General features: G+C 71.6%; 43 protein-coding genes (2 of these 43 cut by a window edge). 6 read left to right on the top strand and 37 right to left on the bottom strand.

Annotated elements, in window-relative coordinates; translation table 11 throughout:
- The 9 genes from SACTE_RS23540 to SACTE_RS23500 form a co-directional block, all read right to left on the bottom strand.
- On the bottom strand, positions 1 to 435 hold the start of the coding sequence (locus tag SACTE_RS23540) for a glycoside hydrolase family 3 N-terminal domain-containing protein (RefSeq protein WP_014048522.1). It extends 2,652 nt beyond the left edge of the window; the window shows 435 of its 3,087 coding nt (coding positions 1-435); its start codon is at positions 433 to 435; its stop codon lies off the left edge, out of view.
- Positions 436 to 532: 97 nt separating this feature from the next.
- Complete coding sequence (locus SACTE_RS23535) at positions 533 to 2,413, bottom strand: discoidin domain-containing protein (protein WP_014048521.1); 1,881 nt, start codon at positions 2,411 to 2,413, stop codon at positions 533 to 535.
- Positions 2,414 to 2,435: 22 nt separating this feature from the next.
- The gene (locus SACTE_RS23530; RefSeq protein ID WP_014048520.1) at positions 2,436 to 3,848 is read right to left on the bottom strand and encodes a GH1 family beta-glucosidase; all 1,413 of its coding nucleotides are present in this window, start codon (positions 3,846 to 3,848) and stop codon (positions 2,436 to 2,438) included.
- Between the two features lie 50 nt (positions 3,849 to 3,898).
- The gene (locus tag SACTE_RS23525; protein WP_014048519.1) at positions 3,899 to 4,894 is read right to left on the bottom strand and encodes an ABC transporter ATP-binding protein; all 996 of its coding nucleotides are present in this window, start codon (positions 4,892 to 4,894) and stop codon (positions 3,899 to 3,901) included.
- Positions 4,891 to 5,934, bottom strand: a complete 1,044-nt coding sequence (locus SACTE_RS23520) for an ABC transporter permease (protein ID WP_014048518.1) — start codon at positions 5,932 to 5,934, stop codon at positions 4,891 to 4,893. Before SACTE_RS23520 ends, SACTE_RS23525 begins: the two co-directional genes overlap by 4 nt.
- Positions 5,935 to 5,939: 5 nt before the next feature.
- On the bottom strand, positions 5,940 to 6,920 hold the full coding sequence (locus SACTE_RS23515; RefSeq protein ID WP_014048517.1) for an ABC transporter permease: 981 nt from the start codon (positions 6,918 to 6,920) through the stop codon (positions 5,940 to 5,942).
- Positions 6,917 to 8,005 carry an ABC transporter ATP-binding protein gene (locus tag SACTE_RS23510; RefSeq protein WP_014048516.1) on the bottom strand — a complete coding sequence of 363 codons (1,089 nt, stop codon included), beginning with the start codon at positions 8,003 to 8,005 and terminating at the stop codon, positions 6,917 to 6,919. The genes SACTE_RS23515 and SACTE_RS23510 overlap by 4 nt, the downstream gene beginning before the upstream one ends.
- Positions 8,006 to 8,024: 19 nt before the next feature.
- Entirely contained in the window at positions 8,025 to 9,704 is a 1,680-nt protein-coding gene (locus SACTE_RS23505) for an ABC transporter substrate-binding protein (RefSeq protein WP_014048515.1), read from the bottom strand.
- Between the two features lie 184 nt (positions 9,705 to 9,888).
- On the bottom strand, positions 9,889 to 10,863 hold the full coding sequence (locus tag SACTE_RS23500; protein ID WP_014048514.1) for a LacI family DNA-binding transcriptional regulator: 975 nt from the start codon (positions 10,861 to 10,863) through the stop codon (positions 9,889 to 9,891).
- A gap of 305 nt (positions 10,864 to 11,168) precedes the next feature.
- Between SACTE_RS23500 and SACTE_RS23495 the strand changes: the two genes are divergently transcribed.
- The gene (locus SACTE_RS23495; RefSeq protein WP_014048513.1) at positions 11,169 to 13,037 is read left to right on the top strand and encodes a ricin-type beta-trefoil lectin domain protein; all 1,869 of its coding nucleotides are present in this window, start codon (positions 11,169 to 11,171) and stop codon (positions 13,035 to 13,037) included.
- Positions 13,038 to 13,050: 13 nt separating this feature from the next.
- Here SACTE_RS23495 and cimA read toward each other — a convergent pair whose 3' ends face one another.
- The 10 genes from cimA to SACTE_RS23450 all read right to left on the bottom strand — a co-directional run bounded on the left by cimA (position 13,051) and on the right by SACTE_RS23450 (position 26,055).
- Complete coding sequence (gene cimA / locus SACTE_RS23490) at positions 13,051 to 14,658, bottom strand: citramalate synthase (protein WP_014048512.1); 1,608 nt, start codon at positions 14,656 to 14,658, stop codon at positions 13,051 to 13,053.
- Positions 14,659 to 15,024: 366 nt separating this feature from the next.
- Entirely contained in the window at positions 15,025 to 16,128 is a 1,104-nt protein-coding gene (locus tag SACTE_RS23485) for a branched-chain amino acid aminotransferase (RefSeq protein WP_014048511.1), read from the bottom strand.
- Positions 16,129 to 16,397: 269 nt separating this feature from the next.
- Positions 16,398 to 17,441 (bottom strand): 3-isopropylmalate dehydrogenase, encoded by a 1,044-nt coding sequence (locus SACTE_RS23480; protein ID WP_014048510.1) that lies wholly within the window; start codon positions 17,439 to 17,441, stop codon positions 16,398 to 16,400.
- Positions 17,442 to 17,530: 89 nt separating this feature from the next.
- Positions 17,531 to 17,659: a hypothetical protein gene (locus tag SACTE_RS35435; protein WP_014048509.1), complete on the bottom strand. Its 129-nt coding sequence runs from the start codon at positions 17,657 to 17,659 to the stop codon at positions 17,531 to 17,533.
- Between the two features lie 410 nt (positions 17,660 to 18,069).
- A complete protein-coding gene (locus SACTE_RS23475) occupies positions 18,070 to 20,811 on the bottom strand; it encodes a DUF5682 family protein (RefSeq protein ID WP_176724332.1) in 2,742 nt (913 codons plus the stop codon).
- 56 nt (positions 20,812 to 20,867) lie between these two features.
- Positions 20,868 to 21,980, bottom strand: a complete 1,113-nt coding sequence (locus tag SACTE_RS23470; RefSeq protein WP_014048507.1) for an AAA family ATPase — start codon at positions 21,978 to 21,980, stop codon at positions 20,868 to 20,870.
- A gap of 18 nt (positions 21,981 to 21,998) precedes the next feature.
- The gene (locus tag SACTE_RS23465) at positions 21,999 to 23,447 is read right to left on the bottom strand and encodes a VWA domain-containing protein (RefSeq protein WP_014048506.1); all 1,449 of its coding nucleotides are present in this window, start codon (positions 23,445 to 23,447) and stop codon (positions 21,999 to 22,001) included.
- Positions 23,444 to 24,838 carry a hypothetical protein gene (locus tag SACTE_RS23460; protein WP_014048505.1) on the bottom strand — a complete coding sequence of 465 codons (1,395 nt, stop codon included), beginning with the start codon at positions 24,836 to 24,838 and terminating at the stop codon, positions 23,444 to 23,446. The genes SACTE_RS23465 and SACTE_RS23460 overlap by 4 nt, the downstream gene beginning before the upstream one ends.
- A complete protein-coding gene (locus SACTE_RS23455) occupies positions 24,838 to 25,341 on the bottom strand; it encodes a hypothetical protein (RefSeq protein ID WP_176724314.1) in 504 nt (167 codons plus the stop codon). The genes SACTE_RS23460 and SACTE_RS23455 overlap by 1 nt, the downstream gene beginning before the upstream one ends.
- A gap of 114 nt (positions 25,342 to 25,455) precedes the next feature.
- Positions 25,456 to 26,055, bottom strand: coding sequence for a TetR/AcrR family transcriptional regulator (locus tag SACTE_RS23450; protein ID WP_014048503.1), 600 nt, complete (start codon positions 26,053 to 26,055; stop codon positions 25,456 to 25,458).
- A gap of 125 nt (positions 26,056 to 26,180) precedes the next feature.
- Here SACTE_RS23450 and SACTE_RS23445 point away from each other — a divergent pair, with 125 nt between their 5' ends.
- On the top strand, positions 26,181 to 28,478 hold the full coding sequence (locus SACTE_RS23445) for a glycoside hydrolase family 3 N-terminal domain-containing protein (protein WP_014048502.1): 2,298 nt from the start codon (positions 26,181 to 26,183) through the stop codon (positions 28,476 to 28,478).
- A 108-nt stretch (positions 28,479 to 28,586) separates the two neighbouring features.
- Here SACTE_RS23445 and pruA read toward each other — a convergent pair whose 3' ends face one another.
- Both pruA and SACTE_RS23435 read right to left on the bottom strand, forming a co-directional pair.
- Complete coding sequence (gene pruA / locus SACTE_RS23440; protein WP_014048501.1) at positions 28,587 to 30,218, bottom strand: L-glutamate gamma-semialdehyde dehydrogenase; 1,632 nt, start codon at positions 30,216 to 30,218, stop codon at positions 28,587 to 28,589.
- A gap of 58 nt (positions 30,219 to 30,276) precedes the next feature.
- The gene (locus SACTE_RS23435) at positions 30,277 to 31,203 is read right to left on the bottom strand and encodes a proline dehydrogenase family protein (RefSeq protein ID WP_014048500.1); all 927 of its coding nucleotides are present in this window, start codon (positions 31,201 to 31,203) and stop codon (positions 30,277 to 30,279) included.
- A gap of 179 nt (positions 31,204 to 31,382) precedes the next feature.
- On the opposite strand from SACTE_RS23435, the gene SACTE_RS23430 reads away from it, so the two are divergent.
- Positions 31,383 to 32,510 carry a helix-turn-helix domain-containing protein gene (locus SACTE_RS23430; protein WP_014048499.1) on the top strand — a complete coding sequence of 376 codons (1,128 nt, stop codon included), beginning with the start codon at positions 31,383 to 31,385 and terminating at the stop codon, positions 32,508 to 32,510.
- Positions 32,511 to 32,544: 34 nt separating this feature from the next.
- Here the strand turns inward: SACTE_RS23430 and serA are convergent, their stop codons facing one another.
- The 6 genes from serA to SACTE_RS23400 all read right to left on the bottom strand — a co-directional run bounded on the left by serA (position 32,545) and on the right by SACTE_RS23400 (position 42,245).
- Positions 32,545 to 34,137, bottom strand: coding sequence for a phosphoglycerate dehydrogenase (gene serA / locus SACTE_RS23425; protein WP_014048498.1), 1,593 nt, complete (start codon positions 34,135 to 34,137; stop codon positions 32,545 to 32,547).
- Positions 34,138 to 34,425: 288 nt separating this feature from the next.
- The gene (gene ilvC / locus SACTE_RS23420; RefSeq protein WP_014048497.1) at positions 34,426 to 35,427 is read right to left on the bottom strand and encodes a ketol-acid reductoisomerase; all 1,002 of its coding nucleotides are present in this window, start codon (positions 35,425 to 35,427) and stop codon (positions 34,426 to 34,428) included.
- A gap of 104 nt (positions 35,428 to 35,531) precedes the next feature.
- Positions 35,532 to 36,059 (bottom strand): acetolactate synthase small subunit, encoded by a 528-nt coding sequence (ilvN, locus tag SACTE_RS23415; protein WP_014048496.1) that lies wholly within the window; start codon positions 36,057 to 36,059, stop codon positions 35,532 to 35,534.
- A gap of 22 nt (positions 36,060 to 36,081) precedes the next feature.
- On the bottom strand, positions 36,082 to 37,932 hold the full coding sequence (locus SACTE_RS23410) for an acetolactate synthase large subunit (RefSeq protein ID WP_019992304.1): 1,851 nt from the start codon (positions 37,930 to 37,932) through the stop codon (positions 36,082 to 36,084).
- A gap of 222 nt (positions 37,933 to 38,154) precedes the next feature.
- Positions 38,155 to 40,980, bottom strand: coding sequence for an EAL domain-containing protein (locus SACTE_RS23405; protein ID WP_014048494.1), 2,826 nt, complete (start codon positions 40,978 to 40,980; stop codon positions 38,155 to 38,157).
- A 284-nt stretch (positions 40,981 to 41,264) separates the two neighbouring features.
- Positions 41,265 to 42,245, bottom strand: a complete 981-nt coding sequence (locus SACTE_RS23400; protein ID WP_014048493.1) for a 2-hydroxyacid dehydrogenase — start codon at positions 42,243 to 42,245, stop codon at positions 41,265 to 41,267.
- Positions 42,246 to 42,372: 127 nt separating this feature from the next.
- Here SACTE_RS23400 and SACTE_RS23395 point away from each other — a divergent pair, with 127 nt between their 5' ends.
- From SACTE_RS23395 to SACTE_RS23385, 3 genes are all read left to right on the top strand, one after another.
- Positions 42,373 to 43,329 (top strand): aldo/keto reductase, encoded by a 957-nt coding sequence (locus SACTE_RS23395; protein WP_026358926.1) that lies wholly within the window; start codon positions 42,373 to 42,375, stop codon positions 43,327 to 43,329.
- Positions 43,330 to 43,455: 126 nt separating this feature from the next.
- Positions 43,456 to 44,646, top strand: coding sequence for a PQQ-dependent sugar dehydrogenase (locus SACTE_RS23390; RefSeq protein WP_026358927.1), 1,191 nt, complete (start codon positions 43,456 to 43,458; stop codon positions 44,644 to 44,646).
- Positions 44,647 to 44,924: 278 nt separating this feature from the next.
- The gene (locus SACTE_RS23385; RefSeq protein ID WP_014048490.1) at positions 44,925 to 45,134 is read left to right on the top strand and encodes a hypothetical protein; all 210 of its coding nucleotides are present in this window, start codon (positions 44,925 to 44,927) and stop codon (positions 45,132 to 45,134) included.
- Between the two features lie 37 nt (positions 45,135 to 45,171).
- Here SACTE_RS23385 and SACTE_RS23380 read toward each other — a convergent pair whose 3' ends face one another.
- From SACTE_RS23380 to SACTE_RS23335, 10 genes are all read right to left on the bottom strand, one after another.
- Positions 45,172 to 48,306 (bottom strand): helix-turn-helix transcriptional regulator, encoded by a 3,135-nt coding sequence (locus SACTE_RS23380; protein ID WP_014048489.1) that lies wholly within the window; start codon positions 48,304 to 48,306, stop codon positions 45,172 to 45,174.
- A gap of 62 nt (positions 48,307 to 48,368) precedes the next feature.
- Positions 48,369 to 48,566, bottom strand: coding sequence for a hypothetical protein (locus tag SACTE_RS23375; protein WP_014048488.1), 198 nt, complete (start codon positions 48,564 to 48,566; stop codon positions 48,369 to 48,371).
- 160 nt (positions 48,567 to 48,726) lie between these two features.
- Entirely contained in the window at positions 48,727 to 49,320 is a 594-nt protein-coding gene (locus SACTE_RS23370; protein WP_014048487.1) for a membrane protein, read from the bottom strand.
- A 35-nt stretch (positions 49,321 to 49,355) separates the two neighbouring features.
- The gene (locus SACTE_RS23365; protein WP_014048486.1) at positions 49,356 to 49,907 is read right to left on the bottom strand and encodes a GNAT family protein; all 552 of its coding nucleotides are present in this window, start codon (positions 49,905 to 49,907) and stop codon (positions 49,356 to 49,358) included.
- Between the two features lie 152 nt (positions 49,908 to 50,059).
- Positions 50,060 to 52,168, bottom strand: a complete 2,109-nt coding sequence (locus tag SACTE_RS23360) for a phospholipase C, phosphocholine-specific (protein WP_014048485.1) — start codon at positions 52,166 to 52,168, stop codon at positions 50,060 to 50,062.
- A 176-nt stretch (positions 52,169 to 52,344) separates the two neighbouring features.
- A complete protein-coding gene (gene gatB / locus SACTE_RS23355; RefSeq protein ID WP_014048484.1) occupies positions 52,345 to 53,853 on the bottom strand; it encodes an Asp-tRNA(Asn)/Glu-tRNA(Gln) amidotransferase subunit GatB in 1,509 nt (502 codons plus the stop codon).
- Positions 53,854 to 53,869: 16 nt separating this feature from the next.
- Positions 53,870 to 54,112 (bottom strand): hypothetical protein, encoded by a 243-nt coding sequence (locus SACTE_RS23350; protein ID WP_014048483.1) that lies wholly within the window; start codon positions 54,110 to 54,112, stop codon positions 53,870 to 53,872.
- On the bottom strand, positions 54,109 to 55,611 hold the full coding sequence (gene gatA / locus SACTE_RS23345; protein WP_014048482.1) for an Asp-tRNA(Asn)/Glu-tRNA(Gln) amidotransferase subunit GatA: 1,503 nt from the start codon (positions 55,609 to 55,611) through the stop codon (positions 54,109 to 54,111). The genes SACTE_RS23350 and gatA overlap by 4 nt, the downstream gene beginning before the upstream one ends.
- A gap of 6 nt (positions 55,612 to 55,617) precedes the next feature.
- Entirely contained in the window at positions 55,618 to 55,914 is a 297-nt protein-coding gene (gene gatC / locus SACTE_RS23340) for an Asp-tRNA(Asn)/Glu-tRNA(Gln) amidotransferase subunit GatC (protein WP_014048481.1), read from the bottom strand.
- A 101-nt stretch (positions 55,915 to 56,015) separates the two neighbouring features.
- Positions 56,016 to 57,671, bottom strand: the 3' portion of a protein-coding gene (locus tag SACTE_RS23335; RefSeq protein WP_014048480.1) for a bifunctional diguanylate cyclase/phosphodiesterase. It continues 519 nt past the right edge of the window; the window shows 1,656 of its 2,175 coding nt (coding positions 520-2,175); its start codon lies off the right edge, out of view; the stop codon is at positions 56,016 to 56,018.

The raw sequence follows: 57,671 nt of genomic DNA, 5'->3' as shown, positions 1-57,671 counted from the left end.
GACGCGCTTGCCGGAACCCGGGGGCAGCGGCGCGGTGTTCTGTCCGTACCACCAGAAGCGGATGCCCTGGTGGGCGGTCCAGTCGGCGGGCGGCTCGCCGACGGCGAACTCGTGGCTGTATCCGCCGTATCCGCTGATGTCGTAGGTGCCCGCGAGGACCTTGTCGCCCTCGGGGGCGTCGGCGCGTTCCTCGAAGGCCAGGGTCGGGTGGTCGTCGGCGTCGCCGCCCCAGGTGAACAGGGAGTCGGCGGGCGGGCCGCCGAACGGGACCTCGCCCTCGAAGCGGTCGACGAGGACGGGGGCGGGGTCGTCGCCGTCGGCCGCCGCGCTGGGGACGGCGCCGGCGAGCAGGGAACCGAGGACCGCCGCGGCGGCGAGCGCGGCGGTGACCGGTCTCGCCCGGTGGCGGGCGCGGGTGTACGGGATACGGGGCATGGCGGCTCTCCTGAGTGGTGCACGGGTCCGTGAGGACGGTGGACGGACCGCCCGGCCCCGTCCGTGTGGAGCGGGGCCGGGCGGAAGGACGCGCGCGTTACTTCTGCTCGACCCGTACCCAGTCGATCTCCGCCTTGATGCCGCCCTGTGCGATGCGGTCGACGCTGGACTGCGGAAGGCCCCAGTAGGGCTGGGTGACCTGGTTGTATCCGCCCGGGTAGGCGCCGCCGAGGGCCAGGTTGAGGATCACGTACTGGTTGTGGTCGAAGACCCACTTGCCGCGGGTGGACTCCAGCTTCTGGCGGGAGGTCTGCTGCACGACGCGGTCGTCGACGGTGAAGGTCATGCCTTCGGGGGTCCATTCGACGCCGTAGGTGTGCCACTCGTCGGCCCGGCCGCCGTTCGGGTAGGTCTGGGAGGCGCCGATGTTGCCGTCTGCGGAGTAGCCGGGTCCGTGCAGGCCGGAGCTGGTCCAGTCGCCGTAGCCGATGTTCTCCATGATGTCCGTCTCGCCGGAGCCGGGCCAGGAGACCGCCGGGTCGTCGACGTCGCTGCCCAGCAGCCAGAACGCCGGCCAGAAACCGTCGCCGACCGGGAGCTTCATACGGGCGCTCACCTTGCCGTAGGTGAAGTCGAACTTGGTGTTGGTGTCGACGCGGCCCGAGGTGAAGTCGAAGGTGCCGTTGGGCGTGGGGGTGCAGCCCTTGCAGTACTTGGACTCCAGGACCAGGGCGCCGTTCTCGGTACGGATGTTGTCCGGCGAGTCGACGTAGGCCTGGGACTCCCCGTTGACCGGGCCCATCTCCGTACCGGTGCGCACCACGCGCCACTTGGAGCGGTCCAGGCCGGAGCCGGTGAAGTCGTCGAAGAAGGTGGTGCGGTAGGCGCCGCCGGGGTTCTTGGGCAGGGCGGGGTAGGCGGCGTCCGCGCTGCCGCCGGTGCCCCACACCTGGAACTCGTAGAGCGAGTAGCCGAACTGGGCGGTGGAGGGTGCCGGGTTGTAGAAGGAACGGCGCTCCTTGCCCAGCATCCGGACGTAGCGGCCGGTGGCCGGGGTGGGCAGGTTGATGGTGTCGTGGCGTCCGACGGCCTCGGCCGGGGCCTTGACGTCGGCGCGTCTGGCGGCGACCTCGGCGGCGGAGGGGCGGTGGACGGTCCGCCAGGTCCGGTTGTCGTCGGACACCTGGATCTCGTAGTCGACGGCGTAGGCCGCCTCCCAGTAGAGGTCGACGCTGTTGATGGTGGAGGTCGCGCCGAGGTCGACGCCGACCCAGCGGTCCGCGTTCCAGTCGGAGGACCAGCGGGAGCGGTCCGCCTTCAGGTCGGCGGGCCAGCCGCCGTCGGTGACGAATGCGGGCGAGTTGCCGGCGTGCTGGTAGAGGTCGCCGTAGGCGGGGTGGTTGAGGGCGAGGTTGCTGCGGGTGGTCGAGGCGGGGGCCGGCTCGCCCCCGTAGACCTGGAAGGAGAAGAGGGAGTAGCCCCAGGCCGTGGCGCGTTCGACGCCGCGCATCCGCACGTAGCGGCCGGTGACCTCCTGCGGGTAGGTGTGGGCGGTGACGGTGCCGCCGGTGCCCGCGTCCTCCGTGTAGAAGGGGGTCCAGTTGGTGCCGTCCTTGGAGACTTCCAGGACGTACTTCTTGCCGTAGGCGGCCTCCCACTCCAGCTTCACCTGGTTGATCCGGATGGTGGAGCCGAGGTCGACGCGTATCCAGGCGTTGTCGGCGAAGTCGCTGGACCAGCGGGTGGTGGCGTCGCCGTCGGTGGCGGCGCCCGGTCCGGAGGCGGGGTTCTCGCTGCCGGACGCGGTGACGGCGGCGGGGTTCGCCGCGTAGGCGGACGCCGCGCGGTCGGTGTCCCAGGCCGCGGCGGCGGCCTCGACGGCGGGGTCGGGGGCGGGGGCGGGAGCCGCGAAGGCCATGGGGGCGGCGAGGGCGACCAGGGCCGCGGTGGTGGCGATCAACGTCGTACGGGAGGGCATGTGGGGGTGCTCCTGACGTGTCTCAGTCCTGGTGGACGTTCCGGGTGAGGTGGATCGTGTCGCGGTACCACTTGGCGCTGTCCTTGAGCGTCCGCTCCTGCGTGTCGTAGTCGACGCGGACGATGCCGAACCGCTTGTCGTAGCCGTAGGCCCACTCGAAGTTGTCCATCAGCGACCAGGCGAAGTAGCCCCGGACGTCGGCGCCCTGCGCGCGGGCCTCGGACACGGCTGCGATGTGGTCGGCGAGATAGGCGGTGCGGTCGCTGTCGGGGACGGATCCGTCGGCGGCGACGGTGTCGTCGAAGGCCGCCCCGTTCTCGGTGATGACGGTCGGCAGCGCGTAGTCGCGCTGGAGCCGTACGAGCAGGTCGGTGAGTTCGCCGGGAGTGATCTCCCAGTCCATGGCGGTGCGGGGCAGGTCGCGCTCCACCCCGCGGACGACGGGCAGGCCGTCGGTGTCGGTCGGCGAGCCGTCCTCGGTGACGCCGGAGAACAGGGCGCCGCGGTAGAAGTTGACGCCGAGGACGTCGAGGGGGGTGGCTACGGTCTCCAGGTCGCCGTCCTGGACCGGCAGTTCGATGCCCTGGTCCGCGAGGTCGCGGACGATGTCCTCGGGGTAGCGGCCGTGGACGATCGGGTCGAGGTAGAGGCGGGTGCCCATGCCGTCGGCCCGGCGGCACGCCTCGCGGTCGGCCTCGCTGTCGGTCTCGGGGGTGGCGGTGCCGAGATTGAGGGTGATCCCGAGCTCCAGCGGGTTGTCGCCCGCGGCCTCGCGCATCCGTCGGGCGGCGAGGCCGTGCCCCAGGAGCAGGTGGTGGACGGCGCCCATCGCGTCGCGCATGTCGGTGCGGCCCGGGGCGTGCGCCCCGTAGGCGTAACCGAGCATCGCCGAGCACCACGGTTCGTTCAGCGTCGTCCAGTGCTCGACCCGGTCGCCCAACGCCTCGTAGGCGAGCATGGCGTAGTCGGCGAAGCGGTACGCGGTGTCCCGGGCCGGCCAGCCGCCGGCGTCCTCCAGCTCCTGGGGCAGGTCCCAGTGGTACAGGGTGATCCAGGGCGTGACGCCCTTGTCCTGGAGCTCGTCGACCAGCCGCTTGTAGAAGTCCAGGCCCTTGGCGTTGGCGGGGCCGCGGCCGCCCGGCTGGATGCGCGGCCAGGCCAGCGAGAAGCGGTAGGTGTCGACGCCGAGGCCCGCGATCAGCTCCACGTCCTGGGGCATCCGGTGGTAGTGGTCGCAGGCCACGTCGCCGTGCTCCCCGTTGTGCACGGCGCCCGGGACCCGGCAGAAGGTGTCCCAGATGGACGGGGTCCGGCCGTCCTCCCCGGCCGCGCCCTCGATCTGGTACGAGGAGGTGGCGACGCCCCAGCGGAAACCGGCGGGAAGTCCCTGGACGGCGACGGGCTGCAGGCTGCTGCGGGGCGTGACGAGGTTCATGGTTCTCCGTAACTCCGGGTGTGGTGGGGAAGTGCGCGCGGGGGGCCGGCTCAGGCGGGCGGGGTGTGCAGCCAGCAGGCGACCTCGCGCTCCTGGCCGTCCTCGGGCCGGGTGAGCACGGGGACCTGGCCTGCGCACGGCTCGAAGGCCTTGCCGCAGCGTGGGTGGAAGGCGCAGCCGGTGGGCATCGCCGACAGGTGCGGGGGCGAGCCGGGGATACCGGTGAGCTCGCGGCGCGGGCCGTGCAGTGCGGGGAAGGAGTGCAGCAGGCCGTCGCTGTAGGGGTGCCGGGGGTCGCGGTAGATGTCCGCGGCGCCCGCCTGCTCGACGATCCGGCCGCCGTACATGATCGCGATGCGGTCGGAGAACTCGATCAGCAGCGAGATGTCGTGGGTGATGAACACGACGGAGAAGGAGAGCTGTTCCCGCAGCTCGACCAGCTTGCGCAGGATCTGTCGCTGCATCACCACGTCGAGCGCGGTGGTGGGCTCGTCCATGATGACGATCTCGGGTTCCAGCGCGAGCGCCATCGCGATCATCACGCGCTGGCGCATACCGCCGGAGAGCTGGTGCGGGTAGGCGGCCAGCCGGTCGGCGGATATGCCGACCAGCGCGAGCAGTTCCTCGGCCCGTGCCGTCCGCTCGGCCGCCCGCATCTGCGGGCGGTGGGCCACGAGGACGTCGGTGAGCTGGCTGTGGACGGTGTGCACCGGGTTGAGTGAGTTCATCGCCCCCTGGAACACGATCGACAGCTCCTGCCAGCGGAAGGCGCGCAGCTCGTCCGGGGCCAGGGCCAGGATGTCGACGGTGTCCCCGCCCGGCCGGTGGTAGTGGACGTCACCGCCGGTGATCACGCCGGGCGGGGAGAGCAGCCGGGTGACGGCGTAGGCCAGCGTGGACTTGCCGGAGCCCGACTCGCCCGCGAGGCCGAGGACCTCCCCGCGGTGGAGGGTGAGGTCGATGTCCCGGAGCGCGCGGACGCCCCTCTCGCCGGTGCCGTAGTCGACGTTCAGGCCGCTGATGGTGAGGATCGGCTCGGCGGTCATGCGCTGTGCTCCTTGCTGGTCTCACGGGCGTCACCGGACTGCCCGGGGGCCGCCTGCGGCGCGGGGGCCGGTGGTACGACGGGGGCGGTGGTGCGCGCCACCGGGGTGAAGCCGACCCGCATCGTGACGTTCTTGGAGGACCCGGCCGCGGTGCGCAGTCGCGGGTTCACGAACTCGTCGATGCCGAAGTTGATCAGTGAGAGGGCGGTGCCCAGCAGGGCGATGCACAGGCCGGCGGGGACGAACCACCACCAGGCGCCCTGGGCCAGGGCCTGGTTGGACTGGGCCCAGAAGAGCACGGTGCCCCAGTTCCAGTGGGAGATGTCGGCGACGCCGATGAAGGCGAGGGTGATCTCCGAGAGGATCGCGAAGATGACGGTGCCCACGAAGCCGGACGCGATGACGGCGGTGAGGTTGGGCATCACCTCGAAGATGATGATCCGCCAGGTGGACTCGCCGGTGGCCCGGGCCGCCTCTACGTAGTCGCGGCGCCGCAGCGAGAGGGTCTGGGCACGCAGCACACGCGATCCCCAGGCCCAGGAGGTGAGCGCGATGACGGACGCGATCAGCAGGTCCGTGGTGTCCTCGACGAAGCTCGCGATGATGATGATCAGCGGCAGTCCGGGGATGACCAGGAAGACGTTGGAGAACATCGAGAGGATCTCGTCGGCTGCCCCGCCGAGGAATCCGGCGGTGACCCCGATGAGTACGGACAGCACGGTGGCCAGGAACCCGGCGATGAAGCCGACCAGGAGCACGCCCCGGGTGCCGACCAGGATCTGGGAGAGCACGTCCTGACCGGTGTGGGTGGTGCCGAACCAGTGGTCGGCGGAGGGCGGCTGGAGCAGCTGGTCGCTCATCGCGTCCGGGTCGTACGGGGCGATCCAGGGCCCGATGACGGCGATGAGGGCGAAGAACGCGAGGATCAGCAGCCCGGTACGGGTCTTCCCGCCCCGCAGGAAGCGGAACCTGGCCCGGCCGGCCGTGGCGGGCGCGGGGACGTCGTCGAGGACGGTGGTGTCGGTGGCGGCGACGGACATACCTGTCATGCCTCCTTGCGGGTGCGGGGGTCGAGGAGGGCATAGGCCATGTCCGCGAGCAGGTTCGCGGCGAGCACCGAGAGCGTGATGATCAGGAAGACGCCCTGCATCAGGGGGTAGTCCTTCGCCCCGACGGCCTGGAGGAGCTGGAAGCCGATGCCGGGATAGTTGAAGACCATCTCGACCAGCAGGGTGCCGCTGACGATGAAGCCGAGGGAGAGGGCGAAGGCGGAGATGTTGGGCAGGATCGCGTTGCGCGCGGCGTAGGCGAACATCACCCGCCGCTCGGAGAGCCCCTTGGCCTGCGCCACCATGACGTAGTCCTCGGAGGAGACGGTCACCATCATGTTGCGCATGCCGAGGATCCAGCCGGCGACGGCGCTCAGCACGATCGTCACCCCGGGCAGCACCCCGTGGTAGAGGGCGCTGGAGATGAACGGCCAGTCGAAGGCGGGGACCAGGGAGCTGTCGTATCCGCCCTCGAAGGGGAAGAGCGGCCACTTCACCGCGAACACCGCGATGGCGATGAGGCCCAGCCAGAAGTAGGGCACCGAGGAGATGAAGGTGGTGACGGGCAGCAGTCCGTCCAGCCAGGAGCCGCGCCGCCAGCCGCTGTAGACGCCGATACCGGTGCCGAGCAGGAAGCTGATGAGCGTGGTGATGCCGACGAGGGCCAGCGTCCAGGGGAGCGCCTGGGAGATCACCTCGCCGACCGGGGTCGGGAAGAAGGTGAAGGACAGCCCGAGGTCGCCGTCGAGCAGGTGCGACCAGTAGTCGGTGTACTGCGACCAGAGCGACTGCTTCTCGTCCAGCCCGAACAGCGCCTTCAGGGAGGCGATCGCGGTGGTGTCGAGCTGCCCCTGGTAGCGGCTCATCAGGGCCTCGACGGGGTCGCCCGGCATCAGGCGGGGGATCAGGAAGTTGATGGTGATCGCGGCCCACGCGGTGACGGCGTAGAAGGCGATGCGCTGGAGGATGTACTTCACTTCGCCGCCTCCTTCGCGGTCGCGTCCTCGGTCCCGGCCTCGGCCTCGGCCTCGGACGTGTCGTAGAGCCAGCAGGCCGCCCACTGGCCGCCGGACAGCTCGAAGCGCGGCGGCAGTTCGGTGCGGCAGCGCTCCATGGCCTTCGGGCAGCGGGGGTGGAAGCGGCACCCGGCCGGCGGGGCGATCAGGGAGGGCGGCTCGCCGCTCCCGCTCTCCTCCTGGGCCGCCTCGTCGGCCACCCGGTCCGGGTCCGGCGCGGAGGCGATCAGGAGCTGGGTGTAGGGGTGCGCGGGGTGCTGGGTGACGCTCTCGCTGTCACCGCCCTCGACGATCCGGCCGGCGTACATCACCAGGGTGGTGTCGGCGAAGTAGCGGGCGGAGGCGATGTCGTGGGTGATGTAGAGGATCGCGAGCCGCAGGCGTTCCTTGAGGTCGCGCAGCAGGTTCAGGACGCCGAGGCGGATCGACACGTCGAGCATCGAGACCGGTTCGTCGGCGAGCAGGACCTGCGGGTCGGCGCCGAGCGCGCGCGCGATCGCGACGCGCTGGCGCTGCCCTCCGGACAGCTCGTGCGGGAACTTGTCCAGGTACTGATGAGGAGGGGTCAGCTGGACGCGTTCCAGCAGGGCCGCCAGGTTCTTCTCCAGGTCCGCCTCCCCGCTGCCCGCCCGGCCGTGGATCTTCAGGGCACGGGTCAGGTGGTAGCGCACGGTGTGCACGGGGTTGAGCGAGGCGAAGGGGTCCTGGAAGATCAGCTGGACCTGCTTGACGTACGTACGGAAGGACCGGCCACGCCCGGCCTTCACCGCCGTGCCGCCCAGCCGGATCTCGCCCGCGGTGAGCGGGTAGAGCTGGGCCAGCAGCCGTGCGACGGTGGATTTGCCCGAGCCGGACTCCCCCACCAGGGCCGTGACGGTGCCGCGCCGCAACTCCAGCGAGACGTCGTCCACGGCGTGGACGGTACGGCGGCGCCGGGCGAGCAGGTCCTGCCCGGTGCGCCGTACGGGGAAGTGCTTGGTGACGGCGCGCGCTTCGAGCACCACGTCGGTCTCGGTGCGCGCGTCCGGCTTCTGTTCGGTGGTCATGGCCGGTTCTTCCCCGTACTTACTTGGCGGGCTTCAGGTTCAGCACGATCTCCAGCGCGTCGGGCTGGGTGTGCTGCGGGGCTGCGTAGGGGTCTTCCTCGGTCGGCCAGCCCACCCAGTTCTTGGTGGAGTACTCGGCGCCGATGGGGGCGGCGGCCGTCGGGATGAGCGGCGCCTGCTCGACCATGATCTTCTGGAGGACGTTCATGGCCTTGGTGCGGGTGGCGTCGTCCGAGGCGTTGGCGTACTCCTTGAGCGCGGCGGTGGCCTCGGGGTTCTTGAAGCGGCCGAAGTTGCCGAGCTGGGAGCTCTTGCCGATGGGCTGGAGGATCGCCCCGTCCATGATGTTCTGGTACATGTCGTAGGGCGTGGCGCCGCTGTTGGTCCAGTGCAGGGTGGCGTCGAAGTTGCCGGTGGCGACGTCGTTGCCCCAGGCCTCCGCGGTCTGCGTCTTGACCTTGGCCTCGATGCCCAACTGCTTGATGTTGTCCTTGATGATGGACAGCCCGGTGATGTAGTCGTTCCAGCCGGCCGGGTCGGTGAAGGTCAGCGTCACGGGCTTGCCGCCCGGGTCCTTCAGCACGCCGCCGCTGAGCGTGAACCCGGCGTCCGCGAGGATCTTCTTGGCACCGGCCACGTCGGGCTTGGTGCTCGCGCTCTTGTACTCGGGGGCGAGGAAGGGCTCACCGGCGGGCAGCGGGATCCCGGTCGGGTTGGTGATCTCCGGGTAGAGGGTCGCCTCCGCCTGGACGTGGATGGCGTTGCGGTCGACGACCATGGCCATCGCCTTGCGCAGGGCCGGGTTGTCGAACGGCTTGCGGGCGGTGTTGAACCACAGGCCGTGGATGCCGAGGCCGGAGGGGAACCAGAGCTTGTGGTTCTCGGGGTCCTTGGCGACGTACAGCTGCTTGTAGTCCGGCATGAAGACGAAGGACCACTCGACCTTGCCGTTGGCCAGGGCCGTGGTCGCCGCGCTGTTGTCGTTGTAGGCGGTGTAGCGCAGCTCCTTGACCTTGGTCTCGCCCTTCCAGTAGGAGGGCGTGGCGGTCAGGGTGGTGGTCTGCGGGGTGAAGGTCTTCAGCTTGTACGGGCCGGAGCCGACCGGGTTCCGGTTGGGCCAGGTCTCCGGGTTCTCCACCTTCTCCCAGATGTGCTTGGGCACGACGTAGGTCGTGATGATCTTGTTCTGGTTGACGAACTGCGATTCCTTGAAGGTCAGGACGACCTTCTTGCCGTCGACGGCGATCCCGTCGTAGGGGATGCCGTTGCCGTTGAGCGCCGGGTGCTTCTTGAGCAGTTCGAAGGTGTACGCGACGTCGGCGGCGGTCAGCGGCTTGCCGTCGGCCCACTTGGCCCGCTCGTCGAGCGTGAAGGTGACCTTGCGGAAGTTGTCCTCCCACGCCCAGTCGGTGGCCAGCCACGGGTCGCCCTTGTCGGTGGGGCGGATCTGGTTGGTCATCACCAGCGGCTCGTAGATCATGACGCGGTAGCCGAGGGTGGCGCTCGCCGAGGTCGCCAGGAACGGGTTGCTGTTGTTCGTCTGCGGTCCGTCCGGCTTGCCGAGGGTCAGTACGCCGGAGGCACCGGCGCCGCCCGACTTGTTGGCGCCGGAGTTGGCGGACGAGCAACCGGCGGCGAGGGCGACCACCGCGGTGGCGACTGAGAGCGCTCTCAGGGTGTGGCGACGGCGTACGGACATGGCGACTCCAGAAGGACTGCGGGCTGGAAAGGGCTGCGGAGCGTGGAATCCGCGGGGCCGGGAAGGGCGCGGAGCTGTGGGTTTCGCGGATCTGCGCGCCGCGGGGCCGGCTGGCCGGCGCTCGGGGTGCGTGCGGGTCGGGGGCGGGGGGCGGGCGCGGACCGTCCGGGGACGGCCGCGCCCTCTACGGCGCCGAGCGGCGCACGACCAGTTCGGTGGGCAGCACGAGCGGCTGCTGGGGTGGGGCGCTGCCGCCGAGGCGGGCGAGCAGCAGACGGGCCGCCGCCTCACCCATCTCACGCGCGGGCTGGTGCACGGTGGTCAGCGGCGGTTCGGTGTGTTCGGCCATCGGGATGTCGTCGAAGCCGACCACCGCGATGTCGTCGGGTACACGGCGGCCGGCGGCGCGCAGTGCCCGCAGGACACCCGCCGCGGTGATGTCGTTGTGGGCGAAGACCGAGTCGAACTCCGCCCCCTGGGACATCAGTTGTTCTACTGCGAGTCGGCCCGCGACCTCGGTGAAGTCCCCGGGGACGACCAGGTCGGTCGGCAGGACGGAACGGAACCCTTCGAGCCGGTCCCGTACGCAGCCGAAGTGCCGGGGTCCGGTGACGACCGCGGGTCTGGTGCGTCCGCCGGCCCGCAGGTGGCGGGCGGCCGACGCGCCCCCTTCGTGATTGGTGGTCACGACGGAGGTGAATTCGGGGTGGTGGCCGCGGTCGTCGATGAGCACGATGGGCAGGCCGGAGCGGTGCAGTGCGGTGAGACGGTCGAGGGTGTTCTCCGGTTCGACGACGACGAGTCCGTCGAAGGCGCGTGCCGTGACCTGACTGGTGAAGCGTTCCACCGACTCGGCGCCCCGGTTGCAGGTGAACAGCAGCAGCCCGTAGTCGGCGGCCTCGACGGTGTCGACGACGCCCTGGAGCACTTCGCCCATCCACGGCCAGGTGAGCGAGGGCACCAGCATCCCGACGGTGCGGCTGCTGCCGCGGGCGAGGCCGACGGCGCCCGAGCTGGGTACGTAACCGAGCTGTGCGATCACTTCACGAACACGGGCGGCCGTGGAACCGTCCACCTCGCCCTTGAGGTTGATGACGCGCGACACGGTCGTCTTGCTGACGCCGGCCTCACGGGCGACATCGGCGATGGTGACACGCATCGGGCCTCCGGGGGCAAGGCTGGGGCAGGGCAGAGCGGACGGACGGCCGGGACACTCCGGCACCGGTTCCGCAACCGGTACCGGAACCGGTACCGGCGTTGCCGCTGGAGTTAACCGCCCTGGAACAGAGCCGTCAATACTTCACGCCGAGATTGGTCCGGACCGATCCGGGAGGCAGCTCCGCAGAGACCCGCGTTCATTTCCTGAACGGACGAACCCCTTGACGTGAACACGCAATGGCAGTTCACTCACGGCTCGTTCGACGGCACTTCCCCCACGCCCCTGCCAGGAAAGGCAGCAGCCACATGATGCGGACAAGCAGAGCGGCGAGAGTCCTCGTCGCGACGGCACTCGCGACCGCGGGACTGGCCGGGCTCTCCTCCGGCACCGCCCAGGCCGCAGGCGAGACCGTGAACATCGTGCTGACCACCACGGACGACTCCGGCGGCCGGCACGTCACCCGGGGCCTCCAGGCGCAGACGCCGACCTCCTTCGGTGCCGGCAACGGCGGCTCCGGCACGAACATCACCGTCGACGAGAACACCCGCTACCAGACGTTCACCGGCGGCGGTGCCTCGTTCACGGACACCGCCGCGTGGCTGATGAAGGGCAGCGGCGCGCTCAGCCAGGCCACCCGCGACGAGACGATGAGGAAGCTGTTCTCCCCCACGGAGGGCATCGGACTCTCCTTCGTACGCAATCCGATGGGCGGTTCGGACCTGGCGCGCTTCGGCTACACCTACGACGACCTGCCGGCCGGTCAGACCGACCCGGGCCTCACGAAGTTCTCGATCGCACACGACCTCCAGGACGTCCTGCCGCTCACCAAGCAGGCCAAGCAGCTCAACCCGGCCCTCACCACCGTCGCCTCCCCGTGGACGGCTCCGGCCTGGATGAAGGACAGCGGCCGACTCGACGGCGGCTGGCTGAAGGCCGAGAACTACGGCACCTACGCGGACTACTTCGTGAAGTACCTCCAGGCGTGGCGCGACCAGGGCGTCCCGGTCGACTACGTCACCGCGCAGAACGAGCCCACCTGCTGCTCCGGCTACCCCTCGATGAGCTGGAACGGCTCGGGACTGGCCTACTTCACCAAGAGCGAGCTGCTGCCGGGGCTCCGGTCGGCGGGCCTGCCCACCAAGGTCCTGGCGCACGACTGGAACTGGGACAGCTACGACGCGTACGCCGCTCCCACGGTGGACGACGCGGCGGTGCGCGACCACCCGAACTTCGGCGGGATCGCCTGGCACGGCTACGGCGGGGACATCGCCAAGCAGACGTCCGTGCACAACCAGTACCCGCAGCTGGACGCCTTCCAGACGGAGCACTCGGGCGGCACCTGGATCGCCGACCAGCAGCGCGAGGACATGCTCAACATCATCGACTACACCCGCAACTGGGCGAAGTCGGTGACCAAGTGGTCCCTGGCCGTGGACCAGAACCGCGGTCCGCACAACGGGGGTTGCGGCACCTGCGACGGGCTGGTCACCGTGCACAACGGGGACGGCCGGCACGGTCAGGTCGACTACACGATCGAGTACTACACGATGGGCCACCTGACGAAGTACGTCCGGCCGGGCGCCTCCCGTATCGCCTCCACCGCCAGCTCCACGGTGCCCAACGTCGCCTGGCGGAACCCGGACGGCTCCAAGGCCCTGATCGCGTACAACGGTTCGGGCTCCACCCAGCAGGTGACGGTGAACTGGGGCGGCCAGAGGTTCACCTACTCGCTGCCCGGCCGGACCTCGGCGACCTTCACGTGGTCGGGCACCCAGTCCGGCTCGCCGGCCACCGGCGGCGCCCTCACCGGCATCGGCGACAAGTGCCTGGACGCCACGGACAACAGCTCGGCCGACGGCACCCCGGTCCAGATCTGGGACTGCACCGGAGCGGCCAACCAGCGCTGGACGGTCGGCGGCGACGGATCGGTCACCGTGCTGGGCGCCTGCCTGGACGTGACCTCGGGCTCGACGGCCGACGGTGCAAAGGTCCAGCTGTACACCTGCAACGGTTCCGGGGCGCAGCGCTGGACGTACAACGCCTCCACCGGGGACGTGGTGAACACGGCCGCGAACAAGTGCCTGGACGTCGTGGACCGCTCCTCGGCGAACGGCGCCCGGCTCCAGATCTGGACGTGCACCGGAGCCGCCAACCAGAAGTGGCGGCTCCGGTAGCGGTCCCGGCCCGTCAGTCGGTGGGCTCGACGCCGGCCCGGAGCAGGCCGTAGGTGTAGGCGTCCTCCAGCGCCTGCCAGGACGCGGCGATGACGTTCTCGGCCACGCCGACCGTCGCCCAGTCACCGGATCCGTCACCCGTGGTGACCAGCACCCGGGTGGTGGATTCGGTGCCGGTGCGGCCTTCCAGGATGCGGACCTTGTAGTCGATCAGCTCCAGCTTGGCCAGCTGCGGGTAGATCCGTTCCAGGCCGACGCGGAGCGCCCGGTCCAGGGCGTTGACCGGACCGTTGCCCTCGGCGGTGGCGACGATCCGCTCCCCCTTGGCCCAGAGCTTCACGGTGGCCTCGTTGGCGTGGGTGCCGTCGGGGCGGTCCTCGACGATGGCCCGCCAGGACTCGACGCGGAAGTAGCGGCGGGGACGGCCGTCCACCTCGGCGCGCAGCAGCAGTTCGAAGGATGCGTCGGCCGCCTCGTAGGTGTAGCCCTTGAGCTCGCGCTCCTTGACCCGCTCGACGACGCGTCCGACGAGCGCCCGGTCGTCGCCCAGGTCGATCCCGAGTTCCTTGCCCTTGAGCTCGATGGAGGCGCGGCCCGCCATGTCGGAGACCAGCATCCGCATGGTGTTGCCGACGAGTTCGGGGTCGATGTGCTGGTACAGGTCCGGGTCGACCTTGATCGCGGAGGCGTGCAGCCCCGCCTTGTGGGCGAAGGCGGAGACCCCGACGTAGGGCTGGTGGGTGGAGGGGGTGAGGTTCACGACCTCGGCGATGGCGTGGGAGATCCGCGTCATCTCGGCGAGCGCGCCTCCGGGCAGGACGGTCTTGCCGTACTTGAGTTCCAGCGCGGCGACGACGGGGAAGAGGTTGGCGTTGCCGACGCGTTCGCCGTAGCCGTTGGCCGTGCACTGGACATGGGTGGCGCCCGCGTCCACCGCGGCCAGGGTGTTGGCGACGGCGCAGCCGGTGTCGTCCTGGGCGTGGATACCGAGCCGGGCCCCGGTGTCGGCGAGGACGGTGGAGACGACGGCCTGGACCTGGGCGGGCAGCATCCCGCCGTTGGTGTCGCAGAGGATGACGACCTCGGCGCCGGCCTCGGACGCGGTGCGGACGACGGACTTGGCGTACTCGGGGTTCGCGCGGTAGCCGTCGAAGAAGTGCTCGCAGTCGACGAAGACGCGGCGGCCCTGGTCACGGAGGTGGGAGACGGTGTCGCGGACCATGTCGAGGTTCTCCTCGAGGGTGGTGCGCAGGGCCAGCTCGACGTGGCGGTCGTGGGACTTGGCGACCAGGGTGATCACCGGGGCGCCCGATTCCAGCAGGGCCTGCACCTGCGGGTCCTCGGCGGCCTTGCCGCCCGCGCGGCGGGTGGCGCCGAACGCGACGAGCTGGGCGTGCTCGAACTCGATCTCCTGCCGGGCACGGGCGAAGAACTCGGTGTCGCGGGGGTTGGCGCCGGGCCAGCCGCCCTCGATGAAACCGACCCCGAAGGCATCCAGATGCCGGGCGATGGTCAGCTTGTCCGCGACCGTCAGGTTGATGCCTTCACGCTGCGCACCGTCGCGCAGAGTGGTGTCGAAGACATGGAAGCTGTCGTCGGGGGCCGTGGCCTTGGTGGTCATGCTGTCTGACTCCTGTCGGTGAGCGGATCCGGACGAATCGGCTCCACTTGCCCCCATCATCCCGTGTGCCTCGTCCCGGCCGAGGTGAGGGCCGGAAAACGAAAAAACCCCTCGCGGGTGCGAGAGGTCTGCGCGCGGGTCTGGGGCACGATGGCCGTTCCGTACGTGGTCGTACGGACGGTCACTGCGGACCGGCGCGCCTGCTGCCGATAATCATGGCGGACGAGGACACGCCCGCAGTCTTGCACAGGCGCACGCCCGTTCTCCGCCCTGTCTCAGGATGCGGGCGTCAGGTCCGCTCCTGGACGGACGGTCCCCGCGGCGAGGCCGCGCCCGGGTACGGGGCGCGGCCTCGGGGGTTGCCGCTCAGCCCAGCGGGTGCATCCAGCCGTGGGTGTCCTCGGCGGTGCCCCGCTGGATGTCCAGCAGGCGGTCGCGCAGCCTGAGGGTGACCTCCCCGGGGGTTCCGTCGCCCTGGATCCACTCGCCGTCCGCGGACTTCACGGTGCCGACGGGGGTGATGACGGCGGCGGTGCCGCAGGCGAAGACCTCGGTGAGGGTGCCGTTCGCGGTGTCGTCACGCCACTGTTCGATGGAGACGCGGGCCTCCTCGGAGGCGTAGCCGAGGTCCCGGGCGACGGTGAGCAGGGAGTCTCGGGTGACGCCGGCGAGCAGCGAGCCGGTGAGGGAGGGGGTGACGATCCGCTTGCCGCCGTCCTCCTGCTCGTAGACGAAGTAGAGGTTCATCCCGCCCAGTTCCTCGACCCACTTGTGCTCGACGGCGTCGAGGTAGGCGACCTGGTCGCAGCCCTTGGCGGCGGCCTCGGCCTGGGCGAGGAGGGACGCCGCGTAGTTGCCGCCGGTCTTGGCGTCGCCCATGCCGCCGGGGACGGCCCGGACCCGGTCCTGGGAGAGCCAGATCGAGACGGGCTTCACACCGCCGGGGAAGTAGGCGCCGGCCGGCGAGGCGATGACGAGGAAGAGGTACTCGTTGGCGGGCCTCACGCCCAGCCCGACCTCGGAGGCGATCATGAACGGGCGCAGGTAGAGGGATTCCTCACCGCCGTGCGCCGGGACCCACGCCTCGTCCTGCTGGACGAGCGCGTCGCACGCCGCGATGAACGTCTCGACGGGCAGCTCGGGCATGGCGAGACGTGCGGCGGACCGCTGGAAGCGGGCGGCGTTGGCCTCGGGACGGAAGGTGGCGACGGTGCCGTCGGGCTGCCGGTAGGCCTTGAGGCCCTCGAAGATCTCCTGCCCGTAGTGCAGGGTCATGTTGGCCGGGTCGATCGACAGCGGCCCGTACGGGACGAGCTGGGCGTCGTGCCAGCCGCGGCCCTCGGTCCAGCTGATGGTCACCATGTGGTCGGTGAAGTGGCGGCCGAATCCGGGGCTGACCAGGATCGCTTCGCGCTCCGCGTCGGACAGCGGGCTGGAGGAGGGCTTGAGCTCGATCGTGGGCGTCGTCATGAGTGCGTGTCCTTCACCGGTCTTGTGTGTGATGGACCGCGCTCGCGTCTGCTCCCGTCCGCACAGTGCGGCACAGGTGGTAGGACGTCCGAGCTATCCCGCAAGCCACGGCCACGCGTTCGATTATCTCTCGCGAGCGGCCGTGCACGAAATGAGGTGTTTGCGGAGACGTGAAACGCGGTCCTGGGGTCGATGGTGGCACCCGGAGACCGCAAGGTGAAGCCGCCGGGTGCGTTGCGACCCGGCGGCTTCGAAGTGGAGGCGTCGGGTCAGCTCGCTACGCGTACCGCGAGCGCGTCGCCGATCTCGTCGGTGCTGCGCGCGGCCTTGCCCTCGCGCTCCGCGAGGTCGGCGGAGACGGCCTCCTCGATGCGCGCGGCCTCGGACTCGTAACCGAGGTGGCGCAGCAGGAGGGCGACGGAGAGGATCGTGGCGGTCGGGTCGGCCTTGCCCTGGCCCGCGATGTCGGGGGCGGTGCCGTGGACGGGCTCGAACATCGACGGGAACGCGCCCGTCGGGTTGATGTTGCCGGAGGCGGCCAGGCCGATGCCGCCGGTCACGGCGGCGGCGAGGTCGGTGAGGATGTCACCGAAGAGGTTGTCGGTGACGATGACGTCGAAGCGCTCCGGCTGGGTGACGAAGAAGATCGTCGCGGCGTCGACGTGCAGGTAGTCGGTGGTGACCTCGGGGTACTCGGCCGCGACCGCGTCGAAGATGTTCTTCCACAGGTGGCCCGCGTACACGAGGACGTTGTTCTTGTGGACCAGCGTCAGCTTCTTGCGGGGGCGGGCCGCGGCACGCGCGAAGGCGTCCCGGACGACGCGCTCGACACCGTAGGCGGTGTTGACGCTCACCTCGGTGGCGACCTCGTGCTCGGTGCCCGTACGCAGGGAGCCGCCGTTGCCCGTGTAGGGGCCCTCGGTGCCCTCGCGGACGACGACGAAGTCGATCTCGGGACGGCCGGCCAGCGGCGTCGCCGTGTTCGGGAAGAGCTTCGACGGCCGCAGGTTCACGAAGTGGTCGAAGGCGAAGCGGAGCTTCAGCAGGAGACCGCGCTCCAGCACGCCCGACGGCACGGACGGGTCGCCGATGGCGCCGAGGAGGATGGCGTCGTGGCCCTTGAGCTCCTCCAGCTCCGCGTCCGGGAGGGTTTCACCGGTGCGGTGCCAGCGCCGGGCACCGAGGTCGTACTCCTTGGTCTCCAGCTTCACGTCCGACGGGAGGACGGCGTTCAGGACCTTGAGGCCCTGGGTGACGACCTCCTGGCCGATACCGTCGCCGGGGATCACTGCGAGATCGATGCTGCGAGACATGGATGCACCCTAGCCTTCTGTCCCACCCCATGACATCCGGCGTCCATCATGCGGACATGGGGCGGGGGCCCGAGCGGGCCCCCGGAACGTCAGTGACCGGTCGAACCGCCGTTGTCGCGGCGGTCGAGGGCCCGCTGGAGGGCGGCGGCGGCGTTCTTGCGCTCCGACTCGGTGGGGCGGGGGGTGTGGCGGACGCGACGAACAGTGGTCTGGGTCATGACGGATCGACTCCTTGAGATCGCGCGGATCGCGGGATTCGGGGCTCCGCACACCGCAGCGGCGAAGCACGACGTGACGGTCGGAACCGGTTCTTCGAGGCGCCGGAAGGGGCGGGGAGCGGGTGCCGCAGGGATTGCCTGCTTCGGGGCACGCGCTCACGACCGCCGGTCGCTGGTCACGCGAATCGTTCGGCTTCTACAAAGCTAGGACAGCCGGAGCGATCTGTCTCCACAATTAGTCGGACTTCCTACTATCTGAGACGGCGGCTGCGGCCCGGAGCTCCCCGGGTGCCCCGGCCAGGGCCTTCTCCCCGTCCGGAACGGCCCTGCCCCGGTGCCTTTGACCGGGTGCGCGGACGGCCCCCGGGGTCACCTCCCCGGGGGCCGCCCCCTCCTCGCCACCGGTGCCGTCACACGCCGGTGAGCAGCGCCTCCAGTGCCGCGGCCGTGTCCGGGTGCAGCCCGGCCAGGACCGCGCCGGACGCGCCGGGATCCGCCGTCTCCCACGCCCCCTCGCAGCCGAGCAGCCCTGCCACCGCGTCGCATGCCGCCGGATGGGCGGCCAGCAGTGCGAGGCCGCCCGTGCCCGCCGGACGCGGATCCACCGGCTCGGCCCGGTCCAGCCACGGCGGCACCCAGGCGTCCAGCGCCGCCAGCCGGCCGGGGAAGATCCGCCCGGCCTCGCGGATCAGCAGCGGGGCCAGCGCCGAACCGTCCTTGCGCAGCGTGCTGATCAGGGTCGGCAGCCACGGCAGGAGCACCGGGTCCGGCAGTCGCCCGAAGGCGTTCGACACCGCCTCCACCACGAAGTCGGTGAGCCCCGGCACCGGCTCCAGGGCGTGCACGAAGCCGCTGAGGTACTGGGGGTAGGCGGGCACCACCAGGGGGTTGCCCAGCAGTCCGTCGCAGGTCGCGCGCAGCTCGGCCCGGGTCAGCCGGCCCAGGTGGACCTGGGCCGCCCACAGCAGCGCCGTCTTGGCCGGGTCCCGGGGATGGGACTGGGCGACGGCCAGCTCGAGCTGGGTGCGGTCGCAGCCCAGCGACAGGGCCAGGCTCTCCATGCCGAACAGGAAGCCCAGCATCGCCGAGACGTGGCGCACGGCCGCGTCGTCGTCGGTGAAGGCGGTGGGCAGCAGGGTGCAGTAGTGCGCGTACCCGGCCTTGGTGAAGGCCTCGATCCAGGGCGGCAGGACCGGCTCGCTGGTGCGGTAGTACGCCAGCAGCCGCCGCACCCTGCGCAGCACCTCCGGCGCGCCGTCGACGTTGCGCTCGGCGGAGAGCACCTGGAGGGCGTGGTTGCCCAGCTCGTCGGCGAGGCGGCGGCTGCGGAGGTACAGCGTGGCGTCCTCGACGGCGGCGAGGACGGTCGCCGCCGTCGCCTGCGGGGCGTACGCGCTGCGGCGCAGCCGCTGTTCGAGGACCTGCTCGATACTGACGCCCTCGTAGCCGAGCTCGATGAGGGCCCGCTGGTGGGTGCCGAGGGACAGGTCCCACGACTCCTGGATGGGCCGCTCCCCCAGCTTCCGCTCCCCCATGATCGCCCGGGCCGCGCCCTGCGGCATCAGGTACCGCAGCATCCACAGCACGTCGGAGCAGGCCTCCAGCTCGGGCCGTGAGGCGATGTCCAGCAGGGCCCGCCGCACCCCGCGCTGCTGGAGCTTCAGGCCGAGCGGGGCCAGCCGGTCGTGCACGTCCCGGGCGAGCGGCGGCAGCGCGTCGTAGCCGACCTGGCCGACCCGGTCGCCGCCCATCATGATCTCGACGATGCGGCGGACGTCGCGCCGGCCGGGCACGGTGTCCTTCTCGATACAGGTGACGGCCGCGTCCTGGAAGTCGTACGGCGTCGGCTTGGCCCGGTCCCGCAGGCCGGCCAGCAGGATCGACGTCTCGAACACGGCGATGGCGTCGGCGGTCGAGGCGAGGTACCCGTTGCGGCGGGCGGCGCGCACGATCTCGACGGACCAGCCGAGCAGTTCCGCCTCGTCCAGCCGGTCCAGCGCCGGCGGCTGCGCCAGAAAGTCCGTCAGCTTGTCCGAGGGCGGGACGGCCGGCCCGGGGGCGGCGGCCACCGCCTTCCTGGCCTTGGACGAGCGTCTGCCGCTCTGGCCTTCCAGGACGTAGGGCTTCACCCGGGTGCGCTTGAGGTTCTTCGCCCACTGCGTGGCGGCGATGGACACCGAACCGCCCGCGAGGCCGAACTGCGCCTCGATCGCGGTGTGGCTGGAGGGGATCAGTCCGTGCAGCCACCTGGTGGCACTGCGCGGGCCGATCTCGAAGGTGTCGCTGCCCCGGACCCCGAACTCCTCGACCCGGCTGACCGCGTGGAAGGCTCCGCAGACGTAGAGGCAGTCCTCCGGCTCGGTGCCGGTGGCCGCCAGGTGCTCGCGCATCCTGGTCCACATGTAGCGCTCGCGGTCCTCGTCCACCCGCACCCGGTGCGGGTCGCCGGGTGCCAGGCGGCGGAAGAGGGAGCCGATCAGCAGCATGACCTGGCGGTAGGTGTCGTGGTCGCTGTCGCCGAGCGGCAGCTCGACGTACTGGTGCCACCACTCGGACCAGTGCCGCACCTTGCCGTGGCGCAGCAGGTGCTCCTCCAGCTCGGCGAAGCGCGGCCGCAGGTCGCCGATCTCCACGCCGACCGCGTCACCGTGCAGCGCGGCCTCCTCGTCCTCGGGCGGCGCGTCCGGACCGGCCTCGGGTGCCGGGGCGTGCGCCCGCGCGTCCCACTGGAAGACGTGGTCCGAGGAGCGGTCGACGAGGACGAGCTCCACACCCGGGGTGTCCAGGGCATAGGCGATGGCCTGGTATTCGGCGGAGGCCTCGGTGATCGGTGCGACCACCGACAGCGGCGCCCACTCGGCCGGGAATCCGTCGGTCTCGGTCGCGAAGGACTGGACGGCCACCGGCAGCCGGCAGTTGCGCAGCTCCGTCAGGAGCGGCGCCATGTCCTCGCACAGCTCCAGGTAGACGACCTTCGGCTGTTTCTCCCGCAGCCGGCGTGCCATCGCGACCGCCGAGGCGGGCGAGTGGTGGCAGACGGGGAAGACCTCCAGCGGTTCGCGGACCGCGCGGTCCACGTCGGCGACGAGGCCGAGGAGGATGTCCTCCAGCGCGTCGGGCCCGCCGGCGAACGCCGTGGCGGCCTCCTGCATCTGCGTCCGCAGCGCGGTGAAGGTGTCCTGGGGCGTGACGGCCGTGTCCCGGGTGCTCACGAGAGCGTGGCGATCGTGTCGCGGCCGCCCTGGAGGAACTCCGGCCAGGAGCCGCCCTGCTCCTTGCTGCGCGGCTCGACGACTCCGTGCAGGTACTTGTTGAGGATGGCCAGGTCCTCCGGTTCGCGGCGGGCCAGCGAGCCGACGAGCGAGGAGGCCAGGGTGTGGGCGGTCAGGGCCTGTTCGCCGAAGAAGTTGCTGTGCAGGATCGCGTCCTCCAGCACCCCGATCTGTTCGGCGGTGGACAGCGCGGACTCCAGCTTCTCGTCGTCGCTGCCGGCCGCGGCGGCGGAGGCCCGCAGATCGGCGAAGCTCTGGAGCAGCACGTCGAGCAGGGTCGGCGGCACGTCCAGGTCGATGCTGTGGCGGCGCAGCAGCTCCTCGGTGCGGAAGCGGACGATCTCCGCCTCGCTCCTCCTGTCGGTCATCACCGGGATGCGGACGAAGTTGAAGCGGCGCTTGAGGGCCGAGGACAGGTCGTTGACGCCCCGGTCGCGACTGTTGGCGGTGGCGATCACGGAGAACCCGGGCTTGGCGAAGACGATGCTGTCGCTGTCCAGCTCGGGCACCGAGATGTACTTCTCGGAGAGGATCGAGATCAGGGCGTCCTGGACGTCGCTGGTGGAGCGGGTCAGCTCCTCGAAGCGGCCTATCACACCGGTCTCCATCGCGGTCATGATCGGCGAGGGGATCATGGATTCCCGTGACTGGCCCTTGGCGATGACCATGGACACGTTCCACGAGTACTTGATGTGGTCCTCGGTGGTGCCGGCCGTGCCCTGGACCACCAGGGTGGAGTTGCGGCAGATCGCGGTGGAGAGAAGCTCGGCCAGCCAGCTCTTGCCGGTGCCGGGGTCACCGATGAGGAGCAGGCCGCGGTCGGAGGCGAGGGTGACGATGGAGCGCTCGACGAAGCTCCGGTCGCCGAACCACTTCTGGGAGATCTCCCGGTCCAGGCCGTCGGCCCGCTCGGAACCCAGGATGAACAGGCGGACCATCTTCGGCGACAGCCGCCAGGAGAACGGCTTGGGGTTGTCGTCGATCGACTCCAGCCAGTCCAGCTCCTCGGCGTACTTGATCTCGGCGGGGGCGCGCAGCAGGTCGGACATGTCGGGCCTTTCTCGGTATCAGGTGAGGAAGTTCTTGAGCTCGTGGACGAGCTTGCGTATGTGGCCGGAGAGGACCGGTGTGCCCTGGTCCTTGAACCGCTCGCGGAACCACGGGTTGACGACACCGCGTCCGGAGCTGGTCACCGAGCCGACCGGGATGAACTTGGCGCCCGAGCGGTGGATGGCGGCCATGCTCTCGAAGAGCTCTTCGCCCCGCCATTCGTAGAAGTCGGAGATCCACACCACGACGGTGTTGCGGGGCTCGGCGATCTTCGGCTGGGCCAGGGCCATGGCGACCGTGCCGTCGGTGCCGCCGCCGAGGTCGGTGCGCAGCAGCGTCTCGAAGGGGTCGTGCACCCACGGGGTGAGGTCGAGGGCCTGGGTGTCGTACGCGATCAGGTGGACGTCGACCTTCGGGAGTCCCGCGAAGATGGAAGCCAGGATGGTGCAGTTGACCATGGAGTCGACCATCGAGCCCGACTGGTCCACGACGACGATCAGCCGCTGGGGTGTCGTCCTGCGTGCCGTGTGCCGGTAGTAGAGGCGGTCGACGTAGAGCCGTTCCTCCTCCGGGCTCCAGTTGGTGAGGTTCTTCCAGATCGTGCGGTCGAGGTCGAGGTTGCGGAAGACCCGCTTGGGCGGGACGGAGCGGTCCAGCGCGCCGACGGTGGCCTTCTCCACCTGGGTCCTGAGCACGTCGGCGACCTCGTCGACGAAGCGGCGGATCAGGGCCTTGGCGTTGGCCAGGGCGACGCCGGAGAGGTTGTTCTTGTCCCTCAGCAGCTGCTCGATCAGCGACATGCTCGGGGTGAGCCGCGCGGCGAGCCGCGGGTCCGCCAGCACCTCGCGCAGGTGCATCCGCTTGACCAGGTCGGCTTCCAGCGCGCCGAGTTCGGGGCCGATCGCGGGGATCAGCCGGCTGAGGTCGGGCGTGGTGCCGCCTCCTCCGGTGCCGGTGGGGCTCACGCCCCCTCCCCCGGCGGGCCGGCCGCCGCGCAGCTCACCGGGTCCGCAGCCGAGGGCGCGCTCCAGCCAGCCGGCGTCGGACTGCCAGCGGGCCAGCTGTCCCGCGGTGACCGTGCCGGGGGCGGGTGCGAAGACGTTGAGCAGGACCTTCGACACCAGTGCCGCGCGCCGGACCTCGGCGGCCCGGTCGCGTGCGTCCTCGGCGCCGGGCTCGGGCTCCGTGTCGGTCGCGGGCACCATCAGGCCGTCGAACTCGGCGGCCAGCTCCGGGTGGCGCTGCACGATCGAGTCCACGGATGCCTGCGGGTCCAGCAGCGCGCCCGGCAGTCCGATGTCCTCGACGACGGCCAGGCTCGCCGATTCGAGCGTGGCCTGCTCCTCGGGGTCGAAGAGGCGGGCGAGGAGTCGCCAGTAGAGGACCTGCCGGCGGTTGTCGTCGGGGTCGGGGAGGGCGGCCGGCAGGGTGCCGGGGCCGGGGGGTCCGGTCAGGGGCTCGGTCATTTCCGCAGCAGCCTTCCCGCCCGCTCCCGCAGCACCGCCACGGCGTCGGTGGCGGCCTTCTCGGCCTTGGCACCCGCCTTGTCGGTGGTGCCCGCGGCCCAGGCCCCGGCGTGCAGGGCGGTGGTCTTCTTCCGCACGGTCCGCTCGACGGCCAGGGGCTGGACGAAGAAGGTCCCGGCGTCCCAGCGGAGCAGCCCGACGCACGCGCCGGACGCGGCGACCGCTTCGGGGGTGAGCGGCCCGGCGACGGGGATCCGGCCGGTGTCCACGGGCAGCGGGTGGCCGGCGACGGTGAACACCGGCCGGCCGTCCTCGCCGGTCCCCCTCTCGTATCCCTCCAGGAACACCGGTACGGCGATCCTGGCCGGGTGGCGGTCCAGCGGGGCGGTCACGGGGTCGGTGGCGGCGGGCAGGGCGACGCGGGCCGTGACGAACGGGTCGGCGCTCTCCCCGGCGCGGGCGTGCGCGTCGTCCCAGAGCAGGTCCCCCTCCGCGGTGACCGGCATGCCGGTGAGCTCCACCGAGCGTCCTTCACCGACGGCCGCCAGGAGCGACATGTGGGGGCGGAGCAGCTGCCAGAGGCCGGCTCCGACGACGCTGTCGGGCTTGGGCACCGAGACGCTCGCCCGCACCAACCGAGACGGCGAGCCGTCCGCGGGCTCGAACACCCCGTGGACCTGGGACTGTACGGCGGTGGCGTGCTCGTGGAGGTCGACGCCCAGGGGCAGCAGGCGGCCGGTGGCCGTGCCGCCCGCGGGAGCGTCGGCTGCGCCCGGCAGGGTCAGCAGGACGGCGCGCGACCAGAGGTCGGCCCAGCGCCGAGCCGGGACACGCTCCAGGGTGGCGCCCGGACAGGAGGCGGCGAGCTCGACGGCGAAGCCGTCCAGCAGCGCGGCGAGGCGGCGCAGGGCCGGGTCCGCGAGCATCGCGGAGATCACCGGGGCCGAGCCGGAGACGATCTCGTGGTCGATGCCCCGCCAGCCGGCGCGCGCCAGGTCGGAGAGCCAGGCGCGGGCGGCGAGCAGGAGGTTGACGGGCCGGGGCCGTTCGCCGGGGGCCGGGGCGATCTCCTCGGCGCGGGGCCGGCCGACCGCCTCGGCGGCGCGGGCCGTCAGGGCGTCGTGGACGGAGCCGAGCAGGGCGGTGCGGGCCGCGGCGAGGGCGACGAAGTGCTCCTCGTCGGCCGCGCCGGCGGCCGTCTTCTCGGCGGCCTCGGCGACCCTGGCGGCCGGCGGGCTGCCCGCGAGTGCCTGGGCGAGCGCGGTCAGGGCGGCGGCACCGGCCGGGCGGGGGCGCAGCAGTCCCTCGGTGAGGGCGTCGTCGAAGCCGTCGACGGCGGCCAGGGCCTCGTCGAGTCCGGCGGTCTCCCCGGTCAGGAGGTCGGCGCGCATCACGCCACCGCCCGGCTCGGCGGGAACCACTGCATCTCGGGCAACGGCGTGGTGACCGGCGCGAGTTCGAGGTAGGCGAGGTGGCGCAGGAACCGGCTGAAGACGGCTGCGGCCGCCTTGGCCTCGTCCAGCGGGGGCCGGGTGGCGGTCATGGCCGCGGTGAGGGTCTGCGCGGTCGCCTCGTCGTCCGCGGTCTCGACCTTCAGGGAGCGGGCCACGCGCCGGGCGCCGTACTGGAGCACCGCCTCGGTGACCAGGGCCCGTATGTGGTTGCAGAACGAGCCCCGGGCGCCGCCGCAGGGCCGGTTGTTGTTGGTGCTGCACGCGAAGGCGTAGGTGCCGGCCGCGATCGACGAGACGTAGACCCGCTCGATGTCCGAGCCGCTGGACACCACGCCCTGCAGGCGCCCGTCGGCCAGCTCGACGAACGGAACCTTGGCCAGTTTGCGCGGCCGTGCGGGCGGCACCACCCGGGCCGTGCTCGACCTCTCCCAATCTGACAACGCGCCATCTCCAATGCACCAAAAGGGGGTTCCACGCCGGATCGGCGGGACACGGAAGAACCTAGTGGTGACCACTGACAACGCGGTCCGGCCTGCGGATACGCCCCGTTCGGGTCAGAGCCGCACGGTGAGCTGGGCCTGGAGGTGGGCGCGCAGGACGCCTGCCATGTCCGTCGCTCCGTCGCTGAGCAGCCACTGCACCTGGAGCCCGTCCATCAGGGCGATCAGCTGCGCTCCCGCGAGGGCGGGATCGACGCCCTCGCGGAGCGCGCCCTCCGTACGGGCCTGGGTGTAGGCGAGTTCGGCGCCGGAGACCGAATGGGCGTAGCGCCGCACGAAGTAGGAGTGGACCGGGTGGTCCGCCGCGGTCGCCTCCGCCGAGACCACGGTGAACAGTTCGACGATGCCTCGGCGGGTGGCGTTGAGCGCGGCCAGTTCGGCGAATCTGCGCAGCCGCCGTACCCCGGTGGTGCTGCCGAGGTCGAGCCACTCGCCGTCCGCCTCGTCGCGGTGTTCGAGCACCGCGAGCAGCAGGGACTCCTTGGTCGGGAAGTGGTGCAGCAGGCCGGGGTGGGAGATGCCGCAGCGCGTCGCGATCACCCGGAGCGAGGCGCCGCGGTATCCGGCCTCGCCGAACAGGGCCATGGCCTGGTCGAGGATCTCGCCCCGCTTCGCACGGCCCTTCGCGTAACCCCGCTTCACCTCGGCGGCCACGGTCACCTCCCGGCCCGGTCGTACCGGCTGCTGTCACGGTCACATTCGCACATTCGGAGATACTTACCAAGCGGTCGGTATTGACTCTATGGTGAAAGCCGAACCGCGCCGCGAAAGGACCGCCCGTGTCCCCCTCCACCCCCCTGCCCTATCTGGACCCCGAACGGCCCGTCGCCGAGCGGGTCGAGGACCTCCTCGGCCGCATGACGCTGGCCGAGAAGACCGGCCAGATGCTCCAGCTGAACGCGAAGGACGGGGTGCGCCACCTCGTCGAGGACCTGTACGCGGGCTCGATCCTGCACGCGTCGCCGGAGCACGTCAGGGAGGCGGCGGCCGCCACGGGGCGGACGCGGCTGCGCATCCCGCTGCTCGTCGCGGAGGACTGCATCCACGGGCACTCCTTCTGGGTGGGCGCGACCATCTACCCCACGCAGCTGGGGATGGCGGCGACCTGGGATCCGGAGCTGGTGGAGCGTGTCGCCCGGGCGACGGCCGTCGAGGTCGCGTCGACCGGCGTGCACTGGACGTTCTCGCCGGTCCTGTGCATCACCCGCGACCTGCGCTGGGGCCGGGTCAGCGAGACGTTCGGCGAGGACCCGTTCCTCATCGGGGAGCTGGCCTCGGCGATGGTCCGCGGCTACCAGGGCGAGGGCCTGTCCGACCCCACGGCGGTGCTGGCGTGCGCCAAGCACTTCGCCGGGTACTCCGAGACCCAGGGCGGCCGGGACGCCAGCGAGGCCGACATCTCCCGGCGCAAGCTGCGGTCGTGGTTCCTGCCCCCGTTCGAGCGGGTCGCCCGTGAGGGCTGCCGTACGTTCATGCTGGGCTACCAGTCGATGGACGGCGTGCCGGTCACGGTCAACGACTGGCTGCTGAACGAGGTGCTGCGCGGCGAGTGGGACTACACCGGCACCCTGGTGACGGACTGGGACAACGTCGGCCGCATGGTGTGGGAGCAGAAGATCTACGCCGACCACACCCAGGCCGCCGCCGCGGCGGTCCGCGCGGGCAACGACGTGGTGATGACCACCCCGCAGTTCTTCGAGGGCGCGCAGAACGCGGTCGCCCAGGGCACTCTGGACGAGGCCGAGATCGACGCCGCGGTACGCCGTGTGCTGACCCTCAAGTTCGAGCTGGGTCTCTTCGAGGACCCGCGCCACCCCGATCCGGCCCGGCAGGCCGCGGTCATCGGCAGCCCCGCGCACGAGGCGCTGAACCTGGAGACCGCCCGGCGCTCGCTCGTGCTGCTCACCAACGACGGCACCCTCCCCCTGGCCGGCGGCCTGGAGGCCGGTGCGGACGGCCGCGCCCTGGCGGGCCCGGGCGCCACGCCCCGTACGGTCGCCGTCGTCGGGCCCAACGCCGACGACCCGCAGACCCAGCTCGGCGACTGGGCCGGGTCCTCGGGCCAGGCGGACTGGCTGCCGGACGGCCAGCCGCGCGCCATGATCCGTACCGTGCTGGACGGCCTGCGCGCGCACGTACCCGAGGACTGGACCGTCACGTACGCGCAGGGGGCCGAGATCCTGTCCGTGGGGCCCGACCCGGAGGGGGCGTACTTCCCCGACGGGCAGCCCCGCCCCCACGTCGTGGTCCCCGCCGAGCCGTCTCGGTCCCTGATCGACGAGGCGGTCGCCGCCGCCGAGGGCGCCGATCACGTGGTCGCCGTGGTCGGCGACCGCATCGAGCTGGTGGGTGAGGGACGCTCCACGGCCACCCTGGAACTCGTCGGCGACCAGGTCGCGTTGCTCGACGCGCTGGCCGCGACGGGCACCCCGCTCGTCGTCGTGGTCATCAGCTCCAAGCCGCTGGTCCTGCCGCCGTCCGCACTCGGTGCGGCAGCGATCGTGCACGCCTTCAACCCGGGCATGCAGGGCGGCCGGGCCGTGGCCGAGCTGCTCCTCGGCCTGGTGGAGCCGTCCGGCCGGCTGCCGGTCTCCTTCGCCCGGCACGCCGGCCAGCAGCCGACGTACTACAACCAGATCCGGGGGCAGCACGGCAGCCGCTACGCCGATCTCACCCAGCGTCCGGCCTTCGCCTTCGGCGAGGGGCTGAGCTACACGACCGTGACGTACACGGACCTGGAGATGCTGACGGAGAACGTCCAGGCCGGCGATGTCCTGCGGGCGCGCGTCACCGTCACCAACACCGGCTCCCGGCCCGTCCGGGAGACCGTCCAGGTGTACGTGAGCGACCTGGTGACCTCCGTGACGTGGGCCGAGAAGGAGCTCAAGGCCTACCGGCAGGTGGATCTCGCGCCGGGCGAGGCGCGTGAGGTGTCGGTGGAGCTGCCGGTCGCGGACTGCACCCTGGTGGACGCCCGGGGCCGCCGGGTCGTCGAGCCGGGCGACTTCGAGCTGCTGGTCGGCCCGTCCTCCCGCGACGACGTGCTGCTGCGGGGCGCCTTCACCGTGAAGGGCTGACCGCCTCCCGGCGGACCCCGTACATGGAAACCGCCTCCCGGCCGGCAGGGGGGCCGGTCGGGAGGCGGAGTGCGGGCCGGGGCGCCGCGTGGGCGCCCCGGGAGGGCGTCAGCCCTGGTGGGGGTAGGTGTACTCGGTCGGCGGGACCAGCGTCTCCTTGATGGCGCGGGTCAGCGTCCAGCGCTGGAGGTTCTGCGGGGCGCCCGCCTTGTCGTTGGTGCCGGAGCCGCGGCCGCCGCCGAAGGGCTGCTGGCCGACGACCGCACCGGTCGACTTGTCGTTGATGTAGAAGTTGCCCGCCGCGTAGCGGAGCTTGTCCATCGTGTACGCGGCCGCGGCGCGGTCGTTCGCGATGACCGAGCCGGTCAGCGCGTAGTCCGTGACGGACTCCATCTGCTCCAGCATCTCGTCGTACTTCTCGTCCTCGTAGACGTGCACGGCGAGGATCGGGCCGAAGTACTCGGTGGTGAAGATCTCGTTGGCCGGGTCGTCGCACACGACGACGGTCGGGCGGACGAAGTAGCCGACGGAGTCGTCGTAGGTGCCGCCCGCGACGATCGTGCAGGACGGGTCGCTCTTCGCCCGGTCGATCGCGGCCTTGTTCTTCGCGAACGAACGCTCGTCGATGACGGCGCCGATGAAGTGCGACAGGTCGGTGACGTCACCCATCGTGATCGAGTCGACCTCGGCCGCGAACTCCTCCTTGAACCCGGAGTTCCAGATGGAGGCGGGGACGTACGCGCGGGAGGAGGCCGAGCACTTCTGGCCCTGGTACTCGAAGGAGCCACGGGTCAGCGCGGTCTTCAGGATCGCGCGGTCGGCGCTCGGGTGGGCGACGACGAAGTCCTTGCCGCCGGTCTCGCCGACGAGGCGCGGGTAGGTGCGGTACTTCTCGATGTTGTTCCCGACCGTCTTCCACAGGTGCTGGAAGGTGGGCGTGGAACCGGTGAAGTGGATACCGGCCAGGTCGCGGTGGTTCAGCGCGACCTCGGAGACGGCGAGGCCGTCACCGGTGACCAGGTTGATGACACCCTTGGGCAGACCGGCCTCCTCCAGGAGGCTCATCAGCAGCACGGCGGCGTGCGTCTGCGTCGGGGAGGGCTTCCACACGACGACGTTGCCCATGAGCGCCGGGGCGGTCGGCAGGTTGGCCGCGATCGCCGAGAAGTTGAACGGCGTGATCGCGTAGACGAAGCCCTCCAGCGGCCGGTGGTCCATGCGGTTCCACACGCCCGGGGAGTTGGCCGGGGGCTGCTCGGCGAGGATCTGGCGCGCGTAGTGCACGTTGAAGCGCCAGAAGTCGACGAGCTCGCAGGGACAGTCGATCTCGGCCTGCTGGGCGGTCTTGGACTGGCCGAGCATGGTGGAGGCGGCCAGCGTCTCGCGCCACGGGCCGGACAGCAGCTCGGCGGCGCGCAGGATGATCGCGGCACGGTCGTCGAAGGACATCGCGCGCCAGGCCGGGGCGGCGGCCAGGGCGGCGTCGATCGCGTCCTGGGCGTCGGCCTCGGTGGCGTTGCCGTAGGTACCGAGGACGGACTTGTGGTTGTGCGGCTGCACCACGTCGAAACGCTCGCCGCCACCCATCCGCTTCTCGCCGCCGATGGTCATCGGCAGGTCGACCGGGTTCTCGGCGAGCTCCTTGAGCTTCGCCTCCAGGCGGGCTCGCTCCGGGGTGCCGGGGGCGTAGGTGTGTACCGGCTCGTTGACCGGCGCGGGGACCTGGGTCACAGCGTCCATGAGTGACGTGCCTCCTTGAGTGGGGGTGGGTGTTCGGCCGGGCTCGTGCCCTGGGCCGTCAGCCCTTGGTGACGACGGAGCGGGCGAAGAAGAGCAGGTTGGCCGGCTTCTCCGCGAGGCGGCGCATGAAGTATCCGTACCAGTCGGTGCCGTAGGCCGTGTAGACGCGCATCCGGTGGCCCTCGGCCGCGAGCCGGAGGTGCTCGTCGCTGCGGATGCCGTACAGCATCTGGAACTCGTACTCGTCCAGTTTGCGCCCGGCCTGGCGGGCGAGCTCCTGTCCGATCGCGATGAGCCGCGGGTCGTGGGAGCCGATCATCGGGTATCCCTCGCCGTGCATCAGCGTCTTCAGGATACGGACGTACGCCTTGTCGATCTCCGCCTTGTCCTGGTAGGCGACGGAGGCCGGCTCCTTGTACGCGCCCTTCACCAGGCGGACCCGGCTGCCGGCGGCGGCGAGGCGGCGGGCGTCCTCCTCGGTGCGGAACAGGTAGGACTGGATGACGCAGCCGGTCTGCGGGAAGTCCTTCCGCAGCTCCTCGTGGATGGCGAACATCGAGTCGAGGGTCGTGTGGTCCTCGGCGTCCAGGGTGACCGTGGTGCCGATGGCCGCGGCGGCCTCGACGACGGGACGGACGTTGGCGAGCGCCAGTTCGTGGCCGTCCTGGAGGGACTGGCCGAACATCGACAGCTTGACCGACATCTCCGCGCCGGTACCGAGCCCGAGGTCGGCGAGGTGGCCGATGAGCTCCAGGTACGCGTCACGCGCGGCGGCGGCCTGCTCGGGGGTGGTGATGTCCTCACCCACGACGTCGAGGGTGACCTCCAGGCCCTTGTCGGCCGAGTCCTGGACGATCTTGATGACCTGGTCGACCGTCTCACCGGCGATGAACCGGTCGACGACCTGTTTGGTGCCCGGCGCGGCCGAGACGAAACGACGCATCTTGTCGCTGCGGGACGCGGCGAGAATCACGGGACCCAGCACGGGGCACCTCCACGGATGAAACGGACGAGGGCCGAACCGGCACGAAGACGAACGGACCGGGACGGCACGGAGAACCACGCTGAAATCTAGGGAAGCTTCTCCGGCCGTGCCATCGACACCTGTCACGCATCTGTGGCCACCGACTCAGACAAATGTCTGAAGGGTGCGAGAATGGCGGGGTGAAGGGCGATTACCAGGAGCTGGTCGACGAGATCTCGGCGCTGCTCGGCGCCCCGGCGACCCTGGAGAACCGCGATTTCGGCCTGGTCGCCTTCGGGGCCCACGACAGCGACGACGACGCGGCCATGGACCCCGTCCGTACGCGCTCGATCCTCACCCGGCGCTCCACCCCGGCCGTGCGGGCCTGGTTCGAGGGCTTCGGCATCACCCGGGCCACCGGCCCGGTCCGCATCCCGGCCGCCCCGGAGGCGGGTGTCTACCGGGACCGCATCTGCCTGCCGGTACGCCATCGGGGTGTCGTCCTCGGCTACGTCTGGCTGCTCGACACGGAGCGGGGGCCCACGGAGGGACAGCTGGCGGCGGCCATGGACGTGGCCGCGCGGATCGGCGTACTCCTCTTCGACGAGGCGCGGGCCGGCGCCGACCTGACCCGCGAGTTCGCCGCGGTGCTCACCGCGTCAGGGGGCCGGCAGCGCGAGGCGGCGGTGACCGCCCTGGGTGAGGCCCTCGGACCGGACGCGGACGGGCTGCACACCGTGGTGTGCGTGACCCCGTGGCAGGACGGCCCGCCGTCGGTGCGTACGGTGCCCTCGGCGGCGGCTCTCGCCACGGTCGGGGCGCACGACGCGACGGCGCTGGCGGTGCTGGTCCGGCTGCGCTCGCCGGACGCCCCGGACCCGGCGACGACAGCCGCGGACCGGCTGCGTGCCACGGCGGGGCCCGACGCCACCGCCGGGATCGCGACCGCACGGCGCGGCCTGGCGGGGCTGGCGGAGTCCTGGCACGAGGCGCGGTCCGCCGCGCGTGCGGCCCACGCGGAGTCCCGTCTCGGCCCGGTCGCCGCCTGGCCGTCCATCGGGCCGTACCGGCTGCTCACCGCGCTGCCCCGGACACCGGACCCCGTCGCGCGCACGCTGCTGGACGGGTCGCACACGGAGCTGGCCCGCACGGTCGAGGTGTTCCTCGACCGTGCGGGCCAGGCGGGCCGGACGGCGGCCCTGCTGGGCATCCACCGCCAGACGCTGTACTACCGGCTCGGCCGGGTCGAACAGCTCACCGGCCTCGACCTGGACGACGGCGAGGACCGGCTGCTGCTGCACATGGCGCTGAAGGCGGCCCGGTTGTAGGCCCGAGTCCGGTACCGGGCCGTACGTCAGTCCGTCAGTCCGTCAGGTTGACCGAGCGGGCCGACGTCGCGCCGATCTCCTCGGCGATCTCGCTCAGCACCGACTGCGGGATGGTGTCGTCGACGGTGAGGACGACCAGCGCCTCGCCGCCCGCGTCCTGACGGGAGACCTGCATACCGGCGATGTTCAGCCCGGCCTCGCCGAGGATCTTGCCGACCGCGCCGACGACGCCGGGGCGGTCCTCGTAGCGCAGGACGACCATGTGGTCGGCGAGCGCCAGGTCCACGTCGTGCTCGCCGATGGCGACGATCTTCTGGAGGTGCTTGGGGCCGGCCAGCGTGCCGGAGACCGCGACCTCCTCGCCGTTCGCCAGGGTGCCGCGCACGGTGACCACGTTGCGGTGCTCGGGCGACTCGGAGCTGGTGGTGAGGCGGACCTCGACACCCCGCTCCTGGGCGAAGAGCGGAGCGTTGACGTACGACACGGTCTCGTCGACGACGTCCTCGAAGACGCCCTTGAGCGCGGAGAGTTCGAGCACCTTCACGTCGTGCTGCGTGATCTCGCCGTAGACCTCGACGTCGAGCCGGGCCGCGACCTCGCCGGAGAGCGCGGTGAAGATCCGGCCGAGCTTCTCGGCGAGCGGCAGTCCGGGCCGCACGTCCTCGGCGATGACGCCGCCCTGGACGTTGACCGCGTCCGGCACCAGCTCACCGGCGAGCGCGAGGCGGACGGACCTGGCGACCGCGATACCGGCCTTCTCCTGCGCCTCGTCGGTGGAGGCGCCCAGGTGCGGGGTGCAGACGACCTGGTCGAACTGGAACAGCGGGGAGTCCGTGCAGGGCTCCTTGGCGTACACGTCGAGACCGGCGCCGGCCACCCGGCCTTCCTTGAGGGCGGAGGCGAGCGCCTCCTCGTCGACGATGCCGCCGCGCGCGGCGTTGACGATGCGCACCGAGGGCTTCACCTTGTGCAGCGCCTCGTCGCCGATCAGGCCGAGCGTCTCGGGGGTCTTGGGAAGGTGCACCGTGATGAAGTCGGAGACCTCCAGCAGCTCGTCCAGCGTCAGGAGCTTGACGCCCATCTGCGCGGCGCGGGCGGGCTGCACGTAGGGGTCGTACGCGACGATCTTCATGCCGAAGGCGGACATGCGCTGGGCGACCAGCACACCGATGCGGCCGAGGCCGACGACACCGAGCACCTTCTCGCTGAGCTCGACACCCGTGTACTTGGACCGCTTCCACTCGCCGTTCTTCAGCGCGGTGTTGGCCTGCGGGATGTGGCGCGCGGTGGCCACCAGCAGACCGCACGCCAGCTCGGCGGCGGTGACGATGTTGGACGTCGGCGCGTTGACGACCATCACACCGGCCTTGGTGGCCGCGGAGACGTCGACGTTGTCCAGGCCGACACCGGCGCGGGCGACGACCTTCAGCTGCTTCGCGGCGGCGATGGCCTCCGCGTCGACCTTGGTGGCGGAGCGCACCAGGATCGCGTCGACGTCGACGATCGCGGGGAGGAGTTCGGCGCGGTCCGCGCCGTTGCAGTGCCGGATCTCGAAGTCCGGACCCAGGGCGTCGACCGTGGCGGGCGACAGCTCTTCGGCGATGAGTACGACAGGTTTCGAGCTCACGTGAGTCCTCACAAGTCCAGTGCGGACGGCCGTCCCGACGGCCGCAGGCGGTGGAGGGGCTAGCCGCGTGGAAGACGCACGACACTGTGGGCCCTGACGCGTGTATGTGTGGAGCAGTCTAGTCATGCGGCCGGGCCGGGTGAGCGCGCCGGCGGAAGGATCACCCGCACGGGGCGAACGGCATGGACAGACGTACGGGGACCGTCTCCTGCCGCCGCCCCGGACCCGCAGTGACACGGGGCGGGTTGCCCGGGGGCGGGCCCGTGCGGACCCGCCCCCGGCGAGGGATCAGGCGTCCTCGTTGTCGACCCAGCTCATGAGCTTGCGCAGCTCCTTGCCGGTGGTCTCCAGCAGGTGGTCGGCGTCGGCCTTCTTGTACTCGTTGTACTTGGGCAGGCCGTTGTGGTACTCGGCCATCCAGTTCTTGGCGAAGGTGCCGTCCTGGATCTCGGCGAGGACCTTCTTCATCTCGGCCTTGGTGGCGTCCGTGATGATGCGGGGGCCGGTGATGTAGTCGCCCCACTCGGCGGTCTCGGAGATGGACCAGCGCATCTTCTCCAGGCCGCCCTCGTACATGAGGTCCACGATGAGCTTCAGCTCGTGCAGGCACTCGAAGTAGGCGATCTCCGGCTGGTATCCGGCCTCGGTCAGCGTCTCGAAGCCGGCCTTGACCAGGGCGGCGGTACCGCCGCAGAGGACGGCCTGCTCACCGAAGAGGTCGGTCTCGGTCTCCTCGGTGAAGGTCGTCTTGATGACGCCGGCGCGGGTGCCGCCGATGCCCTTCGCGTAACTCAGGGCCAGCTCCAGGCCCTTGCCCGAGGCGTCCTGCTCGACGGCCACGATGCACGGGACGCCTCGGCCCTCCTCGTACTGACGGCGCACCAGGTGGCCGGGGCCCTTGGGGGCGACCATGCAGACGTCGACGTCGGCCGGCGGCTTGATGAAGTCGAAGCGGATGTTCAGGCCGTGGCCGAAGAACAGCGCGTCGCCGGCCTTGAGGTTGTCCTTGATGGACTCCTCGTAGACCTGGGCCTGGATCGGGTCCGGGACGAGGATCATGATGACGTCGGCCTCGGCGGCGGCCTCGGACGGGGTCACCACGCGCAGGCCCTGCTCCTCGGCCTTGGCCTTGGACTTCGAGCCCTCGTGCAGACCGACACGGACGTCGACACCCGAGTCACGCAGCGACAGCGCGTGGGCGTGGCCCTGGCTGCCGTATCCGATGACCGCGACCTTGCGGCCCTGGATGATGGACAGGTCGGCATCGTCGTCGTAGAACAGCTCGGCCACTGGGTCTTCTCCTTGGTGTGCAGGTGTTGCGTCCCACCGTACGGCGGGTGCGTCTGATGCGTGTGCGGGTCTCGCCATGCGAGCGGCGAGAGTGTCCGGTCTGTCTACGCCGAGCGGTCGAGGGCGCGCAGGGAACGGTCGGTGATCGAGCGCGCGCCGCGCCCTATGGCGATGGTGCCGGACTGGACGAGCTCCTTGATGCCGAAGGGTTCGAGCATCTTGAGCATGGCCTCCAGCTTGTCGGCTCCCCCGGTCGCCTCGATCGTGACCGCCTCCGGGGAGACGTCCACGGTCTTGGCGCGGAACAGCTGGACGATCTCGACGATCTGGGATCGGGTCTCGTTGTCCGCGCGGACCTTCACCAGGACGAGCTCCCGCTGGATCGCAGCGGCCGGCTCGAGTTCGACGATCTTCAGGACGTTGACCAGCTTGTTGAGCTGCTTGGTCACCTGCTCCAGAGGCAGGCCCTCGACATTCACCACGATGGTGATGCGGGAGATGTCGGGGTGTTCGGTGGTACCGACCGCGAGTGAGTCGATGTTGAACCCGCGCCGGGAGAACAGGGCAGTGATCCGGGCGAGGACACCCGGCTTGTTCTCGACCAGGACGGAGAGCGTGTGCTTGGTGGACATGGAGTCGGTCTCTCTCTGTCTCTCAGTCGTCTTCGTTGTCGCCGAAGTCGGGGCGGACGCCACGGGCGGCCATGACCTCGTCGTTGGAGGTGCCGGCGGCGACCATCGGCCACACCATGGCGTCCTCGTGGACGATGAAGTCGATGACGACCGGGCGGTCGTTGATCGCGTTGGCCTCGGCGATGACCTTGTCCAGGTCGGCGGGGTCCTCGCAGCGGATCGCGTAGCAGCCCATGGCCTCCGACAGCTTGACGAAGTCGGGGACGCGGGTGCCCTTGGCGGGGACGCCGTCCGCGTCCGCCCCGGAGTGCAGCACGGTGTTGGAGTACCGCTGGTTGTAGAAGAGGGTCTGCCACTGGCGGACCATCCCGAGGGCGCCGTTGTTGATGATGGCGACCTTGATCGGGATGTTGTTGAGCGCGCAGGTGGTGAGCTCCTGATTGGTCATCTGGAAGCAGCCGTCGCCGTCGATCGCCCAGACCGTGCGGTCCGGCATGCCGGCCTTGGCGCCCATCGCGGCCGGGACCGCGTAGCCCATCGTCCCGGCGCCGCCGGAGTTGAGCCAGGTGGCGGGCTGCTCGTAGTCGATGAAGTGGGAGGCCCACATCTGGTGCTGGCCGACACCCGCCGCGAAGACCGTGCCCTCCGGGGCCAGTTGGCCGATGCGCTGGATGACCTGCTGCGGGGAGAGGCTGCCGTCCTCGGGCAGGTCGTAGCCGACCGGGTAGGTCTCGCGCCAGCGGTCGAGGTCCTTCCACCAGGCGCTGTAGTCGCCGGTGCGGCCCTCGGTGTGCTCGGCCTGGACGGCCTGGACGAGGTCGGCGATGACCTCGCGGGCGTCACCGACGATCGGCACGTCGGCGGCGCGGTTCTTGCCGATCTCGGCCGGGTCGATGTCGGCGTGGACGATCTTGGCGTACGGCGCGAAGCTGTCCAGCTTGCCGGTGACGCGGTCGTCGAACCTGGCTCCGAGCGCGACGATCAGGTCGGCCTTCTGCAGCGCGGTGACGGCGGTGACCGAACCGTGCATGCCGGGCATCCCCACGTGCTGCGGGTGGCTGTCGGGGAAGGCGCCGAGCGCCATCAGGGTGGTGGTGACGGGCGCTCCGGTCAGCTCCGCCAGGACCTTGAGCTCGGCGGTGGCGCCGGCCTTGAGGACCCCGCCGCCGACGTACAGCACCGGGCGCTGGGCCTGGGTGATGAGCTTGGCGGCCTCGCGGATCTGCTTGGCGTGCGGCTTGGTGACCGGGCGGTAGCCGGGCAGGTCCATGGCCGGGGGCCAGCTGAAGGTGGTCTTGGCCTGCAGCGCGTCCTTGGCGATGTCGACCAGGACCGGTCCCGGGCGGCCGGTGGAGGCGATGTGGAAGGCCTCGGCGATCGTGTGGGCGATGTCCTCGGCGCGGGTGACCAGGAAGTTGTGCTTCGTGATCGGCATGGTGATGCCGCAGATGTCGGCTTCCTGGAAGGCGTCCGTGCCGATGGCCCCCGAGGCCACCTGGCCGGTGATCGCGACCAGCGGCACGGAGTCCATCGCCGCGTCGGCGATCGGGGTGACCAGGTTGGTGGCGCCCGGGCCCGAGGTGACCATGCAGACACCGACCTTGCCGGTGGCCTGCGCGTAACCGGTCGCGGCGTGACCGGCGCCCTGCTCGTGGCGGACCAGGATGTGGCGGACCCGGGTGGAGTCCATCAGCGGGTCGTACGCCGGAAGGATGCAGCCGCCGGGGAGCCCGAATACGGTGTCGGCCCCGACTTCCTCGAGAGAACGGATGAGGGACTGCGCGCCCGTGAGGAACTCGACGGAGGCGGAGGACGGTCCGCCGTTACGGGCCCGCGGCTGCGGGTGCTGGGCCCCGGTGGCCTGCTCGGTCATCGGCATTCTCTTCTCGAAGCTGGTGTTGATGCGGGGTGTTTGTGGTGTTTTGAGGGCCACCGGTGCAACAAAAAACCCCTCGTGCCGTGAGGCAAGCGAGGGGAGCGCGCCGGTGCGGTCCGCAGGATGTCCATGAGTGACCCTGCTTCAGCCGACGCGCTTTCCAAGTACGAGAATTCGGGTGCGCATGGCATTGACCCTCTCTCCGGGGCGCCCGCGGTGTCAAGTGGGTGGGACGGGCGTCTCATCATGTGAGCGGCCCTGGAGCGGGATCCAGCCGCCGGCCAGGACGGGCTGCGCCACCGGGCCGGCGCCCGCGACCGGGAACCTCCCCCGGACCAGGGTGCGCCGCAGCCGGTACTCGTCCACGGGCCCGGAGAAGGCCATGCCCTGGCCGTGCGTGCATCCCATGGCCCGCAGCGCGCGGACCTGTTCGGGCCCGTCGACCCCGTCGGCGACGGACTGCATGCCGAGGTCGCAGGCGATGCGCAGCAACCCGCTGGTGATCTTGTGCAGCCGGGCCGACTCCACGACCCCCTCGACGAGGTTCCGGTCGAGCTTCAGCACGTCGACGGGGAGCCTGCGCAGGGCGTTGACCGCGGCGTAGCCGTTGCCGAAGCCGTCGAGCGCGATCCTTACGCCGAGTCTGCGCAGGGCGACCAGCCGCTGTTCCAGGTCGTCGAAGGAGACCCGGGGGTCGTTGTCGGCGACTTCGATCATCAGCGCGCCGGAGGGCAGCCCGTGCCGGGTGAGGAGGCTCTCGACCGAGCCGTGGGGCAGTGCGCGGTCCAGCAGCCGGCCGGCCGACACCCGCACCGAGACGGCGACCGGATGACCGGCCCTGGCCCGGTCGGCGGCCTGCTCGACGGCCTCCTCCAGCAGCCAGCCGCCCAGCTCGGCCGCGCGGTCGCTGTCCCCGGCCACCCGGAGGAACTCGGCGGGAGTGAAGAGGATGCCCTGGGCGGAGCGCCAGCGGGCCTGGGCGGCGACGGCCGCGACCGTTCCGCTGGCGAGGTGGACGACCGGCTGGTGCAGCAGCGCGAACTCCCCGTCACTCACGGCCGTACGCAACCGCGCCGCCAGCTCGGAGCGGCGGACGACCTCGGCCTGCATCTGCGGGGCGTACAGCTCGACCCGGTCCTTGCCCCCCGCCTTGGCGCGGTACATCGCCAGGTCGGCGTTGCGCATGAGGTCCTTGGGGGTGATGCCGGGCTCGGCGAAGGCGACGCCGATGGAGGCGGCCACCCGGACCTCGCGGCCGCCGATGCGGTACGGCTGGGAGAGCGTGAGGCGCAGCCGCTCGGCGATCTCGTGGACCTGGTACTCCCGGGCGGCCTGGTCGCCGGTGCCGTCGCCGACGATGAGCGCGGCGAACTCGTCGCCGCCCAGGCGCGCGGCGGTGTCCCAGGCCCGGACGGAGTCCTGGAGCCGGCGGGCGGCCTGGACGAGCAGCTCGTCGCCCGCCTGGTGGCCGATGGTGTCGTTGACCGCCTTGAAGCCGTCGAGGTCGATGAAGAGCACCGCGGTGCCCGCGTCGCCGGTACGCCGGCCGCCGAGCGCCTGGGCCACCCGGGCGGTGAACAGGGCGCGGTTGGGCAGGTCGGTGAGCGGGTCGTGCTCGGCGTTGTGCTGCAACTGCTCCTGGAGCCTGACGCGCTCGGTGACGTCGCGGCTGTTGAGCAGCAGGCCGCCCTGGTGGCGGTTGACGGTCGACTCGACGTGGAGCCATTCGCCGGTGCCGGATCTGAAGCGGCACTCGATCCGGGTGGTGGGCTCCTCGCGGGGCGGGGCGGCGAGGAATCTGCGCACCTCGTGGACGACGGGTCCCAGGTCGTCGGGGTGGATGATCGCGGGCAGCTGGGTGCCCATGAGGTCCTCCGCGGCACGGCCGTAGACCCCGGCGGCGGCGGGGCTGACGTAGCGCAGCACACCGGTCGGCTCGGCGATCATGATGACGTCGCTGGAGCCCTGCACCAGGGAGCGGAAGTGGTTCTCCTTCTCGGCCAGCTCCTGGGTGAGCGCGATGTTGTCCAGGAGCATGATCGCCTGGCGGACGACCAGGGCCAGCACGACGGCGCAGCCGGTGACCACCACGACCCGGTCGGGCCTGCGCCCGTCGACCACGCTGTACAGGATGCCCAGGGTGCAGACGGCCGCCGCCAGGTACGGGGTGAGGGCGGCGAGCGACCCGGCGATCGGGCGGCTCGTGCCCCGGGGCGCGCGACCGGTCCCGACAGCGTTGTCCGGGGCGCGGCGGGCGCCCCAGGGGGCGTACGCGAGGAGCAGGGAGCCGGCGAACCAGCCCGCGTCCAGCAACTGCCCCGAGTGGTAGGCCGATCGCAGCAGCGGCGAGGTGAACAGGGCGTCGCACAGGACGGTCAGGGCGAGTCCGGCGATGGCGGTGTTCACCGCCGAGCGGTTCACACTGATCCGCCGGAAGTGCAGGGCCAGCACCATGGAGACCAGCACGATGTCGAGCAGCGGGTAGGCGAGCGTGAGCGCCGCTCTGGCGACACTCTCCCCGCCGGCGTTGGCCACATGGGCGGTGTGGGCGAGCGCGAGGCTCCAGGAGAGCGTCAGCAACGACCCGCCGATCAGCCAGGAGTCCAGCGCCAGGCAGACCCAGCCGGCCCGGTTGACGGGCCGCTTGGCGAGGACGAGCAGACCCACGATGGCCGGGGGCGCGAAGCAGAGGAAGAAGAGGTCGGCGAGGGACGGTGAGGGCACGGCGCGGCTCAGCACCACCTCGTACCAGCCCCAGACCGCGTTGCCGCCGGCGGCCATCGCGGAGGAGAGCGAGAACAGCAGCCAGGCGGGCCGGAGCCTGCTCTCGCTGCGGCGGGCGTAGACGAAGCAGGAGACCGCGGCGATCAGGGCCGCGATGCTGAGGCCGAAGTCCCCCATGAAGAGCGCCAGTCCGGCCGATCCCCAGCCGACCCCCGCGCCCACCGCGTATCCCGCGCAGACGAAGGCGAGCAGGATCTGCGAGCGCAGGCCCGTACCGCGGCCGGAGGCCGGCCGGGAGAGCAGGGCCGCGAGGGCGCTCACCGGAGAGCTCCCCGGGGCCGGCCCGGCGCCCCCGGCACCACTGACCGCATCGGCACTCCTGACCGTGTCCGGCCGCACCGCGGCGCCGGATCGCCTTTCCACTGGCCGTGCATCGCCCGTCGCCCCCTCGCGTGACACTCCCGCCCGGCGCCGTCCCTTCTCTGGCGCAGCCCCATCTGGACGATACACCAGGTTGGTCACGCAGGGCCATAAGTTCTCTACTCTCCGTTACCACCTGCGGTGTTGGCCCGTCCGGAGCGCTGCCGGGCCGGTCCGCGGCGCGGTCAGCCGGTGGTGAGCACGACGTTGCGGACCGGCTCCCCCGCGGCGAACCGGGACAGCTGTCCGGCCAGCAGACGCTTCGCACGGGGCAGGAACGCCGAGGTGCTGCCCCCCACATGGGGGGAGATCAGGACCTGGGGAGCATGCCAGAGCGGGTGGCCCTCGGGCAGCGGTTCCGGATCGGTGACGTCCAGGGCGGCGTGCAGTCGGCCGGACTCCAGTTCGGGCAGCAGTGCCTGGGTGTCGACGACCGCGCCGCGCGCCACGTTCACGAGCAGGGCGCCGTCCCGCATCGCGGCGAGGAACTCGGCCCCGACCAGCCCTTGCGTGGAGGCGTTCAGCGGGGTGGACAGGATGACGATGTCGGCCTCGGGCAACAGAGCGGGCAGCTCGTCGAGCGCGTGTACGGGGCCGCGCCCGGTTGTCCGGGCGGAGCGCGCGACGCGCACGACCCGCGCGCACTCGAAGGGTTCGAGCCGGTCCTCGATGGCCGCGCCGATCGATCCGTAACCGACGACGAGCACCGTTTTGTCGGCGAGCGCGGGGTAGAAGCCGGACCGCCACTCCTCCTCGTCCTGGCCGTGCACGAAGCCGGGGATCCCGCGCAGCGAGGCGAGGACCAGGGCGAGGGCGAGCTCCGCGGTCGACGCCTCGTGGACGCCCTTGGCGTTGCAGAGCCGCACCCCGGCGGGCAGCCGGGCCAGTCCCGGTTCGACGTGGTCGATGCCCGCGGAGAGGGTCTGCACGACCCGCACGGTGCTCATGTGCTCCAGCGGCCGGAGCGCCACCTGCGGGCCCTTCATGTACGGGACGACGTAGAACGCGCAGTTCGCGGGGTCCGCCGGATAGTCCCGCCCGCCGTCCCAGAAGCGGTAGTTGAGACCCTCGGGGAGTCCGTCGATCTCCTCGGCAGCGATCGGCAGCCAGACGTCGGGGGCGGGTCCCGGGGCCGGGGCGGGGGTGGCGGCAGGTGTCGAAGTCATGGTCAGGAGGCTATGCGAGGGCGCGGAACGGCAGAGGTTACTTTTGGGGTGCGGTGTGGTCCTGCGACGACGGGACCGAGGGAGGGTTCGGGGAGTGCGCAGGACAATCGGTGCGGCGGGGCTGGCCGTGGGCGCTGTCGGGCTGGGGTGCATGCCGATGAGCTGGGCCTACAGCACGTCGCAGCAGCGTGGTGACCGTTCGCTGCGCACGGTGCACGCCGCCCTGGACGCGGGGGTCCGGCTGCTCGACACGGCCGACATGTACGGGCCGTTCACCAACGAGCTGCTGATCGGGCGGGCGTTGAAGGGACGCCGCTCGGACGCCTTCCTCTCGACCAAGTGCGGACTGCTGGTCGGCGACCAGCACATCGTCGCCAACGGCCGCCCGGGATACGTCCGCCGCGCCTGCGACGCCTCGCTGCGGCGGCTGCAGACCGATGTGATCGACCTCTACCAGCTCCACCGGGCCGACCCCGAGGTGCCGGTGGAGGAGACCTGGGGCGCGATGGCGGAGCTGGTGACCGCGGGCAAGGTGCGGGCGCTCGGTCTGTGCGCGGTCGGAGCGCGCGCGGGGCGCCGGCCGGGTTCCCGGACGTACGACACGACGGTCCGGCAGCTGGAGCGGATACAGCAGGTCTTCCCCGTCAGCGCGGTCCAGGCCGAGCTCTCCGTGTGGTCGCCCCGGGCGCTCGACGACCTGGTGCCGTGGTGTGCGGCCCGGGGCGTGGGCGTGCTGGCCGCGATGCCGCTCGGCAACGGCTATCTGACGGGGACGCTCAAGCCCGGGATGGGTTTCGAGCCGGACGATCCGCGGGCCCGGCACCCCCGGTTCACCGCGGAGATGATGGCCGCGAACCAGCCGGTGGTCGTGGGGCTGCGGCGGGTGGCCGAGCGGCACGGCGCGACCCCGGCGCAGGTGGCGCTGGCGTGGGTGCTCCGGCAGGGCGGCCACGTGGTGCCCGTCCCCGGGACCAAGCATGAGCGGTGGGCCGTGGAGAACGTCGGGGCCGCCGAACTGGAGCTCACCGAACGGGACCTGGCCGAGATCGCTCGGCTGCCCCCGGCACGCGGGTCGTGGGACTGACCCGTCGGCGGAGGAATGCGGGGAGATCGGGGAGCCACGGCGGGCAGCAGTGTATGAACAGTGGTGATGTTCGCCGTCGAAAGGATCGGTCCTGTGCAAACTCCCGCGGCGCACGAGGAACGCAAGGTGCACAACGGGCGCAAAGGGCGCAAGGGGGTGGTGGCGGCCTTGGCCGCCGCCTCCCTGCTGCTGTCGGCCGGCTGCGCCTCCGAGGACGGCGGCCCGGCGTCCTCGGACGGCTCCCCCACTCCTCCGGCGGGCTCCGCCTCGTCCCCGGCGGCCTCGTCGAGTCCGCCCGCGAAGCGGCCGCCGGCCAAGGGGTCGGTGGACGTGGTGTCCACGCTGACGGAGAAGCTGTCGTCCCCCTGGGGGCTGGCGCCGCTGCCCGGGGGTGATCTGCTGGTGGCCTCGCGCGACGACGCGACGATCACCCGGATCGACGGGGAGAGCGGGAAGAAGACGGAGGTGGGCACCGTGCCGGGGGTCTCTCCGGCGGGTGAGGGTGGCCTCCTGGGGCTCGCGGTCGCACCGACGTACGGCGCGGACCACCTGGTGTACGCCTACTTCACCACCGAGTCGGACAACCGCATCGCCCGTCTTCAGTACGACGAGGCGAAGCCGGCCGGACAGCAGCTGGGCGCCCCGGACACCATCCTGCGGGGCATCCCGAAGGGTTCCGTCCACAACGGCGGCCGGATCGCCTTCGGCCCGGACCGCATGCTGTACGCGGGCACGGGCGAGACCGGTGACACGGGTCTGGCCCAGGACGAGAAGTCCCTCGCGGGCAAGATCCTGCGGATGACGCCCGACGGCGAGCCGGTGCACGGCAACCCGTCCGCCGACTCGGTGGTGTACTCCTGGGGCCACCGCAATGTGCAGGGGCTGGCCTGGGACGAGCGGAAGCGCCTGTGGGCCTCGGAATTCGGCCAGGACACCTGGGACGAGCTCAACGCGATCGAGCCCGGCAAGAACTACGGCTGGCCCGAGGTCGAGGGTGAGAAGGGCGAGGCGGGGTACGTCGACCCGGTGGCCCAGTGGAAGACCTCCGAGGCGTCCCCGAGCGGCATCGCCTACGCCCAGGGCTCCATCTGGATGGCGGGGCTGCGCGGCGAGCGGCTGTGGCGGATCCCGCTGTCGGGCACGCCGGGCGAGGAACCTTCGGCGGCCCCTCAGGCGTTCCTCGAAGGGAAGTACGGAAGGCTGCGCACCGTGGTGGCGGCGGGCGGCGACACGCTGTGGCTGGTCACGAGCAACACGGACGGACGCGGGACCCCGAAGCAGGGGGACGACCGGATCCTGCTGCTGAAGGTGCGGTGACGACCGTCCGGGCGGCCCGACCCGAAGGTGCGGTGACGACCGTCCGGGCGGCCTGACGGAGGGAGCACGACCGGTGTTCGACTCTTCTCGGAGCTGTTCGCGCCCGGCCGCAGGCACACGGCGAGGAACGCGAGCGGCTGGAGCCGAGCCGCGAGGACCTCGGGATCGGCGACCCGGCTCGCGGCCCGACAGACCTCACCTCCGGCAAGGTCACACTCCGGCATCCGGGGGCAGGAGTGCCGGGAGGACCGCACCACACGGACGACCCAGGAGCAGACATGCAAGGAACACCGGACGAGCCCGGCACCCCCGGAGCGGAGGTCCCGGGCGCGGACGTCCCGGGGACACCCGAGGAGGCCGACGGGCCGGGCACGGACGTCCCGGAGGCGCCCGAGGAGACCGACGACCCGGACCCGGACGTCCCTGGGACGCCGGAGGAGGCCGACGGCCCGGACGAGGCGGGCACGGCGGGCGGGCCGCGCCCTTAGGCGGTCCGCGGGAGCCGGCTCCGCACCGCGGACCGGCTCAGCCCGCCGCGTACAGCCGGAAGCGGTGGGCCAGGGCGGCCGCCTCGCCGCGGCTGGCCACGCCCAGCTTGGCCAGGATGTTGGAGACGTGCACGCTCGCCGTCTTCGGTGAGATGTACAGCTCCTCCGCGATGCGGCGGTTGGTGTAGCCGGCCGCGACCAGCCGGTGCACCTCCTGCTCGCGGGAGGTCAGCCCGAAGGACTCGACCGCGTCCGCCGCGGGCTCGGAGAGCGTCTCCCCGTCCTCGCCGCCGGGGCCGCCCGCCCGGCCGTGGTCGGCCGGCCCGGTCAGGGCGATGCGGGCGCGCCGGGCGAGCAGCCCGATGTTCTTCGCCAGGGGCAGCGCTCCGAGCCGCTCGGCCACCGTGTGGGCCTCGCGCAGGAGTTCCGTGGCCGTGCCCCGGTCTCCGGAGGCGGCGATGACGGACTCCGCCCACCGGTGCCGGACCTGGGCGAGCTCGTAGGGTCGGCGCAGCGGGCCGAAGGCCGCGGCGGCCCGGGCCCAGTCCTCGGGGGTGTCCGTCCCCTCCGCCCGCGCCAGCTCGGCCTCGACCAGCGTCCCGTAGGCGGCCCAGACCGGTACGAGGACGGGGAGCCGCTTGAGGTGCCCCCTGATCCGTTCCAGTACGGCCGGCCGGCCGGGCTCGGTGGCGGGCAGCCCCCGGGCGTCGGCCTCGATCGTCGCGGCGACGTACAGCAGCGGCAGCGCGTATCGCTGGGTGCCCGGCGGGAATCCTTCGTCGGACCGCGCCTCGAAGGCGGCCCGCGCCTCGGCGACGCGCCCCTGCTCGGCGGCGATGACCATGGTGTGCCGGACGGGGTTGATCTGGTGCTGGGGCTGGCGGTCGTGGACTCCGAACAGCCGTCTGTTCAGCGCGAGCTGCTCCTCGGCCTCGGTGAAGTCGCCCTGCGCAAGGGCGAGTTCGGTACGACGCGAGGCGACCAGGCCCTGGGACTTACGGGACCGGGAGAGCAGGGCCGCGGCGTCGGTCGCCGCTCTGCTCTCCTTCCAGTGCCCCAGCGAGAAGTAGGACTCCGACTGGTTGGCCCGGACCCACGCCTCCGAGTCGGGCAGCCCGTGGCTGTGGCAGATCCCGATGCCGTGGTCGGCGGCGGCCACGGCCTCCGGCGAACGGCCCGCCGACTCCAGCGAGGAGGGCAGATTGATACTGGCGCGGCTCATCACGCCCACCAGGTGGAGCACGTCGGCGCGGTCGCGGACGGCGTACATCTCGGCCAGCCCCTCCTCGACACCCCCCGCGTCGATGGTGAGCCAGCCTCGGGTGAGCCGGGCGTGCAGTTCGATGTACTCCTCGCCGACGAGCCGCGCGTACTCCACGGCCCGGTCGGCGGCGGCCAGTGTGTCCGGTCCCGGCCGGTGCAGCGCCCCCCAGCTCGCCACGCTGGCCAGCACGTCGGCGTGCACCGCCGAGGGGTGCAGTCCGCGCACCAGCTCTTGGGCGGTGGCGAGCTCCTGCCATCCGTCGCCCCGGGAGAGGTTCTGCATCAGGGAGGAGCGCTGGACCCAGAACCAGGCGGCGCGCAGCGGGTCGTCCTCGCCGTCCAGTACCCGCAGTGCCTTCTTCGCGATGGTCAGGGCCCGTTCGCGGTCGCCGCCGAAGCGCGCGGCGACGGTCGCCTCGGCCATCAGGTCGAGGTAGCGCAGCGGGGCGGCCGTGTCACAGCCGCAGCCGGGGTAGACCTCGGCGTAGTCGAGGGGGCGCAGGGTGGCGCGGACGGCCTCGGGTACGTCGTCCCAGAGCTCCATGGCCCGCTCCAGGAGTCGCAGTTGCTCGGAGTGGGCGTAGCGGCCGCGGGCCTCGACGGAGGCCCGCAGGACGGCGGGCAGCGCCTTGGCCGGGTCGTGGGCGGCGTACCAGTAGCTGGCGAGCCGGGCGGCGCGCTCGTCGGCGCGGACGAGCCCCGGGTCGGCTTCGAGGGCTTCGGCGTAGCGGCGGTTGAGCCGGGAGCGTTCGCCGGGGAGCAGGTCGTCGCTGACGGCCTCGCGGACCAGGGAGTGCCGGAAGCGGTATCCGTCCAGGTCGGGGGCGGGCAGCAGGATGTTGGCGCCGACGGCGGCGCGCAGCGCCTCGTCGAGGTCGTCGTCGGTGAGCCCGGCCACGGCGGCGAGGAGCCGGTGCTCGACGGTGGAACCGCCCTCGGCGACGATCCGCACGACCCGCTGGGCGTCGTCGGACAGCGTCTCGACGCGTACGAGGAGGAGGTCGCGCAGGGAGTCGGACAGCCCCGAACTGTCGCCGCAGCACTCGACGGTGCGGGCGAGTTCCTCGACGAAGAAGGCGTTGCCGTCGGAGCGCTCGAATATCTCGTCGACGAGGGCGGCCTCCGGGGCCACGGCGAGGATCCCGGTGAGCTGCCGGCCGACCTCGGCGCGGCTGAACCGGTTCAGCTCGATGCGTCCGACCGTACGGAGCCGGTCCAGCTCGGCCAGGAGCGGACGCAGCGGGTGGCGGCGGTGGACGTCGTCGGCCCGGTAGGTACCGATCACGACGAGGCGTCCGCGGCGCAGGGTCCGGAAGAGGTAGGAGAGGAGGTGGCGGGTGGAGGCGTCGGCCCAGTGGAGGTCCTCCAGGACGAGGACGACGGTGCGGGTCGCGGAGACGCGTTCCAGCAGCCGGACGGTGAGCTCGAAGAGGCGCGCGGTGCCGTGCTCGTCGTTGGACGCGCGCTCGGTCTCGCCCAACTCGGGCAGCAGCCGGGCCAGTTCACCTTCCTGGCCGGCCAGCGCACGCGCCAGCTCGTCGGGCAGGGCCCGGCGCAGGGCGCGCAGAGCGGTGGCGAAGGGGGCGTACGGAAGGCCCTCGGCGCCGATCTCCACACAGCCGCCGACGGCCACGACGGCCTCACGGCGGCACGCGACGGCGAGGAACTCCTCGACCAGCCGGGTCTTCCCGACCCCTGCCTCGCCTCCGACGAGGAGTGCCTGGGGCTCGTCCGCCGAAGCGCGGACGAGCGTCCCGGTGAGCGAGGCGAGTTCCCCGGCCCGGCCGACGAAGACGGGACTGACGGTGTTGGTCTCCACAGCGCCGAGCATCGCATACGCGTACGACAACGCCGGGGCCCCGGCCGCCTCGTGGAGCGGTACCGGGGCCCCGGCCGTGCTGTCACCCATGGCCGGGGTCTTCCATTCGACGACGTGGGAGCAGGGGCGCGGGTCCGGTGCCGTGCTCCGTCTCAGGCGGCACGCGCGAACCGGCCGGGGTCCCCGCTCACCCGCCTCCCGGGACCGTCCTGCCCGCTGACGCGGGCCTCGGCCCGGGCCGCGATGCGGGCGGCCCGGCGGGCGAGGACGGCCTCGCGGACGGTCCGCCGCGCTTCGGCCCGGCGGATCAATTCGGCGCTGCGGGCCTGGTGCAGTTCGTAGGCGTACATGGTCTCTCCCCCTGTCGACGGCCCTCGGGGCCTCGGCTCCTTGCCGTGGTCCCACTCTCGTCGGGGAGGGGGTGCCGCCGCATCGGGCGTGTGCCGCATCCCGGCGCCCGGGGGGCCTCAGTCCTGCCGGGTGAGTGCCTTAGGTGCGGCCCCGGGGGCCTCAGCCGGCGCTGGGCATGGACAGGAAGAGGTCGAAGTACATGCCGAGGGAGATGAGTACGCCCAGTGTCCCGAGCGCGATTCCGGCCCGGGCGACGGAGCGGATCCAACCGGGCTGCGGCTGGGCGGACGGGGTGCCGAAGGCGGGGCGGAGAAGGACGAAGACGCCGACGAGCAGGGCGAGCAGCGCGAACAGTCCGTTGACGAAGGCCGTGGTGTGCCAGGCGTCACCGTAGATCTCGGAGATCTGCTGGGCGGCGCTGCCGCCCGACGAGGTCTGGATCTGGCCGATCAGGGTCTCGCGTTCGGCGGCCACACGGCCGGTCCAGGCCCCGCAGAGGGAGACGACACCGAGCCCGGCGGAGACGACGGCCGCGGCGCCCGTCCCGGCACCGGTGGACGCGGCGGCCTCGGCCTCGTCGTAGGGGTCGGGCTCCGGCGAGTCCTCGTCGGAAGAGTCCGGGACCGCGTCCTCCGGGGCGTCCGAGGGGGCGGCCGTCCCGGTCGGGGCGGGCGCGGCCTTCTCCTCGGTCGTCGTCTTCCCTTCTTCGTCGTGGTCGTCGTGCGTGACAGGGGTGGAGGGGGTGGTGTCCATGAGGCGCACGCTAGGGGCCCCGTATGAGAGCGCGCTTAACGCGCCGCCCGCCACTCGGAGGCCAGGACGGCCCAGATCTCCTCGTCGTGCCGTTCACCGTGGTGCAGGAAGGCCTCGCGCAGCACCCCTTCGCGGGTCATCCCGAGCCGTTCGGCCGCGGCGACGCTGCGGGTGTTGGCCGCGGAGGCGATCCATTCGACCCGGTGCATCCCGCGGACGTCGAACGCCCACTCCATGAGCTTGCGGGAGGCGCGGTGCACCAGCCCCCGGCCCTGGCCGGCCGGCTCCAGCCAGCAGCCGATCTCGCAGACGCCGGTCGCCGCCTCGAAGATCCGGAACAGGACCCCGCCGACCAGGGTGCCGTCGAGCCAGATCCCGTAGATCCGTCCGGTGTCGGCCGCCTGCTTGTCGGCGTACCGCTGGAGCAGCGCCCGCGCGGAGTCGAGGTCCGTGGCGGCCGCGGCGAAGGGGATCCAGGGGTCGACCAGGCCGCGTGCCCGGTCCATGTGGGCGAGGAACTCCTGCGCCTGCCAGGGTTCCAGCGGGCGCAGCTGCGCCCCGTCGTCCCCGAGGGGCATCGCGAACACAACGACTCCTTCGTGTCGGCGGACGCGCAGCGCGACGGGCCGGTCCGCGTCGCCGGTGGGCGCCCCCGTGATCTTCGCATGCGGCGCCGGGCCGTCCGGCGGCCGTACGCGTCCCGGGGCCGGGCCCTCCCGCCCGGCGCGGGGCCTGCCGGTCAGCCCGAGACGCTCGCCCTGCCGTTCTCGATGTGGCCCATCAGCCGGCGCCGGAAGGAGCCCTCCCCCTCGGCCGTCACCACGAGGTCGTACCAGCCGTGCTCGTCGGCCGCCGAGTGCACGACCGTACGGCTGCGCCCCGGCTTCACCTTGATCGTCCGGGTCCAGTCCCGCAGGTCGTCCTCGTCGACGTATCCCAGCGGCCGCACGGTGAAGGTCAGCGGCCGCGTGCCGTTGTTGCGCAGCGTGAGGTGGAGGTCACGCTCGCGGGCGTCGATGCGGGAGGTGAGTTCGGCGCCGCCGTCGGCGGCCCCCTCGAACTCGCGGCGGAAACCGTTCGGCCCGGTGACCGTGAAGCGATAGCCGCCGCCGGTCAGCGGCACCGTCCACTGCGCGGTGCCCAGGACGTCCCGGTGCTGCGGAGCGGGGAACTCGTTCGCGTACGGGTAGAGCGCGAAGTGCGCGGACGACCGGCCGGTGTTGCTGAGGGCCACCCGCAGCGCCCCGTCCACCCGCCTCGCCTGCGCGTCCGGCTGGTACGGCAGGGGCCTGGCCGGACGGGATCCCGGCTCCTGGACGGGCATCTGCTGGTCGGCCGGCGGCCGGGGCTGCCACCGTCCACCGAACGGCGGGATCGCGGCGGGCCGTTCCGTGTTCGGCTGCCGGCGTGCCCGGGAGAAGTCGAAGGCCGAGGTGAGATCGCCGGTGACCCGGCGACGCCAGTCGCTGATGTTGGGCTCCTTCACCCCCGTCCAGCGCTCCAGGAGGCGGATCACCGAGGTGTGGTCGAAGACCTCCGAGCAGACGTACCCGCCGACCGTCCACGGCGAGACCACCAGCAGGGGCACCCGCACACCGAGCCCGGTGGGCTTGCCCTCCCACTGTTCCTCGGCCACCTCGGCGGGCGCGACGGGCGGCGGCACGTGGTCGAAGAACCCGTCGTTCTCGTCGTAGTTGATGAGGACGACGGTGCGCCGCCACACGTCGGGGTGCCGACCGAGGGCGTCCAGGACCTTGTAGACGACCGTCGCGCTGTGCACCGGCGAGGAGACGCTCGGGTGCTCGGAGTCCACCGCCGACGGGACCAGGTAGGAGACCTCGGGCAGCGTCCCGGCCGCCACGTCCTTGGCGAACGCGTCGGCGAGTGTTCCCGTCTCGACCCGGCGCAGCGCCCGTTCGAAGAGGCTGCGCTCCGCCGCCGTCAGGGTGGCGACCCCTTCCTCCAGCAGGGCCAGCAGCCGCTCGCGCTCGTCCGCCCCCTCGGCTTCGCGCACGGCGGCGTAGAAGGACTCCATGTAGGTGTGCCCGCCGGTCCTGGCCAGCGCCTTGCGGGCTACGGCCTTGAAGGTGGCGAAGAACTCGATCTGGTTGTCGGTGAAGTTCTCCCACTCGGTGTACGTCTTCCAGCTCCGCCCGGCCTTCTCCAGGCGCTCCGCGTAGGTGCCCCAGTCGTATCCGGGGTGGGTGCCCTCGTCGTACGCGTCGTTGCCCACGGCCCGCTCGCCGTTCGGCTCGTTGCCCGTCTTCCCGCTCCAGAGGTGGTTGCGGTTCGGGCTGGTGGAGGAGTGGATCGAGGAGTGGTAGGCGTCGCAGACGGTGAAGGTGTCGGCGAGTTCGTAGTGCAGCGGGATGTCGCGGCGGTCGTAGTACGCCATGGTCGCGGCCGTCTTGGCGGTGATCCAGCCGTTCATCCAGCCACCGGCCCACGCCTTGGCGCCACCGCTCCAGGAGTGGTCGAGGGCTCCGATGTACTGGAGGTCCTTCTGCTGCGTCTTCGCGGCCTCGCGCACCGGGAACGGCAGCACGGTGGTGCCCAGCGGCCCCGGCTGCGCGAACACCGGCTTACCGGAGGGCAGTTCGATCGCGTTGCGGTCGCCGAATCCGCGTACCCCGCGCAGGGTGCCGAAGTAGTGGTCGAAGGAACGGTTCTCCTGCATGAGGATCACCACGTGGTCGATGGCGTCCAGCCCCGCGCCACCGGACCCGGCGGCGGGCTGGGCGGCGATCGCCGCCTGGAGCGACGGGGGCAGGAACGATCCCGCCGCCGCGGCGCCGAGTGCGCCACCGCCGAGCGCGAAGAGCCGCCGCCGTGTCATGTCCGTGGTCAAGTGAGCCTCCCGGTTACGTTCCTACGGCGGGAAACTAGCCACGCCGGGTGGCGACCGGAAGACCGTCGCACGGCCTGACGATGAACGTCCAACAGGCCACTGCGGAAAGTCCAAGCGCGGCAGAAGGGGCGGCGCACCCGGATCACGGGTGCGCCGCCCCCAGGGGCCCTGCGGGATCAGCCCTCGACGCCGAGCTTCTCCAGGATCAGCTCGCGCACGCGTGCCGCGTCCGCCTGGCCACGGGTGGCCTTCATGACGGCGCCGACGAGCGCGCCCGCCGCCGCCACCTTGCCGCCGCGGATCTTGTCCGCGACGGCCGCGTTGCCCGCGATGGCCTCGTCCACGGCCGTGGACAGCGCGCCCTCGTCCGAGACGACCTTCAGACCGCGCTTCTCGACGACGGTGTCCGGGTCGCCCTCGCCCGCGAGGACACCCTCGATGACCTGGCGGGCCAGCTTGTCGTTGAGGTCACCCGCGGCGACGAGCGCCGCCACCCGGGCGACCTGCGCCGGGGTGATCGGCAGCTCGTCGAGGCTGCGGCCGGTCTCGTTGGCGTTACGGGCGAGCTCGCCCATCCACCACTTGCGGGCCTGGTCCGAGGGGGCGCCCGCGTCCGTCGTGGCGACGATCAGGTCGACCGCGCCGGCGTTGAGGATGGACTGCATGTCGTGCTCGTTGACACCCCACTCCTCCTTCAGCCGCTTGCGGCGCAGCCGGGGAAGCTCGGGGAGCCCCTTGCGGAGCTCCTCGACCCAGTCGCGGGAAGGGGCCACCGGCACCAGGTCCGGTTCGGGGAAGTAGCGGTAGTCCTCGGCGTTGTCCTTGATGCGGCCGGCCGTGGTGGAGCCGTCCTCCTCGTGGAAGTGCCGGGTCTCCTGCACGATCGTCCCGCCGGAGTTCAGCACCGCGGCGTGGCGCTGGATCTCGAAGCGGGCGGCACGCTCGACGGAACGCAGCGAGTTGACGTTCTTCGTCTCGGAGCGCGTGCCGAACTTCTCGGTGCCGTTGGGACGCAGCGACAGGTTCACGTCGCAGCGCATCTGGCCCATCTCCATCCGGGCCTCCGAGACGCCGAGCGCCTTGATGAGCTCGCGGAGCTCGGCGACGTACGCCTTGGCGACCTCGGGGGCGCGTGCGCCGGCGCCCTCGATCGGCTTGGTGACGATCTCGATGAGCGGGATCCCGGCGCGGTTGTAGTCCAGCAGCGAGTGGGACGCGCCGTGGATGCGGCCGGTGGCACCGCCGACGTGGGTCGACTTGCCGGTGTCCTCCTCCATGTGGGCGCGCTCGATCTCCACCCGGAAGATCTCGCCGTCCTCCAGCTGGACGTCCAGATAGCCGTCGAAGGCGATCGGCTCGTCGTACTGGGAGGTCTGGAAGTTCTTCGGCATGTCCGGATAGAAGTAGTTCTTCCGGGCGAACCGGCACCACTCGGCGATCTGGCAGTTCAGCGCGAGGCCGATCTTGATCGCGGACTCGACGCCGATCTCGTTGACCACCGGGAGCGCGCCCGGCAGGCCGAGGCAGACCGGGCACGTCTGCGAGTTGGCGTCCTGCTTGAGCTCCGTGGAGCAGCCGCAGAACATCTTGGTCTTGGTGCCGAGCTCCACATGGACCTCGAGGCCCATGACGGGGTCGTACGTCGCGAGGGCGTCCTCGTACGACTCCAGGTCGATGACAGTCACGGTGAAACTTTCCCTCTCAGCCCAGCAGGACGTCGTCGTCGCCGAGACGCTTGAGTTCGCGGTAGAGGATCGCCATGCCGGTCACGATCGCGGCCGCGGACACGGCGGCGTCGATGAGCCGCAGTGTGTCGTTGTCCTGGCGGGCCATCTTCGCCTGCTTGACGACGCTCAGCGCGCCGAAGGCGGTGGTGCCGAGCGACAGGTAGACGCCGGACTTGGACTTCTTGAAGTTCTTGGCCTTCTTAGCCATTGCGCTCATAGTGACGGAGCCTCCTCGAGCAGCGGGTGCCCCCACCTTTCCACGAAGGCGGCCTCGACGGCGGCTCCGACCTTGTACAGCCGGTCGTCCTTCATGGCGGGGGCGATGATCTGCAGTCCGACCGGCAGGCCGTCCTCCGGTGCCAGGCCGCAGGGCAGCGACATGGCGGAGTTGCCGGCGAGGTTGGTCGGAATGGTGCACAGGTCCGCGAGGTACATCGCCATCGGGTCGTCGGCGCGCTCGCCGATCGGGAAGGCGGTGGTGGGCGTCGTCGGCGAGACGATGACGTCCACCTGCTCGAACGCCTTCTCGAAGTCCTGGGTGATGAGGGTACGGACCTTCTGGGCCGAGCCGTAGTACGCGTCGTAGTAGCCGGAGCTGAGCGCGTACGTACCGAGGATGACGCGGCGCTTGACCTCGTCGCCGAAGCCGGCCTCGCGGGTGAGCGCGGTGACGTCCTCGGCGGAGCGCGTGCCGTCGTCGCCGACCCGCAGGCCGTAGCGCATGGCGTCGAAGCGGGCCAGGTTGGAGGAGCACTCGGACGGCGCGATGAGGTAGTACGCCGACAGCGCGAGGTCGAAGGACGGGCAGTCCAGCTCGACGACGGTGGCGCCGAGCGACTTCAGCAGCTCGACGGACTCGTTGAAGCGCTGGACGACACCGGCCTGGTAGCCCTCGCCCGAGAACTGCTTGACGACACCGACGCGCATGCCCGTCACCGAGCCGTTGCGCGCCGCCTCGACGACCGGCGGGACCGGGGCGTCGATGGACGTCGAGTCCATCGGGTCGTGTCCGCCGATGGCCTCGTGCAGCAGCGCCGCGTCCAGGACCGTGCGGGCGCAGGGCCCGCCCTGGTCGAGGGAGGAGGAGAAGGCGACCATGCCGTAGCGGGAGACGCCCCCGTAGGTGGGCTTGACGCCGACCGTGCCGGTGACGGCCGCGGGCTGGCGGATCGAGCCGCCGGTGTCCGTGCCGATGGCGAGCGGGGCCTCGAAGGAGGCGAGCGCGGCCGAGGAACCGCCGCCGGAGCCGCCCGGGATCCGGGTGAGGTCCCACGGGTTGCCGGTCGGGCCGTAGGCGCTGTTCTCGGTGGAGGACCCCATGGCGAACTCGTCCATGTTGGTCTTGCCGAGGATGACGACGTCGGCGGCCTTCAGCTTCGTGGTGAGGGTCGCGTCGTACGGCGGCACCCAGCCTTCGAGGATCTTCGAGCCGACGGTGGTCGGCATGTCCTTGGTGGTGAAGATGTCCTTGAGCGCGAGCGGGACGCCGGCCAGCGGGCCGAGCTTCTCGCCCGCCTCGCGCTTGGCGTCGACGGCGCGGGCCTGCGCGAGGGCGCCCTCACGGTCGATGTGCAGGAAGGCGTGGACCTTCTCGTCGACGGCGTCGATCCGGGCCAGGTGGGCCTCGGTGACCTCGACGGCCGTCAGCTCGCCGGAGGCGATCTTCTCGGCGATCTGCGCGGCCGTGAGCTTGATGATGGTGCTGATGTCCGTCATGGCTGTTTAGTCCTCCCCCAGGATCTGCGGCACCTTGAAACGCTGCTGCTCCTGGGCCGGGGCGCCGGAGAGCGCCTGCGCGGGGGTGAGCGACGGACGGACCTCGTCCGCCCGCATGACGTTGGTCAGCGGCAGCGGGTGGGAGGTCGGCGGTACGTCTTGGTCGGCGACCTCGGAGACGCGGGCGACCGCGCCGATGATGTCGTCGAGCTGACCGGCGAAGTGTTCGAGCTCTTCGCCCTTCAGCTCCAGACGCGCCAGCCGGGCGAGGTGGGCGACCTCCTCGCGCGTGATGCCAGGCATGCAGCGATCCTCAGGGTTCGGTGTGTGGTTTGGCCCCAATCCTATGGGGTCGCCGGACACGCCGACGGACACACCGCCTCCGAAGGCCCCGGCCCGCCCCGTCAGGCCGTCGCCGGGCCCGGGTTGAGCGCGTGGCCCGCGGGCCGGTGCTCCGGTTCGGGGGCCGCCGCCCCCGCCGCCGCCTCCAGCTCCGCGGGCCGCCGCCAGCCGTGCTCACCGCGGGCCCGCAGCCAGGCCGTGGTCTCCTGGGGCGGCATCGCGGCGGCGACCAGCCACCCCTGCACCGCGTCGCAGCGCAGGTCCCGCAGGCGCTCCCAGGTCTCGTCGTCCTCGACGCCCTCCGCGACGACCAGCAGGCCGAGCGAGTGGGCCAGGTCGATGGTGCAGCGGACGATCTCCGCGTCCTCGGTGTCGACGGCGAGCCGGGCCACGAACGACCGGTCGATCTTGAGTTCGCTGACGGGCAGCTTCCGCAGGTGCACCAGGGAGGAGTAGCCGGTGCCGAAGTCGTCCAGGGACATCTTCACGCCGTGCGCGGTGAGCCCGGCCAGGGTGTCGGCGGCGCGCTGCGGGTCCTCCAGCAGCACGTGCTCCGTGATCTCCAGTTGCAGCGCGCCGGCCGGGACGCCGTGCCGGGCCAGCCGGGCGGCGACGCTGCCCGCGAAGCCCGGGGTGTGGACGTCGCGCGGCGAGACGTTGACGGCGACGGGGACGAACAGTCCCTGCGCGCGCCACCGGGCGACCTGGGCGAGGGCCGTCTCCAGGACGTACTCGGTGAGGTGCGGCATCAGGCCGGACGACTCCGCGATGGCGATGAACTCGTCCGGGGGGACCCGCCCGCGCTCCGGGTGCACCCAGCGTACGAGCGCTTCGAGTCCGGCGACCTGACCGTCGAAGCGGACCTTGGGCTGGTAGTGGAGCTCCACCTCGCGGGCGTCCAGGGCACGGCGCAGGTCGCCCAGCAGCCCGAGCCGGTCCGGGGTGTTGCTGTCGCGCTTGGACTCGTACACCTCCACGCCGGTGCGGTCGCGCTTGGCCTGGTACATGGCGACGTCGGCGCGGCGGAGCAGCCCTTCGGCGTCGAGCGCGTGGTCGGGGTGGACGGCGACACCGGCGCTGGCCTCCAGCACCAGGGTGAGCCCGTCCAGGCCGAGCGGGGAGGAGAGCTCGGCGACCAGGTGGCGGGCGACGCGCTGTGCGCTGGTGGTGGAGTCCGTGGTCGGCAGCAGGACGGCGAACTCGTCGCCGCCGAGCCGCGCGGCCTCCGCGCCGCGGGGCAGGGCGAGCCGGAGCCGTTCGGCGATCTGGAGGAGCAGCCGGTCCCCGGCGAGGTGGCCCAGGGTGTCGTTGACCGCGCGGAAGCGGTCCAGGTCGATGAGGACGAGCGCGGCCCGGGCGCCGGTGACCTCGGCTTCCTCCAGCGCGGTCCAGGTCCGCTCCAGGAGCCACTGCCGGTTGGGCAGCCCCGTCAGCGGGTCCCGCAGCTGCTCCTCGGCCCGGGCGCGGGCGATCCAGAGCGTGGAGTCCAGGGCGATCAGCGGTACGGCGAAGAGCGGCAGCAGCACCGGCATCGCGGAGGCCACGACGCAGATCAGCGGGGTGATACCGACCAGGGCGACGGCGACGAGCCCTTGGCGCAGCACGGCGGTGCGGGCGACGGTGGGCAGTTGGCCGCTCTGGGAGGCACGGGTGTACCACAGCAGGAGCCGGGTGACGAGGAGATAGGTGCAGGCGGCGAGGAGCACCTCCGGTACGGC

The sequence above is a fragment of the Streptomyces sp. SirexAA-E genome (assembly GCF_000177195.2).
GTDB classification, from domain to species: domain Bacteria; phylum Actinomycetota; class Actinomycetes; order Streptomycetales; family Streptomycetaceae; genus Streptomyces; species Streptomyces flavovirens.
The sequence above is the reverse complement of the archived record's forward strand: the minus strand, read 5'-3'. Positions and strand labels throughout refer to the sequence as shown.

Excerpts from the sequence above, each read along its gene's own strand:
- ilvN (WP_014048496.1), bottom strand. The coding sequence starts at position 36,059 with ATGTCCACCAAGCACACGCTCTCCGTCCTGGTCGAGAACAAGCCGGGT.
- SACTE_RS23535 (WP_014048521.1), bottom strand. The coding sequence starts at position 2,413 with ATGCCCTCCCGTACGACGTTGATCGCCACCACCGCGGCCCTGGTCGCC.
- SACTE_RS23470 (WP_014048507.1), bottom strand. The coding sequence starts at position 21,980 with ATGTCCGACCTGCTGCGCGCCCCCGCCGAGATCAAGTACGCCGAGGAG.
- SACTE_RS23485 (WP_014048511.1), bottom strand. The coding sequence starts at position 16,128 with ATGACGACGCCCACGATCGAGCTCAAGCCCTCCTCCAGCCCGCTGTCC.
- SACTE_RS35435 (WP_014048509.1), bottom strand. The coding sequence starts at position 17,659 with ATGACCCAGACCACTGTTCGTCGCGTCCGCCACACCCCCCGCCCCACC.
- SACTE_RS23460 (WP_014048505.1), bottom strand. The coding sequence starts at position 24,838 with ATGCGCGCCGACCTCCTGACCGGGGAGACCGCCGGACTCGACGAGGCC.
- gatA (WP_014048482.1), bottom strand. The coding sequence starts at position 55,611 with ATGACGGACATCAGCACCATCATCAAGCTCACGGCCGCGCAGATCGCC.
- SACTE_RS23465 (WP_014048506.1), bottom strand. The coding sequence starts at position 23,447 with ATGACCGAGCCCCTGACCGGACCCCCCGGCCCCGGCACCCTGCCGGCC.
- SACTE_RS23380 (WP_014048489.1), bottom strand. The coding sequence starts at position 48,306 with ATGGGTGACAGCACGGCCGGGGCCCCGGTACCGCTCCACGAGGCGGCC.
- SACTE_RS23480 (WP_014048510.1), bottom strand. The coding sequence starts at position 17,441 with ATGTCTCGCAGCATCGATCTCGCAGTGATCCCCGGCGACGGTATCGGC.
- SACTE_RS23375 (WP_014048488.1), bottom strand. The coding sequence starts at position 48,566 with ATGTACGCCTACGAACTGCACCAGGCCCGCAGCGCCGAATTGATCCGC.
- SACTE_RS23500 (WP_014048514.1), bottom strand. The coding sequence starts at position 10,863 with ATGCGTGTCACCATCGCCGATGTCGCCCGTGAGGCCGGCGTCAGCAAG.
- pruA (WP_014048501.1), bottom strand. The coding sequence starts at position 30,218 with ATGGACGCTGTGACCCAGGTCCCCGCGCCGGTCAACGAGCCGGTACAC.
- SACTE_RS23510 (WP_014048516.1), bottom strand. The coding sequence starts at position 8,005 with ATGACCACCGAACAGAAGCCGGACGCGCGCACCGAGACCGACGTGGTG.
- cimA (WP_014048512.1), bottom strand. The coding sequence starts at position 14,658 with ATGACCACCAAGGCCACGGCCCCCGACGACAGCTTCCATGTCTTCGAC.
- gatC (WP_014048481.1), bottom strand. The coding sequence starts at position 55,914 with ATGCCTGGCATCACGCGCGAGGAGGTCGCCCACCTCGCCCGGCTGGCG.
- SACTE_RS23520 (WP_014048518.1), bottom strand. The coding sequence starts at position 5,934 with ATGTCCGTCGCCGCCACCGACACCACCGTCCTCGACGACGTCCCCGCG.
- SACTE_RS23495 (WP_014048513.1), top strand. The coding sequence starts at position 11,169 with ATGATGCGGACAAGCAGAGCGGCGAGAGTCCTCGTCGCGACGGCACTC.
- SACTE_RS23530 (WP_014048520.1), bottom strand. The coding sequence starts at position 3,848 with ATGAACCTCGTCACGCCCCGCAGCAGCCTGCAGCCCGTCGCCGTCCAG.
- SACTE_RS23505 (WP_014048515.1), bottom strand. The coding sequence starts at position 9,704 with ATGTCCGTACGCCGTCGCCACACCCTGAGAGCGCTCTCAGTCGCCACC.
- SACTE_RS23525 (WP_014048519.1), bottom strand. The coding sequence starts at position 4,894 with ATGACCGCCGAGCCGATCCTCACCATCAGCGGCCTGAACGTCGACTAC.
- SACTE_RS23385 (WP_014048490.1), top strand. The coding sequence starts at position 44,925 with ATGCAAGGAACACCGGACGAGCCCGGCACCCCCGGAGCGGAGGTCCCG.
- SACTE_RS23400 (WP_014048493.1), bottom strand. The coding sequence starts at position 42,245 with ATGACTTCGACACCTGCCGCCACCCCCGCCCCGGCCCCGGGACCCGCC.
- SACTE_RS23370 (WP_014048487.1), bottom strand. The coding sequence starts at position 49,320 with ATGGACACCACCCCCTCCACCCCTGTCACGCACGACGACCACGACGAA.
- SACTE_RS23350 (WP_014048483.1), bottom strand. The coding sequence starts at position 54,112 with ATGAGCGCAATGGCTAAGAAGGCCAAGAACTTCAAGAAGTCCAAGTCC.
- SACTE_RS23475 (WP_176724332.1), bottom strand. The coding sequence starts at position 20,811 with ATGCAGGAGGCCGCCACGGCGTTCGCCGGCGGGCCCGACGCGCTGGAG.
- SACTE_RS23410 (WP_019992304.1), bottom strand. The coding sequence starts at position 37,932 with ATGACCGAGCAGGCCACCGGGGCCCAGCACCCGCAGCCGCGGGCCCGT.